The following is a 57,671-nucleotide window of genomic DNA, read 5'->3' as shown; positions in this document are numbered from 1 at the left end:
GTGATGAACCCATAGATTTTGGTAGTGGAATGATCTTTGTCGGTGGCAATGACAATGGTCCGAAAAAAAGAAAGGCCAGGGGCAACTATCATCAAATCGACAAACTTATCGTACAAGTTAATAATTCCAATGAGTTAAAAGCTACCGCTGAAGTAATCAGTAGAATGTTGAAGAGAAAACATAACGGTATGCTTGATTTTGAAATATCGATTCCCATTAATTTGTTAAAGCAGCAGCAAAAAACAAAACAGATTTTCAATATCGTTTTGAGCATAATTGCTGGAATATCCCTTTTGATAGGAGGCATTGGCATTATGAATATCATGTTGGCCTCCATTTTGGAGAGGACCAAAGAAATTGGCATAATGAAAGCTATCGGTGCCACCAAGCAAGATATCATTCTACAGTTTTTATCCGAGTCCATACTGATCAGTCTCAGCGGAGGTGTTATGGGATGTTTGTTGGGAATTATAGCTTCTTACATATTGGAACTTGCGACCGATATCCAAACCATAGTATCCATGGGTTCTATTTTATTGTCCTTTTTAGTGGCTACTTTTATCGGACTCGCCTTTGGGGTTCTTCCCGCAAAATCTGCGGCGAACAAAAACCCGATAGAAGCTATCAGACACGAATAAATGGAGTAGCCAGACACCAACCTATTGATCAAAACAAACAAAATGAGAAGAGTTTTACTTTTTCTATTTCTGATTTTAACGATATCCGCCCATAGTCAATCACGAAAAATAAAATTGACCGAGGCCATTAAACTGGCACAGCAAAACTCTCCAGACTATGTAAGGGCCTTGAATACCTATCAGGCCGAGTATTGGAGATATAGAAATTACATCGCCGATTTTTTGCCGCAGTTGAGCTTACGGGCGACTGTACCGGAATATTCAAACTCAATTAGAAGAATTATTAACGATGAAGGTCAGGATATTTTTGTGGAGCAAAATCAGTCCAGAATCGATGCCAGTTTGAGAATTCAACAAAGAGTACCGTATACCGGTGGCGATTTTTCTATTAATAGTCAATTAGAACGTGTGAATCGTTTCGGAGATCAAAAAAGTACAAACTATGCCTTCGTACCCTTCTCGATCAATTATTACCAAAATTCCCTTTTTTATAATCCCTATAAATGGGATCGTAAAATTGAACCTCTCCGATATGAAGAATCCAAACGGAGTATTATCGAGAATATGGAGGAAATCTCACTGACTACCTGCCAACGTTATTTTGGCCTTTTAAGGGCTCAGGTAAGCTTGGAAATCGCCAAAAAAAACCTATCCAATCAAGACACTTTATTACAAATTGCCAAAGGGAGATTCAAAATAGGTAAGATAGCCGAAAATGAATTGTTACAAATAGAATTGAGCCATTTGATCTCACAAAACAATGTTACCACAAACACTGTTTTACTCAAAAAGACTTCTCAGGACCTAGCCCGGTTTTTAGAATTGGAAACCGAGAGTATTGAACTTGAAACCCCGGAGAAGCTTGAAGATTTTGTGGTTAGTGTGGACAAGGCTTTGTCCGAGGCCGAAAACAATAGAAAATCGGTCATTGAATTTAGACGTAGGCGATTGGAGGCAGAGCAACGGTTGGCTCAGGTTAAAGGGAGTAATCGTTTGGAAATTGACGTGCGTGCAAATTTTGGTTTAAACAGACGTGCCGAAGATTACGACGATCTTTTTCAAGATTATGACCAACAACAGAATGTTTCGCTGACCGTGGGTGTCCCAATTTTTGATTGGGGCGTTACTAAATCCAGGCGAAAAATGGCCGAGGCCGATTTAAGTCTTATAGAAAATGATATTGAACAGGACAAACAAGCTTTTGAGCAGGAAATATACCTTCACACCTTAAATTGGTCCAACCAAAGGAATTTTTTGGCCACCGCGGAAAAGGCCAAGGAAGTAGCACTAAAGCGATATGATATTACCAAAAAGAGATACGTACTTGGTAAAATTACAATTACCGATTTAAACATTGCCCAGCAAGAAATGGATAAGGCCATAGTGGATTACCTCAATTCATTGGAAAAGTTCTGGATGGACTATTATACCTTGAGAAGATTAACCCTTTATGATTTTAGGGTGGACGAAAAAATCAGTATTGCCGATATAATATTTGACTAGGATATATCTTAAAATAAAGATGATTTCTTACTTTTTAGGCCAAGCAAAGTTTTCATATAAAACCAACAATCGGTAATAAAAAAATCTTGAGCCTTCAAAGACGTAAGCGCGTATCAACGATAGGAAACACCAGAATTTTTAAACCCTCGGATCATTACGTAGAAATGTTCCAAAGAATTCGGAGATAATACACGTAAAAAGGCCAAAAACCTAAAGCTTTTGACCTTTTGAATGGAAGGATCTTAGATTTATCGATTGTAATGTAATGCTATCTGACCCAATTGTCCCACAATTTTAATGGAATCCTTCATGGATAGTTTGGAACCATCAGCATGTATCCATCTTTTTAAGGGTTGTTCACAAATTAATCGCTTTGCTTCGTCCTTGCCGTAGAATTTGCGCATACGCATAAAGATTTCCACATCGAACAACCATTTCGTAATGAACTTTTTTCGAAAAACGGTTGCGGCTATTTCCCTATCCATGATTTTGGCTCCACATTGTGTGTCCTTAAAAGGCATTCCTAAAATCGTCTGGATGATAAGGTTTATGGTTTTGCTGATTATTTTTCGTGCAGATTCCTTAGTAATATCCGCCCCCATTCTACTAATTCGGGAACCACTAACAATCTTGAAGTCCGAGTTTTCAATGGTCTTTACCAAATCATCGAAATCCCTAAAATCCGTGGATAGGTCTGCATCCAGAAAACCGACATAATCAAATTGTTGGTCTTTGATCAAATGTAGCATACCCTGCCTAACCGCTTCGGCCTTGCCTCCATTTTTCTCACAATTGTATACACTTATGTTGGTTGGGTTGGCTTCCTTTAATTCCTCCAGAACGGTCAAGGTATTATCCGTACTACCGTCATTTACAAAACACAAATGATAGCCTAAATTTTTATGGGCGAACGCCTTGAATTCAGAACTTAAAAGTCGTTCTTCCTCATTGTAGCAGGGAATAACCACTCCAATACAGTTCTTTTGTAGCATACGGGTATCGCCGTACTCGTTTATTACGGTCCCGGAAGATTTGGGCAAACCTATAATACGTTTGATCCTGGCCGCCATTTCATCCAGGCTTACTGGCTTTTTCATATAATCGTCAATGCCCAAGGTAAAGCCATCCATGATTACACTCTCGTCCGTGTTTCCGGACATAACCAAAATGGGCGTTTTTGAGTCCTTGATAAAGCGAATATGTTTTACCACCTGTAGGCCGGACATATCGGGCATATTGATATCCACCAATACCAAATCCGGTTGAAACGATTCGTAAAGGTCGATGCCGGTTTGACCGCTATTCGCGATTTCTACTTGATATCCCAATTCCGTTAATCGTTTTTCTACAGAAAGTAGAATAAGTTGCTGGTCGTCTATTGCTAAGATTTTCATAGGTTAAGATTTTAAATAAAAATTCGGTTACAATTTTTAATAATTATAGGTCAAATGTACCGGCATCTGATGTCTTTTAGAACCTACGAAAGACGGATCGCAGTTTTCCATAGACGAGTGGATGCTATTGTCCGATAGGTGATTACGTAGTTAATCCACAATATATCTACTTTTATAATGTTATATTTTCTTACAGACCATAACTGTGCAACGAACGAATATCTTGCTTATTTTGGCCCTTTTTATTGGCGTGGCCTTCCATGGTTCCAGTATATTTTTTACGTTGGAGACCACCTACGATGCATTGATCCATTTGTTCTTTGCCGATCACTATGCCCAAAATTGGTTCGAACCTTGGGATTATCGGTGGTACACTGGTTTTACAGTGCAGGCTTACCCCCCTTTGGTGCATCAGTCCATTGCGATTCTATCCTATATCGGCGGCTTAAAATTTGGGATGTTCGCCATAGCTCTGTTAGGCGTATTACTATTTATTACAGGGGCTTATCGATTTGGACTTTTGATAACCGGAGATCGAAGAGTCGCGGGCTATACGGCACTTTTGGCTGTGTTTTCGTCCACCTTTATAGAAACCCTACATATATTCGGACAATTACCAAGCATCATTGGACTGTCCATATTGCTTCACGCCCTACCTGAAATCTATCTCTGGATAAAGACGGGGAAATATCGATATTTGGCCACCAGCCTTTCCTTGATAGCCGTTACCGTTACCTCCCACCATGTAACGCCAATTTTTGGAATGGTATTCTTCATTTTTCCATTGATCGGTATGGTCCTCATGGATGCTACCAAGGACCAGGTATCCCATACAAAGGCCATAACGATTAAAGTATTCTTCGCACAGTTTAAAAAACTGATTTGGAGAATTATGGGCTTTGGTTTCTCTTCCCTAGTTCTCATTGTAGTCTGCATCTTACCGTATTGGATCAATTCCAAGGAAAATCCCATTACACAAGTACCGATTCCTCATGGTTCCCGAGATAATTTTTTGGAGGTAACCTCATCAGGTTTGGTCTTCTTTTTGGTACCATGGGGTATTTTGCTCTTTGTACTACCCTATATCCTATACCGATATTTTAGCAAGCGCTATTTATTTTTTGGGTTATCCTTCACCGCACTTACGCTTTTAGGTACCGGTGGCACCACCCCTATTCCGAGAATTGTGCTCGGCGAGACGGCCTTCAACATCTTGACCTTGGACCGTTTTACACTTTGGGCCACTATAATGGCACTGCCTATTTTTGGTGAATTTGCCTATCGTCTAGTGGAAGGGGATTTAAGAGCCTATTTACAAAAACGGTTTGGTGCGGTATATCATCGAATTCTTGGAGGAAGCATCGCCACGGGAATTTTGCTCATGGTCATTTTTACCATGAGTCTCAACTATTTCAGGCCTTCGCAGCCTCAAAAAATTAAGATGTTGCCCATTGTCAATTTTCTAAACCAGGATCAACACGACCAATGGCGATATCTGCCTTTGGGATTCGGGGATCAAATGGCCTGGCTGTCCGCACAGACCAACGCTATGACAGTAGATGGCAACTATCACTCGGCCCGTAGGCTTCCCGAATTGACCACCCGGGCCATAGAACGCTTGGAGAATTCAAAGTTTAGGGGCGTAGAGGGCATCGGTTCTCTACAACAGTTTTTGACCGTTCCCGAGAAATACAACTTGAAGTACATATTTTCCAACGACAAGTTCTATGACCCCATTTTATATTTCTGTGGTTGGCAGCGGCTTCAACAATTGGAAAATGGCATTATGGTATGGGAGAAATTGAATGTTCCTCCCCTACCATCCCTATTGCCCAAAGAAGACGTTCCTACCTATCTAAAAATTATGTGGGGCATCCTTCCGCTTCTTACCGTGATATTGGCTTTCATGATCAACATACAATGGGTAGGGTACCGTATGTTAAAATCCAAACCCTTGCCGCAAGGAGAATTTCTAAACTATGCCATTCCGTATAAAGGATTTTCGAAACCAATGGTCAGGGTAAATCACGTTTGGGCTCTTCTTTTAATAGGTATGCTCAGTTATGGAGGTTATCATTTTTATCTCGATAATGCCTCGCAAATAACACCCAAAAATGTAGTAACGGCCTACTATGACGCCCTGGACTTTAAAGAGTTTAAAAGGGCCCATTCCTACTTGAACCCGGACAACCCTGTGAGCTTGTCACAATACATGCTGGAAGTCTCCGTTACCGATGGCATCCTTAGTTCGTATGCAAAGTTGGACTCCATTGGCGTTGAACTTTTGGATGAAACCCCAACTAGTGCGAGGGCCGAAGTATATACCCAATGGATTACTCCCTTGGAAAAGGTGAAGAAGCGTTTTTACCATACTTTTGTGAAAAAGGAAAGCAAATGGTATATCGTCCCGAGCACATTTGATAATGACCTACCGCCGGACCAGTTGTTGTCTTCAAACGGAACCGCCTTTTTCAATCAGGGTAGACGCCGTATAACCACCCAACAAACACATCATGAGGACGTACTGAAGCAGCCTGTTCTGGAGGTGCTTCAAGCCAAACTGGTAAAGTTTCAGGGGAGTTATAGTATTGTGGGCGAACTACAGAATGTAGATAATATTCCCGCAGATGTGGTCATTAAGGCCACCTTGTACAATGATGAGGACACCGAATTGGCCAACTACAACGCCAAGTATCATATGAAGCATAAGTTGATGCCCAAGGAAACTACACCGTTTCGAATCGATTTTGAAGGTATCGCCTGGTCTTCTACCAAAGATAACCTCCCCCCTACTTTTGACCCAGATGAATTTACTCCGGTAGCCTTGGCGGAACAGCCTACCAAATTCAATGTACAATGTGCCGGAAATGTTGCCGTAACCGATCTGTACAAACAAATAGGCCTGCAGCATTTGGAGCTTACGGAGAGTGGCGTTAGCGGAGCACTGTTCAATTCCGGAATACAGGAAGTAACCGTACCCCAACTTTTGTTTTCGTACTACTCCAAGGACAAGGAATTGCTATGGGTAGACCATCACTTTTTGGAAGAAGGGGTGCGCATACAGCGTAAACAAATGTTCAACTATTCTCCATTGAAGTTGACCGATCTAACCATTATCAATAGTAGTTTGGACCTTTGTTTCGTAAACGGATTACCGAATGCATCCATTTCAGAGAAGGTTTTTCCCAATAGATTCCTTTCCCATGCCCAGGATCAATTACAGCCCTATGCAGGTGATGGCTTTGAGTTTTTAAAAATTGATATGAACGGTTATATCGGAAATCCCAGATAATTTGAAACGTACCTTGTACATACTTGTCTTTTTAGTGCTCTTGCTCGGTTGTAGGGAAGCGGATACCGAAAACACCCACCATCCCGTTTCTTATGAACGGATACCGTTAAAAAGTGTGTTTTCCGCCGGGGATAGCATCGAAGTTCAATTTAAGGGAAATACAACGGAACATACCCATTTGGTGGTTTCCAATGCCTTGGGAAGTGTAGTTCTTAAACCTAAATTAAAAGATACCGAATTGACGTTCCGGTTCCCGAAGGCGTTCCGTCAAAAGGCGGGAATCTGTCATTGGGCATTGGTGCACAATGAGGGCATCTATGATAAGGGAGAAATTTCCATCCTCCCCAATCCCCAAAAGGGAACCCTTATGGAATCCTATTTGGGGCCTCAAAGCATTATTGCGGGAAAAACCGATTTTTCCATGTTTGTTACCTCCCCTACCGACATCTATGACAATCCCTTGTCCGATAGCACGGAAATCCGCTATAGCCATCAACTTGAGGATACCGTGCAACAAACCTCCGTTCGCTTAAAGAACCTAATGGGTTGGAAAAACATACATAGTACCGAAAAATCCGGACGCATTTTGGTCACTGCATCCTGCAATGACAGCCACAGCAAGGAGCTTACTACCCAAGTTCACCCTGCCAATCCTATAGATTTTCAGATAGCATATGAGCGAACCCATCCGTATGCCGATGGAAATCAGATCATCACTTTTTCCACCGACGCCATACAAGATGAATTTGGGAATATCGTAAGCGATGGTACATTGGTTTCCTTTTCGGTTGCCAATACCAAGGGTATGCTACTCCAAACCACAGGAACTACGATCAACGGAGTGGCAGAGGCACGTTTGTTACATCCTACCGAAGCGGAAACCTGGAACATCACGGCCTATATCACCGGAGCCGCTAAAAGCAATACAATTACCCTGGATTTCGAAGCCGCCCTTAAGGATTTTAAGCTTTCCCTTTCCGAAAATGGGAGAACGCTCAACATCAAAGAAATGCAAAGTTTTATGGGGCAATGGATACCGGATGGGATGCCGATTACACTAAAAATAGAGGATGAAAACAAGGTGTTATTCGATACCAAAAGAGCGACCTCGAGACTAGGGAAAGCTCAATTCACCCTATCCAAGGATTTTTATCCAAATGGCTCCTACACACTGACCCTTGAAGCAGCGGGAATGATTAAAAGAAAGAATGTGCTATTGAAATGAAGGTAAACCGAACCCTATATCGTATTCTGCTGATTCTGTCATTCTTGGCGGTAAACGGCCTGATTCTTTTTGGTATAGGTGCCGTATGGTCCTACTTGAATACCGGAGCCGATCGTTCCAACATGTTACATGTATCCAAAGAGCTCTCCGCCGATTATCTTCCAAAAGTTGTTTGGGAAACTTTATCCAATGAAGGTCGACCGATGGAAACGCAAACTTTGAAAGAGATAGAGCGCGACTATCTAAAGGCTTGGCGTGTGCGAAACCTCGCATTGGAAACCAACAATCTCTATGGCATAGCGGATTATTACACGGACAGTGCCCGTGTGAAATTGAACAACATCCTTGATTTCAACAAGGCCAACAATAGCACCCTTAAGACGACAACCTTACAACACAACCCAAAACTGGAGTTCTATAGTGCCGATGGCAAAATAGTGGTGCTCACCGATCGAAACGTGGAACGCTATGAAAAAATCTACGTTGAGGACAAATTAATACTGGAACAAAAAAATACGAGCTCCTATCAGGTGATGCTTCTATTGGAAGACGGTTTCTGGAGAATCAGACATATGGTGGAAAGACCTTCAACCCAAGAAAAGACGCAATCATCCTTAAAAAATGCACCCTCGGTAACCTCTATTTCAAAAATCAAGGGCATCAATTATTATCCACAAAAAAACCCTTGGAATATGTTCGGTATGCAGTTCAATGACAGCATCATCAATGCCGATTTTATACGGATCAAGAAACTGAATTTAAATACCGTACGCATCTTTGTACCCTACATGGATTTTGGTAAATCAGAAGTACGGAAAGATAGACTTGAACGATTAGAGCAAACCTTAGATCTGGCCGAAAAGAATGGATTGAAAGTTATGGTAACGCTCTTTGATTTTTATGGGGATTATGCCATCCATAATTGGACACTTACCCATAGACATGCCGAACAAATCGTAAAGGCCTTAAAGGGACATGAGGCACTCCTAGCCTGGGATATCAAAAATGAACCCGATCTGGATTTTGACTCTCGTGGCCAGGAAAGGGTCATGGCTTGGTTAGCACAAATGATTTCGGAAATCAAAACATGGGATACCGAGCATCCGGTTACCATTGGATGGTCCAATCCCGCCGCTGCGGAACATTTGTCCGAAAGGGTCGACTTTGTGTCCTTTCATTACTATTTGAACCCTACGAATTTTTCGGAAGCCCTTACTCGACTTAAAACCGCGGTTCCCAATAAACCCATACTATTACAGGAATATGGGTACTCTTCCTATGACGGACTTTGGAACTTATATTTGGGGTCAGAGGAAACCCAAGCTACCTATTTTACCCAAATGCAGGAAACGCTAAAAACACAGGACCTTCCCTTTATGTTCTGGACATTGCATGATTTTGAGGCCATCCCCGAAGCTGTTGTCGGAAGCCTGCCCTGGCGTACGGGAAAGCAACGACATTTCGGAATTATCGACAAAGAAGGCCAACCAAAAACAGCATATACCGTTTTTGATGTTACCGATTAATTTTTATTCCCTACCGGCTATTGGGTCTGGCCCTCGCCTTCGAAAAAATGCTATAGTTACAATATCCATTTATAGCGTATGCTATCTTATATTCGGATAATAGGATAGCGATCAATTCCTGGGTCCTGGCTTCATTTATACCCAGTTTTTCACCTAGCTCTATTTCATTCAGGCGGCCATTACTCAATTTCAAGGCCTCGTAGTATTTCAATTTATCTGTCATAATGTATTCTTTGCTGCAATCATTATATGTGGACTAAAAGGCAAGAGCCCAAAATCATTTTCTGTAATTTCTAAAAGTCTCATCAAATTTTTCCGCTTCTTTTCATGGTTTAAGCTTGCAAAATAGTTTTTATCCAACCAGACCATGCCCTCAACGGCGTGCATATGTATACACTCCAATTCCTGCTCTAGAAACTCCTCTTTTAACCCATCCGGTCTATGGTAAAATGCTTCAGCTAAAAGCCACGGAAAAGCATCGGGCCGATTATGGACACTGGTCACCAATTCCGTTTGGCACATATCAAAAAAGGCAGGTTTATGAATCAACCCATTGAAAAGGCCGGCCAAGGTAGAGGCGGTATAGTTTATGGCAAAACCCAAGATAATCCCATTTTTCCGCACTACTCGTTTTGCTTCCCGTAGGGCACTTATCCTATCTTCTTTTTTCTGAAGATGGTAAAGCGGCCCATGCAGAATAATGACATCCGCAAAGTTGTTAGAAAATTTCAAATTCCGGGCCTCCCCCCTATGGACAACAAAAGGCTTCCTTAGCCGGTCCGCTCGATCTTGGGCCAGTACGCAATGTTTTTCGACGGGTTCTACTACATGGACGCTATGTCCCTTTTTGGCCAGCCATTCGGCATATTTACCAGTACCGCCGCCAACATCAACAATTTTGGAAGATGGGGATGGAATATACTTTTCAATAAGCGATTTCACCCGTTCGAATTCAAAGACACCCATCCCCTTCTCCAATCGCGTTTCTTCGGATGCTCGGTTATAAAACAGTTCTATATCTCTATTTATCAGTGATTTACTATTCATTTTACTAAAGTTTAGGCTTTATCGGGTTCATAGGATAAAGCAATTGCTAGTACAACCATATGGTGGTCGTTATACAAAATGTGGTTATAAAAATGCGATGACTATCTCTGGCAACGAGGAAACGAAACGTTCCTCAGCCTTATAAACGCCGAGTATGGCATGGGTCTTGCGGAAAGACGTAGATAGTATGTTAGTAATAGTAAATCAGGCTATAAAGATATGGATTTAACCTTTATCCTTTTAATTCTATTTGCTATTTATCCTTTAGGTATTCGTGAAACAAGGACAGGTCGACAGGGAATAAATAGAAAAAGGGAGCAGCTAACCAGGCCACTCCCTTTTTCACTTAACCTAACCTATATTTTAAATCGTTATTTCTTTTTCGATACTTGGAATATTCAAAGTGAACCCTTTCGATTTTGAAAATTGGATCGCCTTAAAATAGTCTACATACATCTTTGTAATATCGGACATGGGTAACGAGCAGGCCGCCTTATAGTTGGTCATGCCCAAATGAATCCGATACGAATCATCCAGCAAAACATGTTCTATGGCATCGGCCAGGGATTCAGCACTTTCAGGGTCAAAAAATTCGCCTTTGTACCCTTCTTCCTGAACTAGGATACTCAAATCGCCCAAGTCCGGTAAGGCAACGGCCTTACCATAGCTTCCCGCTTGATGCAGAACGCCGGAGCTTCCTGTTGTGGAGGTATATGGAAAGACAACAACGGCACTTTCGCCAAAAATTCGGGGTACATCTTCCTCGGCCACATAACCGGTAAAACGGATCTGTTCCACATCACTGTATTTCTCTTTTACGGCATCCAAATAACCTGGGGTATTGGGGCTGTCCGTACCGGCGATCACAATTTCGATATTCTCGCCCGTACGCTTACGGATCATTTCCACTGCCTCGATCATAATCTCTACTTTTTTGTAGGTGCCGAATTTCCCAAAAGCCATGACCTGTTTTGGACCTTCGGGCAGCCTATAATCTGGTTCAGGCGGTGTTTCAAAGGCCCCATGGGGGATCAAGGCCACATTTCGGGACTTATACTTTTCTTCCAAAATGGTCTTGTATTTGCTTATGGTGACCGCTAGGATATCGGAAGCTAATACGAATCGGGTTAAGGTACTTCCAATGAAATTATAGATTTTCTGGAGCCACTTGTTTGTGGTAATGCCCGCGTTATCCAAATCTACCTGTTCCAAGATGTTATGTAACAAGGAAATGGTCGGGATACCCTTTAGCTTACAGATTAAGGGTAGCATAAGGCCAAGGGCCGCAGGTATCTTCTTATCGCCAAACTTTAGAAATTGAAGGTTGAACAATACGGCATCCGGTCGGGTTTCCGAAATGGCCTGGTTGATTTTGAACACATTCAGATAGTTGTTAAAGCTCCAACATTCCTTTACGGTAATGGTACATCCCTCTTCTTCAAAAGAAAGGTCCTTCCCACCTTCTGTTTTGTCCGTGATGAGGATGATTTCACTTACTTCCTCCTGAAGTCTAAAATGTTTTACCAAATGGTATCCATATTCGGTCAAGGTTACTTTACTGGGCGGATACGCCGTTACAATGGCTAGTCGCATAAGGTTAAGTTTTAAATTAATATTCGGTTAAGTATTTGATACAAATATCCTTCGAAACCTACTGTTTTATAGGTGCTTTACGATGGTTGGAAGATTGCTATAGGTGAATGGAAATAATGTACGGATGAGTTAAATCATCCGAATAAAAAGCGTCTGCCTTTGTTTGTATCCAAAAACCAACTCTGGAATGAGAGGAACGCACAAGTGCCGATAGGCGGAGGGACTAAAAAACAAAAGCCCAAGAACAGGTGGTGTCCTCTGGGCCTTACAAATTGATATCAGTATGAGTTGGTTAACGCATTATGCTCTTATGGGCAAAGTATAGCAGCTGGGCTATTAACAAGGCAATCATGGTAATAATCTGTACCTGAACTACCATATTTAAGCTGCTGTGAAAAAAGACGATCAGTCCTACTTGAGAAATGCCAAATACCCCTGAAACCATTACTGGAACGTAATGATCCAAGGACAAAAAATAATAGGCAAAAATATTGGATATGGCAAAAAGCGAGGTTGCCAGGGCATATTGCCAAAGTAAAGGAGCCATAGCCAGGTAAGAATCCCCAAACAATACTGTAATTATCATTTTAGGGAACAAGGTACAGGCCAAAACGATGACAAGGGACAGAAGCCCTATGTAGCCTACGTATTTGAAAAGGACAGGGGCGGTTGGCTCTCCGTCCTTTTGTTTTTGGACTACCGTGGGCAATAATAACATAACAAACATCCAGGCCACAAAATAGACCACTCGACCAATCAGTGCCAAGGAAGCATATAGTCCGGCATCCAGGGCATCAAAGTAATGTTTTACCAATAGGATGTCGCTATTGTTTATGATAATTTGAGTGAATTCATAGCAAGCGGTCAGAACCATAAATTGGGTCACCTGTTTTTTACGATCAGCTGAAAGGGATAATTTTTTAAATAAGGAACTTAATCTGAAGTCGGACGGAATCAGCCCAAAGACGAAGGACAAAGCAATACCCAAGGCTACCAAGAAGGCAGGGGGCAGAGGCACGAACCAAAGTAGACCCAACGTAACCAGCAACCTGCTCCACATCTCCGTTTGGTAGGTTACCGAAAGATTTCCATAATCCTGCCTTCCCTGGTATTTCCCGCGATTAACGGACATAAAAAAGTACAGGGGTATCCCAACGGCAAAGGTTTTGAACAGCAAGGCGGAATCCGTCTGGAATATTTGTTGCAGATTTTCGGCAAAGGCAAAAAGTAGTATTCCTATCAATAGACCAAATCCTAAAGCGTACCGATACATCATGTTCTGAAAGGCCTCCCAGTCCGCATCCGAAAACAAAACAGCGAATTTGGCCGTTGCCAATTGAAAGGTCATCCCTAAAAAGGACAATACCAATAACAAGGTTACCAATAGGGCGGCTTCGGCAAAGACCTCGGGTCCCAACAATCTACCCAACAACAAGTTATACAGGTAGTTGCCTCCGTTTACCAGAAGTACGCTCCCCATGAACAGTTGTTCCGGAGACACTTTTTTAAGAGCTATCCTAAATGCGGTCATGACTTAAAATATTGGTGGTTTTTGTTGCCTTGAGTGTAGGAAGTATATTCCCGTTTTCCATACCGACAATGGATAAGATCTGATTGGATCGCATGGCATGAAGGTACAATTCGTGCAAGGTATGTGCTGCGATCATATCGATATCCAATACGCGTTCCAAGTTTAGGATTACTGGTTTGTTAGGATGCAAAAATCTGCTCAAATGACGTTTGAGGATTGCTGCGTTGCCACGGTTCAGTACACCATGAACCGAGAACATTCTTCTGGTTTCCGTGATTTGTAAAGCCATAATATGAGGTTTTAAGGTTAAGCCTTTTTGTTTCATTATCAAGGCAAATATCCCACAGATCGACGTTTCAAAACTTGGGATTCAGGTGGATGGCGGTTTACTGTAGACGAACGGTAGTTATCCTACTTCCGGTACGGAAAGGTCCATCGTAACTTTACAACAGCTTAATTAACAGGATATAAGGCGAACCAAATCATGGCCTGAAATCCTAAAAAACTTAACCTATGAAAACCGTAAGACTGATAACCGCAGTATTCCTTTTTACCCTAATGGGCCAAGCCCAGGAATCCCTAGAAAACGGATTCACCTATTTGGAAAATGGAAAATTCCAACAGGCCGAAACCTTTTTTAAGGCCTATTTGGATACAGATCCCGAGAACAAAACCGCACAAATCTGTTACGGCAGGGCCGTTGGACTTAACGGGTCACCCCAAAAGGCCAAGGCATTGTTCGGAGGTTTGATCAAAACCTATCCCCAGGATTTCGAAATCGCCGTGAATTATAACGAATCCCTTTTATGGGCCGGGGACTATAAGGCCGCTAAACCGCTATACGAAAAATTGGTGGCCGATTACCCGAATAGGTTCGCCGCTGTTTTGGGCTACGCCAATACCTTAAGTAACTTAAAGGAATACAAGGCCGCCCTGTCTTGGATCAATAAGGCCATCGCCTTGGCCCCGGAAAATGGGAGTGCGAAAATTTCTAGGAAATATATCCAATTGGGATATGCCAATGAATTCGTTAACGCCCAGGATTATGCGCAAGGAAAGGCCCTATTGCAGGATATCTTTAGTGATTTCCCAGAAGATAAGGATGTATTGTTGAACTTGGCCAATCTGTATTTGATCACCAAACAGGTAGACAGTGCCAAGGCAACCTATAAGAGATATGCTACCACCCCCAAGGATTCCATTACCGCTTTAAACGGTATCGCGCTGGCCGAGCATATCAGGGAAAATGAAAAAGTGGCCTTACAGGTTGCCGAAACGGCCAAGGCCAAGGTAGCCCGTTTTACCGACTTTGAGCTGACCGAACGCACTTATGACCGCTATGTACAGGCCTTGATCTGGAATAGGAAATTTGTAAAGGCCAGGAAACAAATCGATAGTCTGGCCCAGGTCTATCCCGACAGAAATTGGATTCTCGCCCTAAGAGCGACCTTAGGGCTCTATACGGGCGATGCAAAGACCAGTGAACAAAATTATAATGCTATTTTAGCGAAGGACAGTACTTCCTTTGACGGGAATTTGGGAAAGGCCAATGCCCTATTTGCCAGCGATCGCATCCTTCCGGCCTACCGGGCTGCCTTCCAAACTTTGGCCATCTATGAAGACCAAAAGGATGCCCTAGGGTTTGTAGAAAAATTAAATCTGATGTATACCCCCAGTGTTGAGGAGCATGCGGCCTATACCTTTGATAATGGGAACAATGTGGCCTTTTATACCAACACCACCACGGATGTTCCCATATCCACCAAATTTAGGACGCGAGTTTCCTATTTCTATCGCACTACCGAGAATACGGTAACCGGGAACACGGCCAATTCCCATGTGGTGCTGGCCGGGCTGGATTATAAACTGTTCCCCAAGACCCTATTAAAAACTGTAGTGGGATTCAACAATTCCCGGTTTATGGCCGATACCTATACCCAACCCGTTCTAGATGCCAAGCTGATGTTACAACCTTTAAAATTGCAAAACCTGACTTTAGGCTACCAACGGGAGGTACAGAATTTTAATGCGGATTTGATCGAGCGGGAGATCGTACAGAACCATTATGGCCTCAATTACAATTTGGGAACGAACTTTAATCTAGGCTGGTATACCCGATTAATCCATACGGAGCAGAGCGATGCCAATACTCGGGACCTGTTGTTTACCTCCCTGTACTATACGCTATTTCAAAAGCCTGCCTTAAAATTGGGGGTCAACTACCAGTACATCACCTTTAGGGAGCAATTGCCCACGGTCTATTTTAGCCCGGAGCAGTATCAGGCGGTGGAGTTGTTTGCGGATATCCGAGGCAATCTTTCCGAAAAGACCCGGTATAGGGCCAGTGCGGCCACAGGCCTACAAAAAGTAGAGGAAGACCCGAATACCACCTTATTTAGGGCGGAAGCCGGACTACAGCACCAATTCTCCAAATACTTGAGCGCCGACCTCTATGGGAAGTATAGCAATATTGCCTCGGCTACGGCCGCCGGTTTTGAGTTTACCGAAATTGGATTTAAACTCAAATGGTTGTTTACGAAAAAACCGGTGTTTTATGCGAAGGTTGGGGAGTAATGATATAATCCGTAAGTTCTTTATGGAAATCTTATCAGCTTATGGGCTCTATTTCAATTCAAACAGTTCAGTTTTAAGGGAAGCTTACATTTTGTTCAAGGTTTAATAGAGGATAATAGTGTTGGTTAGAGGGAAGGATGTGCTAAATCATAGAAATTCATATATGTAGGTTAAATTGTGTTTAATGAGTGCATGCTTTAATTAGGAGCCAGATAAAGAAAATGGCCCCAGCAAATGCAAGCAGTCTTTTCCGAATTTCCTGCCGATTTTCAATTGCGGCTTCTTTTCGGATTCGGTCTTTGATCTTCTTTAATTCCTCGGGTGGAATGTCCCTGAATCGAGGTGGATTATCACCAGAACTGTTTGTAAGGACATCTTTGAACTCCCTTATCTTTCTTCTTTTAACCTGGGACAGATTAAATTGATTGCTGATTTTCCCATAATATCCTAACATAAGAAAGCGTATCAATTAAAGGTAACCTAAATATTTTCCAAATTGGTTGGCTTTACCTATAACGTTTAGGGATGTGATTAGTTGTGAACCTTTACAACTAGTCGTATTTTATGTTACGGAAAATGTCCAACTAAGCACTAAACCTGCTTACCAGCAGGCAGGTTTATAAACTATCTTGGTGCCATTATTGGGAACCCTTGTTGGCAAACGTTTTTATTTCTTCCAGCTTTTTATGATAATGACAATTCCTATAAACATAAGTATTGTCCCGTATAGAATATCTTTAGATTTTTCATATTCGTCAAGAAATAAGATTTTATCCATCTTGAAATTTGTATAAACATTAATCTTGTCCTTTCCATAAAGCTTTTCGCAAACAAGTCGATTCCCGTTTTTTATGAAAATTTGTCCATTTAATTCCAATTTGTAATATCCACCTCTCCCTCTCCGTCCAAGGTTATTGCAGTCAGGTGGTGTTTCCAAAATTCTGGCCGATACAATTCTGTTCTCCGCTATTATTTTTTTATCAACGATGCTATTGTATATCAAAACACAAGAAATGATGACCATAAAGAATCCACCCATTTTAAGTCCGTGGGCAACAAAAAAGCTGAAGATTTTCAATTTCAACTGAGATTTTGCAGATGTTTGTCAACTGTTCGGCTATTGATTATAGCCATTGTTAGTAGCTGGCTTTTTTAGCTCATAATCGTCATTCAAATCAACTATCATCTTGCGCGTCAAATCAACCATTACGTCTAAATAGACTATAGGTTGTAATGAAGGTTCGTCATAACAGTAACATTCTAAATCTGCTTTTGCATTACGATATGTTTTCCATTTATTGATAACCTCATCAAATTCCGTATTATCATAACCGCAAAATTCCCCAATGGGTTTTAGATTTTTTACTTTTTCAACGATTTCTGCTAATTCAGATTCAGATTTTTCTAAATCGTCTTTAATATCCACCTTTGTAATCGGCATATAAGGGTAAATTAAATCAACTATGAATCCATCAACTTGATTTAGGAAGATTTTGCAATCTTCATAGATTAGTTTTACTTCCTCATATTCAACCTTGACTTTAGTTGCATACTCATGGCAGAAAATATGACGTAGCTCAAATGCTTTCTTTATTGAAGTAATAATTCTGGAAAAATTGTTTCTAAACTTTTCGGAATTGCCAGTCATTAACATACGCATACCTTTTGGTTTGAAGTTTTTTAATTCATTCAAAAAGTCTGTTTGTGTAAGTATGGATAGATTAGAGTTAAAGTCCGCTAAGTTGTTACAAGAGAGAAAATGAGCTATAAAATCTCCAACGGTAATTGTTTTTCTTTGGATTTCGTTGACAATATTAAAATCAAATTTTATACTCTTCGTTTGATTAAACTTCAACACATTTTCCGTATAAGGCTCCCCAAATTCGATTAGCTCTGAGACAATTGTTCGAAAAAAAGATTCAAAGCATGCAACAATAGTAATTGGAATGTACCTAAGGAATTCATTACTAAGTTCTGTTTTACCGTTGGAAAGTTCGTTCAACGCAAAATCTATCTCAAAGAATCTCGATTGCAATTCGCTTCTACCATAAAATTCCGATCTGTTTTTGGCTGCTGTAATCTCTTTTATGATATCTCGTTTCCTCATTTTTTAGCTTGCTTCTAACACTTGTATACAACCATTAACTATTGGTGGTGGATATGATCATTGATTATATATCCATTATTAAAATAGGTCAATTCGCTATCCAGCATACGCTGATTATCTGTGCTACACAAAGTTAAAAGTTTACTTTATATAAAAGAACTTCCCTACAAAAATGGTACGGCTGTTCTTTGGGAAAGATAGGTATCCGGGGTTGGTACGAGAAGGATTTTTGGGTTTTACAAAAGAATCCTCATCTTGTATTGCCTCTTACGAACCGTCAACAGGAGAGAAAGGCATAAGAACCAGGATAATTCCTCTTAGAATTCAGCCGTTGATTAATACTTTTTGATGTGGCACAAAACCATAATGAATTATGGGTATTGTTGTATATTGGCTTATTAGGCAACGCGTTCTATTCTTGAATTTTCACATTCCGGGTGTGAGCTAACAAAATTGGAAATCGCTTTCTTAATGGCGTCAAATGAATCTGCATAGAAATATAAGCCTGTTTCTGTATTTCCCTGCCAATATCGGATTATCTGACTTTTTATATTGGCCAATTTGATTATTTCGTTTGCAAGAGCTTCTGAGTCCGAGTTTTTATAAACTTCATCAGATAGATTTATTCCATCTAGGTATAGGCCCAAACCCTCTAACTTTCCAAATTCAACAACTTCCTCAGTTTGTTCAATAGTTAATTTGGAACCTTTAGGTGCGCCTAATTCTTCAAGTTTACTTACTATCAATTTAATCTCATCGTGAATTACGTTGTCAGAGTTAAGTCGGATTTCAACATCGCAAAAGTCAATTTCTCCTGATTCGTGCTGCATGGTTCCACCACCAGTAACTTCGCCTATCCCATTCTTTTGAATAAATTCGTCTAGCGGGTCTTCATAAACCTCGCCTCTGTCTAAAGGCATAATTTTGTCATTTAACGTAGCAACAATAAAGTTTCCAAGACTCTTATCCTTTTGAGAATTGTTTAATCCAAAAATCTTTTTCAAAAAGTTCATATTTCTTTGCTTGCGTATAACGGTATCGTATAACAGTCAGTAACAGTTAAATTTACGTTTTATTTGTTTTAGAACCGACGGAAGAAATTTGGACCTGCCCGCCCTATAGGTAAGCGGAGTGGATTCGGACATAGTTCCCGAGCACTCGGGATCAGAATAGCGATCCATCGACAAGGGTAACTAAACTGATCACTAAGGTTAAGCCAATCCAAAGTAAAAACTGAGTATCCCCAGGGTATTAAAAAAACCATGTATCATAATCATAAACCACAAATCGTATTTACGTAGGTAGAATATGATAAAAAAGAGAGCTCCTACAGTAGTTGCCACAATTTGTCCCGTGATTCCCTGCTGCATATGCATGTATCCAAAGAAGCTACAAAAGATTAGCATGTTAATAGCAAGACTGATTTTACGATCCCCAAAGAATTTGACGAACTGTCGCATAAAATAGCCACGGAAAATAATTTCTTCTCCAAACGCTGCAGTGGCCCAAATTACGAATAACCAGGTGATAGTAGTTGGAAGATCACCTTTCAATTGGGCCGTGTTTGTATAGGTAATAGGAACTCCAGTGAGCATCTCGATTCCAGGAACTAAAGCAAAGACGTAGAACACAAATAGGCCAAATGCTGTCAATGGGGCAAGAACCAGTAGGTTTTTTACATTGAATTTTTCGCGATAAAACCCAGGTGCGGCAAAGGGTTTTCCCTTGTATTCAATAGTGTTGGCGATAATTATTACTGCAGAAATAATTAGGTTTTCAAATATGGTCCTGGTGATCGGCCCAAAATACATGAAAATAATAATGGCCAGAGTAACCAGTGGAATTGCGATTTGTTTTAAAGTCAGTTTGTTCATCTTTCTAGTTTTTAGATTAGTATGCGTGCAAAATCAAACTAATCCATCGACTTGGAAAGCGGTTTATGCTGGATTATCGTCAAGGCGGGTTGAATTGTAAAATGTAGACATTGGATATATATATAGCCATCTTAATTTTTGTTCTATGGTACGTTTGTTCTTGGGGAAGATCGATATCAATGCATGGTGGGAGAAGGGGTGTTTAGTTCGACCCCTCCGCCTGTCGGCACCTGTATTTTAGAACCCCTCTGCTTTCAGCATCCTGCCCGTTCCGTTCAGGCGGGCTCTCCTTAAAAAGGGGAGAACCTTTGAATTAACTATTCAATTGATATGACAGCTAAAAAGATAAAAAGAATTTAGTAAAGAATCCCCTCCTTATATTGCATCCGACGAGTACCGATGAACATCGGTGCGAGAGGAATGCAGAGGGTGCCCAACGGGCGGGGTGGTTAGAAAGACTTAATTCTGAAACGCATTTTCAATACCATCAAGTACCATATCCATTTGTTCAAAGACCCATATGTTTTCAAATCGGATTACCGTAAAACCCATTTTTTCCAATTCCCGGGTACGTTTAATATCATAGGCCTCGTTAAACGAATTGTAATGGATCGCACCATCCAACTCCACAATCAATTTTTCCTCCGGACAATAAAAATCAACAATGTAATTATCAATACTGTGTTGCCTTCTGAATTTCCTACCCTCGAGCTGCCTCTTTCGTAAAACCTTCCATAGCCTAGATTCGGCCTTGGTGGAATTGTTCCGCAATTCTTTCCTGAAATCCTTAAGGTATTTCCGATTGTGCAGCTTGCTCATGTTTTAAATGTACTGTTTATTTGGAAACCCCTCCGTCCTCCGGACACCCCGCCAGTTCCGTTCGGGCGGGCTCCCTTCGGTGAGGGGAGGAATGCACAGGGCGGGGTGGTTAAAAAAAACGGCCCCGTCCTAAGACGGGGCCGAATCGCACTAAAAACCTCACTTCTGATCCCAATCAATATGAAGGTCTTGCCTATTCCTTGATCAATTTTCCGCGGTAGGTCCTTCCGTTTTGGAAGTCCATGATGGTATATATATACATTCCAGGATGTAGCCCTGGCACCTCCAAACGTACCGCACTTTTATTTTGTTCAGTTCCCAAGTTATTTTGGTATACAGTTTGTCCGCCAAGATTCGTTAAGCTTACAGCAACCTTTTCCGTTTCGGCGGGTAAGGTAACTACCGTATATTCGATAAAGGGGTTGGGATAGTGTTTTAACTCAACGTACTCAATAATCGGATCTACCGTTACACTTTCCACGGAATCAAAATTCGCCAGGATTACCGTTTCATCCGTTTCCTCTTCTTCATCCTCCTCTTCCTCAGGGATATCTGAAGTGGTGAGTGCCATACCCTCAATTTCCAAAGTAAACGGTGCATAGGTTTGGTAATCCCCCTGTACGGAGAATACAACGGTCTTCACTTGGGTAAAGTCCATAGGCTTGCCTTCGTGATTTTTAAAGTCGGTGAGCGCAATACGCTGGGATGTAGCATCGGTGTAGGGTTCCAAGGCAAATCGCAATCGCTCTTCCCACCGATCCGTGGCATCTGTCACCAAGCTTACCTCTATGGGTCTGTCATTTTGAATGTTGAACTGTAAAAAATTATAGTCGGTAACATCCAGTTGCAAATCCCCGGCCAATAGGTTTCGGAAAATATTGATGGTTTCCCGTACTTCACCTTTTGCGCTTACACTTCGCTCTATGGAATGACCGTCCTTGGGCATGGCCTCCGAATGCTCCTTAATTTCAAACTCGGCAATGGCATCTACATTGGGGTTCATATCGGCGCCCCAAGGGCCATCTGCCAAATACATGGCATCATGCTGATAGGAATTCTCGGCCAATATGGATATGCCAATGTCGAACAAATACCCGGTATCCACAATCACCTCTTCCTCCCAAGCACCGCTTAGCGTAATCATCTTGTTCAGATTGCGTTCCTGCTCCTGCTCGTTCACTTTATAATTTCCATCTATATTCAACCAGCTTGCGCCTACTTTGTTCACCACATTGAGATGTAGCTTCCCCTCCTTGTAGTAGCCATTTTTGATAAAGACCGTTGGGAGAATATCCGTTCCTTTAAACGTTTTCAATTCTTTTTGCTGTGATAAGGCATTTAGAATATGATTTACCAAAGTAGTCACCTGGCCCATGCTATTGCCCCATACCTGAAAGTTGCGATAATCCCCTTTAGGATAGGCATCCAGATTCCACAAGCTATAGAGACGTTGCGAGCCGCCCTCATTTTTAATCGAGAAGGTCAAGGCATACTCTATGGACCCATTGGCCCGCTGTAATTGGGAATAGACCAGTTCATGACCTTGAAGGGTAACCGTACGGACATCCAACAATTGGGAGTCGTTCAAACGATCACAAATGGTTTTGGTATGATTATACACTTTACCTTTCGTCTCGGTCGCCAGGGCCGCAGAAACACGACTGGCCCCTTCATAATAGTCGATGGAAAAGATGTTTTCCGCATTGGTAATGTTCAACAGGTCTTCCGGACTGGAGATATAGGTGGTCTCCGTACCGAACATCCCCGAGGAAGGAAAATAACCATCTAGTTGACCGGATTTGGCCCCCAGGGACTTATATGTCTTTTTGTCGTATTTGCTTTGCCTTTTCTTGGTGTTCTTAAAGCTGTTGCTCTTGTTACGGTCAAAATTTCGCTTTGCGATCAAACGGGCCAAATCCCCATTACTTTCCAGACCACCATCATTCCCTGAGCTTACCGGAGCATGATCCGTAATCTTATTGTAATTGGTAGTTTCAATAGCCGTATAAGGGTTGGCCGTTATATAGAACAAGGCGTCGTTAAAATCTTGGTCGCAACTGGCATAATCCCTTCGGATATCCTCAAACCCGAGGATGATCCGCTCGTTGTCCGGGTCGTTCAATAAAACGTTATGATAACGAAGGCTTTCCTCCCGCTCCGGATTGTATTGTGTACCGGAGTACAATTGCCAAAGTCCAGAGGTAACCCTCCCTTTCCATCCGTTGGCCAATAATACCCAACCAATAGAAGTCCCTGGAGAAAAACGGCCAAGCTTTACCTTGTGGCCAATTTCCAGGCTACCTCCACTGTATTTGGCCGAAACATTGGGAAAAACAATGGTGATGTCCTCTGGACGCGGTGTTTCGGATGATGGGTTGGAAGTATCGTAGGTATAAAATCCAAGTACGTTCTTATACCCGGCACCTTCGCCCACAAAGGTTACCCAAACGTCGGCGGTTTCCTTTATCACAATATCGGTATCATATCCGGATGTAATATATTGTGGATTATAATCCGGAACAGGGAATCCCTCAGGAAGGGCATCTGCTATAAGATCTAAAGTCTGTTGTGAGACCTCATCCTTTCCATCAAAATATTTCGGGGTACCATCCGAGGTGTATTCCCCCAAGAAATTATAGTTCTGACCATAGCTCGTTCCGAGTAGGGTTAGACTAGCGATCAAAAGTAAAAAATGTTTCATACCAAGTAGGTTTTAGTTTATGGGACAAATATCGGAACGAAAACTTGGAGCTTATGATGACTTTCGGTGGATGGTCATTTGCTGTAGTTGAACCGTTTGTCAGCGTAGATAAGGCATTCGTAAGTGCATAGCGTTCATTTTCAGGTATAAAAAAAGCGCCGATAAGGGCGCTTTTCTTTTTGATGAAAGCTATTTATAACAACCCCGCCATGGCCAAAGCCACACCCACGACTACGGAACTTATTACGGTCTTAAGCCCGGTTACCAATGCTTTCAATACAAGAACAAGTAAAAAAGTTTTCATAAGGCATAGATTTAAGGTTATACTTCTTTTTTATTTACCTTAAATATACCCATAGAAACGACCATATTATGGCCAAGATAGACCATTAGCGCATAGCTATGGGCGAACTGTAATTTGTGTAAGGGGAACGGATTTACAAAAGATTCAATCGACGCATCAACTCGGGTCTATTGGAGCGGCTTATGGGAATGACATTCTTTTCGATAAGAACACTATTATCCTCAATATCAATGATTTTAGTGAAGTTGATGATATAGGATCGATGAATTTGCAAAAAGAGATGATCGGGCAGTTTTTCCTTTATCTTCTTCAGGGTGGTATGTACGTGATACTCTTCTTTTTCGGTCTTAATGTCGATATAATCCCCCTTGGCCTCCACCATTAAGATCTCGCCCAACTTTAGTTTGATCAGCCTCCGGTCAATATTGATGTAGAGATCCTCCCCAATTTCGGAAGATGCTTCCGTAACCGATACTTTGGGTTGTTGGGTCAAGGAATTTTTGACCTTCGTTATACACTTTTCAAAACGCTCACTGGTAATGGGTTTAACGAGGTAATCCACAATGGCCTCGTATTCATAGGAAGCAATGGCAAAGTCAGTATCCGAAGTGGTCAAGACCACCTTGGGCGGATTCTTTAAAGTCTGTACAAAATCTATCCCACTAAATCCGGGCATATGAATATCCAGAAAAACTACATCGATTTCCTGTTGATTCAAAAACTTAATGGCGTCAATGGCATTATCAAACTCCTCAATAACGTCCAATTCAGGAACCTTGGAACAAAGCTGGTTTACAATGGCCCGAGCGGCCGCTTCATCATCGATAATAATACAGTTCATGCTAAATGGTTTTTAAGTAATCTTCTATTGTATTCAGGATTTTACTGAAACCCGAATACATATCAGTGCGGCCTGCTCTAAGTTCCTCCTCATACTTTACGGCAAACGCATAGGCCTTCTCCATGCTTAGAATGTTAAATTTGTGCTTTAGTTTATGTACGATTTCCGCTGCGGCCCTGGGTTCATGATTTTGGATAGATTTATAATAGACATCCGTCTCCACTGGAAATTCATCCTTTAAAATTTTGATAAACTTTTGTTCAAAGGCCAAATCGTCTCCGGCAAGTTCCTTTATATAGGTAAGATTGGGTTTCTCCTGCATATCATTTCTTTAAGGTAAAATAAAAGGTGGTGCCCTGTCCCACTTCACTTTCCAACCAAATTTTTCCTTCATGGAGATCTATGATCTTCTTTACGATGGAAAGGCCTATTCCCGTGGAACGTTCCTCGTTACCAATGGACTGGAAAATCTTGAAAATCTTTTCATGGTATTCCTTGGGGATGCCCACGCCATTGTCCTTAATGCTAAATTCCCAATGCGTTTTTTTATCCACGGAACGTATCTCTACCAAACCTTCCTCTTCCTCAATGTTGACCACTGCATTGCTGATCAAATTTTGAAAAAGTTGGTGTATTTGTGTCTTATCTGCGGTAATCATGGGCAAAGGATTCATGATGATAACATTCACGTTATCCGGTACAAAAATGATTTCCCGTATTTCCTGTACCACAATAGTGAGATCCACCGCGGTAGTATCCAAGGTATCGCTATTGATACTGGAATATTTCAAAATACCGTCGATCAGGTTGTCCATACCTTCTATCTTTTCCTGTATTTGTTGCAGGTTGAATTTTCCGTTATCGTCCAAGATATCATGATAGTCTTCCGTTAGCCAACTGGAAAGGGCACTTATACTGCGAAGAGGGGATTTTAAATCGTGGGATACAATATGGGCATACTCCTGTAGGCCTTGGTTACTCTTTTCCAATTCTTGTAACAGCCTTTCCTTTTGCAGTTCCAGCTGTTTTTGGTTTGTGATATCCAAGTGAATACCTATGGACCCGATTACATTTTTGGCATCGTCATAACGGGGTGCCCCACTTATAAGCCAATGCCGGGTAGATCCGTTTTTATGTTGTACCTCTATTTCATAGGAATCCGAAATTCCTTTGAGTCGTTTGTTGGTCCTTTCTTCAACAACTTCCCTGTTCCTTACCTTTAGGATATCCGTGGCCGGCCGGCCCAAAAGTTCCTCTTCGGCAAATCCGCTCATCTTGGAAAAACTCTGGTTGGTCAATTGAATGATGCCATTATTGTCCACCTCAATCAATCCCAGATTCATATTGGCGATAATATTGCTGTATTTTTCCTTTTCGGCCTCCAGGTTCTTCTTGAAATTCTTACGTAGGGTTACATCTTGATAGGTCCACAAGTGCCCTTTGTATATACCGTTGTTGGATATGGGGATATAATCCCGTTCCAGAATTCTTCCGTCCACCATTTCCAGTTCATCGGACAATACAAGTTTCCGTTGCTTAAGGATGGTTTCAATCCTTGACACAAAACCTTTTTGGTCCTTAAAATATATCTTGTTCTGTTCGGCAGCGTCGCTACAGTCCGCACCTTTTAAACTTTCGGGTGCTACAGGTATTTTGAAAAGGGAACAGAACATTTGATTGGTCAATGCTATTTTTCGGTTTTCATCTTCCAACAATACCCCGGTCTGCAGGTTGGCAATTAATGTGGACAGCCTATTTTCCGAAGCCCTAAGCTGTTCCTCCGCCTCTATTTCCTTGGAAATGTCCTCTATCAAGGCCACTTGGTACTCCATATTCCCATGGGAATCCTTAACGGCACTTACGGAAGTCTTGGCCAATAAAACGGAGCCATCCTTTTTACAATATTTTTTAATGATAACGAACTTGTCCAAATCGCCCCTATTCATCCTTTCCATCATTTTTTGGGTATCATCGTCGTTATCGGGAACCGATATATCCCGTATGGACATAGTGTTTAATTCATCGGAATCATAGCCCAATAACTCACTAAAAGTGGTGTTGGTCTTTATGATTTTTCCCTTATCCGCCAGTACGATGCCCAACGGAGAGTTCTCTACGATGATATCGAGTTGTTTTCGCTGCTCCCCAAGCAGTTCATTAATCTCCATTTCCCGGGTAATGTCCCTTATGATGCCCTGAGCCGCTATGGGTTTATGTGCTTTATCATAAATAAGGCTACTATTGATCTGTACCCATTTCTCGGATTGATCCTTGACCTGTATTTTGGCCCGGTAGTTTTTAAGGGTGCCTACTTCCAATAAGGATTTAAAGGATTCCACGGTATATTGAACGTAATCCGGATGTACCAGTTTTGAAAGATTGATGGGTTCCAGACTATGGTCATATCCCAAAAAGTCTTTGGCCGAGGCATTCATGTTGATGACATTGAACTCCAGGTCCATTACCACGTAGGGGTCAATGATATTGATAAAGACCCCATCCATTTCGGAAGCTTTTTCGGAAAGAAGGTTTTCCAACTTACTGTTGGCCTGTTTTAAATGGTGGGTTACATCATAGAGCTCCTTGGATTTTTCTTCCAAAATCCGTTCCGCTTGCTGACGAGCCTTTTTTTGCCGTTCAAGCGCTTTCTTGAGAAGAACTACCTCCTTACTGTCCATTTTGGACAATGTCGAATTTAACTTCGGTGCCATCTTCCTTTAAAAGTTGGTAGGTAATGTCCGCTTTGCCGTTGAAGTGTTCAAAGGTCTTTTCTATCAACCCATGGGCCAACCGATATAGCCCGCGGGACGAGGAATAAATCATGGAAATTGAAGTATCCGTTTTTTCCAAAATCTTGAAGGTGGGCAATTCGGCATCCGGATAAAGTTTTTTTACATGTACATGTATGTGGTCTTCAATGGAATATAAAAGTCCTAAAGGCGATTTATAGCTTTGGATCACTTCTGGATGGGCCTTGCCCAAGCTACTAAAAAGATAGAGTCCAAAAGTGTAAATAAGATCGCCCACAGGGATATCCACCTCTTGGCTAAGGCCGGTAATAAGGCTTACCATTTCATTGAAGTCATAGGTACCCACCGAGGTATAAATCCCTTCTGAAGGTAGGTTGGCTTGTTCAATAATGGTATCAACAGTTTCCAGACCAAATTTGGATTCCACCATTTCCAAAAATTCCGTAAAAACAATTCCTTTCATTTCGGTTTAATTTCAAAAATAAAAGTAAGAAAAGTATCACCTAGTACAGAAAAATTGTTGTGAAATGGAGTTTTCTGTTAGCCTTTTACCAATTCATTAGCTTCCCAATACGCTAAAACCTTTTGAAGTTTGGATTGATATTCCTCATATTTTAAGGGCTTTATGACGTATCCGGCAATGCCAATTTTATAACACTCCAGTAAATCGGCCCGGTTTTCGGAAGTTGTAAGGATAACTGTAGGAAGGTACTTTAGGGTATCGTGTGCCTTAAGAATTTTCAGGAATTCTATTCCGCTCATTCTGGGCATATTCAGATCCAAAAGGATGATATCTGGAAGAGTGTCATCGGACCCTAGCTTCTGTAAAGCTTCCTCACCGTTTCTTGCTTCGGTGATAACGTGCTTCAGCTTAAGTTTAGAGACCGTTCGTCTCAACTTCATAAGCTCGATATTATCATCTTCAATAAATAGGATATTCATGTTTTTGTGCTTTGGAATTCCGAGATAAATTTCAAAATTTTAAGGGTTTTCACTTTGGCTATGTAGACGGATGAACAATAACTGTAGACGAATGGTAGATAGGCTTAGGTGAATAAAACAACAGAAAACGCATAATTAGGTTCTCCGGCACCTTGAATCTATACTGTTTCCCTCCATGCAACATGGAAGGCCATTCAAAACCTGAGTCTTTTGGTTAAGCGAGAATATCCTTTACGACATGGCCATGAACATCGGTAAGCCGATACCTCCTTCCTTGATGCTTAAAGACCAACCGCTCATGATCAATACCCAACTGATTTAAAAGTGTGGCCTGAAAATCATGTACATGAACCGGGTTTTCCACAATGTTGTAGCCAAAGGGATCGGTCTTTCCATAGACCATCCCTGGTTTAATGCCACCACCGGCCATCCACATGCTAAAACTTCTTGGGTGATGGTCCCTACCATAGTTATCCTTGGTCAACTTTCCTTGGGAAAAACTTGTCCTTCCAAACTCACCTCCCCAAACTACCAAGGTATCTTCCAAGAGGCCACGTTGCTTTAAATCCTTCACCAAAGCGGCCGATGCCTGATCTGATGATTGGGCCATTTTTACGATTTCCTTGGGAAGATTACCGTGTTGGTCCCAACCCATATGATACAGTTGGATGAAATTAACATCGCGTTCCGCCAATCTTCTGGCCATAAGACAATTGTAAGCATAGGTACCTGGAATACGGGCATCCTTGCCATACATATCGAAGATGTAATCGGGCTCTTGGGAAAGATCGGCAATTTCCGGAACACTGGCCTGCATACGATAGGCCATTTCATATTGACTGATTTTTGAATCGATTTCAGGATCACCCCATACCTTCTTTTGTTCGGCCTCCAGTTGGGAAAGGTAGTCCAACTCGCGTCTCCTACTCTGCTGGTCTATTCCCATAGGATTGCTCAAATACAAAACGGGATCGGAACCCGACCTGAATTGCACTCCTTGGTGATGCGATGGCAAAAAACCACTATTCCAGGCCTGCATGTTCAGGTTTTGTGCACTGTCCTTCCCTCTCGATAGCAGTACAATAAATGAAGGCATGTTATCATTGGAACTCCCTAGTCCATAGCTCATCCAGGAACCCATACTCGGTCTTCCTACCTGTTGTGAACCGGTCTGCATAAAAATCACGGCCGGTTCGTGGTTTATGGCTTCAGTATACATAGAATTGACCATGCAGATATCTTCTGCAACACCGGAAGTGTGGTTCATCAATTCACTGAAATATCCCCCTGTTTTTGAATGTTGTTGAAATTTAAATTTGGAACCGACCAATGGGAAACTGGACTGCGCCGCCAACATACCGGACACACGCTGACCATTTCTAACGGAGTCCGGAATTTCCTCTCCCCAGCGTTTCATCAATTCAGGTTTATAATCAAAAAGCTCAAACTGACTAGGCCCACCACTTTGAAAGAGGTAAATGACCCTTTTGGCCCTTGGGGTATGGTGCGAACCCGAAAGGACTCCGCCATTGTTTAAAGTAGCTGCTTTAATATCCTTAGGGCCCGGGGAGGCCAATACATCAGGAAAAATCAAGCTCCCTAGGGCGAGACTGCCCAATCCTCGGCTTGTAGTCCGAAGGAATTCCCTTCTGTTCTGCAGGTACTTTGCTTTTTGGATGTCCTTGCTGTAATCCATAGTTCTAGTTTTTATAATAGGCCTCCGTGGAATTTAAGACCGTATTGGCTACCCGTGCCAATGCCGCATTTTCTATCATGGGAATTTCCGGGGCGGGGTCCATCTCCCCGATACTTAAATATTTCCTTGCTTCGAAAGGCTTGGAGACGAAATAGTCTTTCTCCTCATGATACTGTCGGGTCAAAATATTCTTTTCCTGTTGCGTAGGCGTCCTTCCGATCAATGCCATAAAAACGCCATCAATAGCTCCAGGAAGATCAAACGATGTCTCTTCCCATATTTTTTCGGAAAGTACCCTGCAGGCCTCAATGACCTGTGGGCTGTTCAACAGTACCAGTGCCTGGAGCGGTGTATTGCTACGCTGTCTTTCCACTTGGCATTCACTTCGGTTGGAGGCGTCAAAAACCAGCATTCCGGGAGCAGGAACGTTTCGTTTCCAAAAGGTATATAGGCTACGCCGATATAATCCATTTTCATAATCCACTTCATAATCCGGGAAAAAGGCATGGGTTATCGTCTCACGCCATAGGCCTTCGGGTTGGTATGGAAACACGGATTCCCCACCTATCTTTGGTTCAAGAAGGCCACTGGCTGCCAGCACATTATCCCTTACCATTTCCGCCGACCTGCGATATCTTGGGCTTCTTGCCAAGAGTATGTTGTCCGGGTCAATGTCTTTTAGATCCTCCCGTACAACGGAGGATTGCTTGTATGTGGCCGATGTTACCATTTGCCGGACCAATCGTTTTACGTCCCATCCATTTTCCATAAAATCAACGGCCAGCCAGTCCAAAAGCTCAGGATGACTGGGTAAAGCACCTTGATTCCCAAAATCCTCATTGGTGGAGACCAATCCTTGGCCGAACATTAAATACCATATTTGATTTACGGCAACACGGGCCGTCAATGGATTGTCTTCATGTACCAGCCATTTTCCCAGACCGTACCTATTGCGGGGCAAATCTTCCGGCCATGGTAAAATGGTTTCGGGGACATCCCGCCCTACCCTATCGGTCGGGGCGTCATACATCCCGCGATCTAAAATATAGGTTGGTCTTTCCTTGTCCAAATCGCCCATCACCATGATTTCCTGAACGGTATCCATCGTCTCCACCTCACGAAGTTGAATTTCGCGCAAAGCGTCCCGTTCCTTTTTTAGCTTTTCATCCAAGTGTAGCGCATAAAATTCCGTTGCCACTTCTGATGTGGAAGCCATGGCTTGTTGGAACGACTCCCTCCCTAGTTTTTCGTTATATAAATATTGGGCCATGATTTGACCTGCTTCTACGTTCAAAATGCGGACATCATCCAAAAAGCCGCCATCAAAATGCTGGTCATAGTGGCTGGCCCCCAAAATAAGGCCTTGATAATGCATATACACCGTAGCGCGTTTATCGGTATAGGGTTTTGTGGATCTGAGCACATTGTTCCGGAGTATTTCCGCGTCCTTTAATTGGCCATTTTGATAGATTTTCATACCCCTGGCGTTACTGGAGCCATCATAGGTCCATACAAAATGCTGCCACTCATTTAATGGTAATTCCTCCTTTAAGCGAAGATCCAAGGATTGATAGGGATGGGCGTGGCTTAGCCTAAAGGACAACCTGGTACTATCCAAAACCACATCCCAACCTCGGTAGCCCTGTATACGCCCGTTACCGTTGTAGAAAACACGGGCCTCGTCGAATTTCTTAGGGGTTTTGATCCAAAAGCTTACAGTAAAGGGTTCGGTTCTCTCAAAACTGATCCTGCTTCCGTCGGCTATGAGTTGCCCTTCCTGATATTCCAAGGCCAGACCTTTCTTCCCCGGAACAAAGGCATGCCCGTAGTATTTTGCGTCCTTGGAACCTTTCGCGCGATCCTTGCTTATTCCATTGGCTGATTGGTCAAAATCAAGATGTACCATGGTGGCATCATCCACCAATCTTTCCATAACTTTGGGAGAGGGATTGGAACTTGCCCATTCCTGGGCCAACGGCTTCCTTTTTAGTACTTCCTCCTGAATATTGGACGATTTCGTTTTGATTTCACGCTTTAGGAATTCCCACAGTTTCGCGACACTTTCGTCCCCTGGTACGGGCATTACAGGTCCCGCGTTCATGGAAAGCTCTGGAGGGGCATCATTTCCATTCTCGATGGAGTTATATGCAAATATGGCATCCCCTCTCTCCACCGTACTATTGAAGAAGCTAAACAGCTCAAAATAGTCCTTTTGGGATATGGGGTCGTATTTGTGGTCGTGACATCGCGCACAGGCTACGGTGAGCCCCATAAAGGCCGCACCTATGGTATTGGTCCGATCGGCTACATATTCCACCCTGAATTCTTCCGGTATAACCCCGCCCTCTGAATTTTGCTTGTGCAAACGATTAAAGGCCGTGGCAAGTCTTTGCTCATGTGTACTTTCGGGAATTTGATCGCCCCCTACCTGCCAAAGTATAAAATCGTCATAGGCCAAATTTTTGTTATAGGCATCGATGACCCAGTCACGATAGGGCCACATCTCATGATGGAAATCGTCCAAGTATCCTTCGCTATCTGCAAAACGCGCCACATCCAGCCAATGTGCTGCCATTCGTTCCCCGTATGAAGGCAAGGCCAATAGGCTATCGACCAATCTTTCATAGTAATCCGGGGTACTATCGGCCATAATGCGTTTTACCTCCTCGGTGGATGGCGGCAGGCCGGTCAGATCAAAATACAGCCTGCGTATTAATATTTCACGACGCGCCATCGGGGAAGGTTCAATATCGTTTTCTTGCAGTTTGGCCACTACAAAATAATCGATTTCATTGTTAACCCAATCCTTATCTGCTTTAGGGACCTTCTTTTTTTCAGGTTTGGTAAAGGCCCAATGAGGTTTGTATTCGGCACCTTGCTCTATCCATTTACTGATATATGCAATTTCCGTAGGGCTGAGGGTGAGGTTCGATTCCGGCGGGGGCATCACTTGATCTGGATCGGTCGCCACCATGCGATGATACACCTCACTCTTTCTTAGGCTCCCCGGTTTAATGGCGACCCCGGCCCCCGAGTGCAAGGCAGCATAGGCGGAATCGGCGATATCCAACCTCAAACTGGCTTTCTGATTGTTTTTATCAGGTCCATGACAGGCAAAACACCTGTCTGAAAGGATAGGTTTAATATGATAGTTAAAATCGATGACCTTGGGAAGCTTGGCCTCGGCCAATTCAACTTCCCTAGGTTTATCTACTCCACAACCTATAACGAGCACACCTAGGAACAAAAGCAATATGTAGGCTTTTCCCTGATGTATTTCCTTTACATATTTCATAGATCAACTTAGTCAAATAGCAATTCTGCCCGTACTTGTTAAAATGTATTTTCAAGGTTAACTTGGTACAGCACTTCTCTTTTATGTTAACGACGTTTTAATAAGGTTTCTTAGTACAATTTTTCTGGAACCGACATAATTCCAATGTTTTATAATCATTAAAAGTCAAATCCAATTATCCGAACGATCTATGGAAATACTTTGTTATATTTGCCCTTCATTTTCAACTAAGCGCACGTGGCGGAATTGGTAGACGCGCTAGCTTGAGGGGCTAGTGGCCATTAGGCCGTGGAAGTTCGAGTCTTCTCGTGCGCACCGAAAATGCCGTGGCAGGATTTGCCTCGGCATTTTTTAATCTTCGCTTTTTCTACCGTAAAAACATCTACAATCTCCTGACCTTGACATTTCTAAACCACACTCCCGCGCCGTGGTCCTGTAGACCTAGATAACCATCATTGGTATTTCCATAGTCCGGATAATCGTTCCATTTCCCACTATTCCTTTTCGCTTTCCAATCATCCGAGAACTTATTAAAGGTTACGATTTTCTGACCGTTGAGCCAGTGTTCCACGTCACCCTTATTGAATACTATCTTAGAGGAATTCCACTCCCCTACCGGCTTTAGCATCTTTTTGTCCTTATCTGCCTCGTGCATGGCATAATTTGCCCCAGTTTTTTGCCACTCCTCTATAGGTTCAGGAAATCCTTCATCGTCCAATAACTGATATTCGGCACCAGTCTCGTAGGGTGCCCGATAGATAGTGTCCTCTACCACGTGGTAAAAAATACCACTATTGCCCCCATCCGTTATTTTCCATTCCAAGCTCAGTTCAAAATTGTCATAGGTTTCCTTGGTAATAATATCCCCGCCAATATCCCCACCTTTTCCAAAGCATTCGATAATATCACCTTTGAACTGCCAATTGCCTGGAAGTGTATCTTCGTTATAACCTCTCCACAAACTGGCGTCCATCAAGGAAATCCAGTTATCATTCTCTTTAACCATCTCCTCGGAGGCTGTCCGAGTTTCAATGTCCTTCTTCTGCTGTTTGCAGGAAACCAACATCATTAAAACCACACATACTAAACTGTATACCTTATTCATTTTTCATTCTTTATGTTGTTATTCTCTTTTAAAAAGCTTTATATCAGTATTTTATTAAGTACTGAATACGCAATTTAACACAATCCCGCTGAAGGAGTTGTACGGACAACCTAAATATATCAATTTATTGAAAAAATGGACCATGATCTTTGAATCTTTCCTATTATTTTATCAAAACGATGGCCTTTTTTACTGAAATTTTAACAATCAGTTGGTACAAGTGCTTATATTTAATTGTAAATTTGTTTAAACTTTTTATATAAAGTATGAACAATGTAAAAAAGTTCTTTAGCATTCGAGATTTGGAGAATCTATCCGGAATAAAGGCGCATACCATACGTATCTGGGAAAAACGATACGGATTACTGTCACCGGAAAGAACAAGTACCAATATTAGGACCTACAGTCTTAGCAGCCTTCAAAAACTATTAAACGTTACATTGCTGTACAACAATGGGTATAAAATATCTAAAATAGCAAAGATAGATGAGCAGGACATTCCTCTGAAGGTCAAGGAAATTGTAGCAAAGAACAGTGTTAAGAACCATGCTATCAATGCTTTTAAATTGGCTATGGTAAACTTTGACCAAACCCTTTTCCTTAATACCTATAATGGCCTTTTGGCGGATAAATCTTTTCGTGAGATTTTTTATGATGTATTCATTCCGTTATTGAACGAACTGGGACTACTTTGGCAAACGGATACTATTAGTCCGGCACATGAACACTTTATTACCAGTCTTATTAAACAGAAAATCCTTATCAATACAGAAAAGCTTCAGCATTTGGAGCCAACCAAAACCGATAAGATATTCGTACCATTTTTACCAGAAAACGAAATTCATGAAATAGGTCTTCTGTACTTGAATTACGAAATTATTCTACGAGGCTATAAATCAATTTACTTAGGGCAGACTGTACCTTTGGAAACCCTAAAAGATGTTATAAAATATTTTAACGACCTCTACTTTGTTTCCTATTTTACCGTAGCTCCTACCAAGGACAAACTTCAAAAATATGTTGAGGAATTTTCTGAAATGGTAGCTGAATACGAAAAACCAAGATTGTGGTTATTGGGCCACCAAACCCGATATCTACGTGAAGCCGGTCATCCGGATTTTATCAAGACATTTACCTCCATAGAGCAGGTAGTCAATGAATTGTAACTGAAAAAAGTTTACTATCCCCCATTGCAATGAGCAAAAAGGTTATCATAATCGGTTCTGGTTTTTCTTCCCTATCAGCCTCTTGTTATTTGGCCCAACAGGGGTATGATGTTGAAGTCTATGAGAAGAACAGCACGGTCGGGGGCCGGGCAAGGCAACTGGCAAGGGATGGTTTTACTTTTGATATTGGTCCAAGTTGGTACTGGATGCCAGATATTTTTGATAAGTTCTTTGCCGATTTCGGAAAGAAGACATCCGACTTCTACCAATTGGAAAAACTGAGTCCTGCCTACAAGATTTTTTTTTCCGACGATGTAATCACCATTGGTGATACTATGGAGAAAATCTGTGCTGAATTTGAACGCATTGAAAACGGGAGTTCGGCACCTTTGCGAAAATTCATTCACAAAGCACAGGAGAATTATGAAATTGCCATAAACAATGTGGTACTTCGCCCGGGAATTTCACCCTTTGAGTTGGTAACCAAAGAGACCGTTTTACGGGTAGATCAGTTTTTTAAGACCATAAGTGGGGAAGTACGAAAGAATTTTAAAAATTCCAAACTGGTCTCCACTTTGGAATTCCCTGTACTCTTCCTAGGTGCAAAACCAAGTAAGACTCCTTCTTTCTACAGTTTTATGAATTTTGCCGATTTTGGACTTGGCACTTGGCATCCCAAGGGAGGAATGTATGAAATTATTAAGGCAATGCGCAGTTTAGCGGAAGGACTAGGTGTAACCCTATTTACGGACAGTCCGGTAGAAAAAATACGGGTAAAGAACGGCCGTTGCATCGGAATCGTTAGCAATGGAAATGAGATAGATAGTGATTTTGTACTGAGTGGTGCAGATTACCATCATTCTGAATCCCTTTTGGATAAACCCTACAGACAATACTCCGAGAGCTATTGGGCACACAAAACTTTTGCACCATCATCGCTGTTATTCTATGTTGGCTTTAACAAGAAATTGGAAAATGTAGAACATCACAATTTGTTTTTTGATACCGATTTTGAACGGCACGCCCAAGAAATTTATGATCAGCCGAAATGGCCCACAAATCCACTTTTCTATGCCAATTTCCCCTCGGTTACGGACGACAGTATGGCTCCGGATGGATCTGAGACCGGTTTCTTTTTAGTTCCCATTGCACCGGGCCTGGAAGATACCCCAGAACTACGAAGTCAATATTTTGACCTCATCATGCAACGGTTTCAAAATATAACAAAACAAAAGGTAGATCAAAATATTGTTTTTAAAGAGTCCTTTTGTGTCAAGGATTTTGAGGAAGAATACAACTCATACAAGGGAAACGCCTATGGCATGGCCAATACATTGATGCAAACGGCATTTCTTAGACCCGGGTTAAAAAGCAAAAAAGTAAAGAATCTTTTCTTTACGGGTCAACTTACCGTTCCAGGACCGGGCGTACCCCCCTCATTGATTTCAGGGAAACTAGTATCTCAACTAATCGTCAAACAGAAATGAGTGGAGGATGAAAACTATTTTTGACAAAGTTTCCTATAGTTGCAGCAAAATCGTAACGGAGTCTTACAGCACTTCCTTTGCGCTTGCCACTAAAATGTTGGATTCCTCCATACGCGGGGATATCTATAACATTTATGGTTTTGTGCGTTTTGCAGATGAAATCGTGGATACCTTCCATGATTATGAAAAGCATGCACTTTTTGATAATTTTGAAAATAGTTTAAAAGACGCCCTTGAAAGTAAGATTAGCCTAAACCCTATTTTGAATTCCTTTCAGCATACCTACCACAAATACAAAATACCTTATCATCTGGTAGCTTCATTTATGAAAAGTATGCGCATGGACCTGACCAAAAGTGCATACCTTTCGGACGAGGAGTACCGGGCCTACATTTATGGGTCTGCAGATGTGGTAGGCCTTATGTGTTTGCGTGTCTTTGTTAAGGGTGATGAACAGAAGTACGAACAGCTAAAGGATTCCGCTATGGCTTTGGGCTCGGCTTTTCAAAAAGTGAATTTTTTAAGGGATTTAAAAGAGGATTTCGAAGACCTAAACCGTACCTATTTTCCAAATACAGACCTGAATGAGTTGGATGAAGCATCCAAAAACCAAATAGTGCAAGACATCAAGGTCGATTTTAGAAAAGGATATGAAGGAATCCTACAGTTACCTCAAGAAGCCAAATTTGGTGTGTACACCGCTTATAAATACTATTTCAAGCTCTTAACAAAACTACAGAAAACACCTTCTTTGGAAATTAAAAATACACGGATACGGGTTCCCAACTATCAGAAAATAGGCTTGTTGGCCAAATCTTATGTGAATTATAAATTACATTTGGTATAAGATGACAGCAGTAATTTGGATTAGTATTTTTATCGGAACTTTCTGTTTTATGGAATTTATGGCCTGGTTTACCCATAAATACATCATGCACGGTTTTTTATGGAGCCTACACAGAGATCATCATAAAAAGGACCATGACTCTTGGTTTGAACGAAATGATGCCTTTTTTATCTTTTATGCCGTAGTTAGCATGTCCTTTATTATGATAGCTACAACCAGTTGGTTTTGGTATGGATGGCCCATTGGGTTGGGTATCATGGCTTATGGAGGCACTTATTTCCTTGTACACGATATTTTTATCCATCAGCGTTTTAAACTCTTTAGAAATGCCAACAATTGGTATGCCCGAGGCATACGACGTGCCCACAAGATGCATCATAAGCATTTAGGTAAGGAGGACGGTGAGTGCTTTGGAATGCTTTTCGTTCCCTTTAAATACTTTAAGAAATAACTCATATGGCGCATGCCATTGTTATTGGATCCGGCATCGCCGGTATTGCATCCGCATTAAGATTACGGAAAAAGGGCTATGAGGTGACCGTAATGGAAGCCAATTCTTACCCGGGTGGTAAGCTTCATTCCATGGAAAAAAATGGTTATCGTTTTGACCTTGGCCCCTCCCTTTTCACCATGCCCCATTTGGTAACCGAGCTTTTTGAGCTTTTTGATGTTAGGCCAGAACCTTATTTCTCATATTTCCGAAAAAAGACCTTATGTAACTATTTCTGGAACGATGGTACCCGGTTTACCGCAAAGTCGGATATGGAAACCTTTATAAACGATGTCTCCAAAGTCTTTGGAGCCTCCGAAAAATCCATAACCCGATACCTGGCGCGAAATCGTAGAAAATATGAATTGACCGCACCACTATTTTTGGAAAAATCATTGCACAAAGTACGCTCTTACATTTCCAGGGATACCGTAAAAGCCATTTCCAATTTGCCGACCTTGGATATTAATATTTCCTTGGATGATTTGAACAAAAGGTTTTTTGAACACCCTAAACTGGTCCAACTCTTCAATAGATATGCCACCTATAATGGCTCCTCTCCCTTTAAAACACCAGGCATCATGTCCATGATACCGCATCTGGAAATGTACTATGGCACCTATTTCCCTAAAGGCGGAATGCACACTATCACCATGAGCCTTTATAATTTGGCTCTATCACAGGGAGTTCGATTCAGTTTTAACTGCAAAGTAAGCCGTATCAATGTAGCCCAGGGAAAAGCCAGCGGAGTGGAGTCCCCTACTGGATTTCACAAAGCAGATCTGGTAGTTTCCAATATGGACGTATATCCCACCTACAAAAATCTATTACAGGGGCAAAAACAGCCCAAACAGGTACTGCAACAAGAACGTTCCAGTTCTGCTCTAATTTTCTACTGGGGAATCTCCAGAAACTTTCCCGAACTGGATTTGCATAATATTTTTTTCAGCAGTTCCTACTCCCGTGAGTTCAAGGCTATTTTTCATGAGAGAACACTATATGAAGACCCTACGATCTATGTTAATATCACGAGCAAGGACGAGCCTTCGGATGCTCCCAAAGACCATGAAAACTGGTTTGTGATGATCAACGCCCCTGGGAATTATGGTCAGGATTGGGATTCTTTAAGGGAAAAGGCCCGTAATTGGATCATACAAAAACTAAACGCCCGATTGAACGTAGATTTGGAATCATTGATTACCGTGGAGCATGTTCTTGACCCTATGGGGATAGAATCCAATACAAGCTCTTACAGGGGAGCGTTGTATGGAGCTGCCAGCAATTCTAAATTTGCAGCGTTTCTGCGCCATCCTAATTTTAAATCCTCCATAAAAAACCTTCTTTTTTGCGGGGGTTCGGTACATCCCGGAGGAGGGATTCCGCTTTGTCTGCTCTCTGCCAAAATTATAGGGGATCTTGCGCCAAAACCTTTAGACTATGCTTGAACGATTGGAACAAAACAAGGTAAGATGGGCCATTGGCATTATCTGGCTTTTTCATATCTCTGCAATTATTGGCATTGCATTGGGTCATTTTCAGTGGTTCATTGAAAAGACCCCTTTGAACCTTATCATCTTTTTGGTGCTCTTTTTTTGGGTGTACCCTATACATACCGCCAAAAGACTACTGGCCTTTCTTATTTTCTTTTTAAGTGGGATATTTGCGGAGTGGCTTGGCATAAACTACGGGGTACTTTTTGGAAACTATGAATACGGCAATAATCTTGGGCCAAAACTGGATGGGGTGCCCTATCTCATCGGAGCGCTATGGGCACTGCTTACCTTCGTTTGTGCCGGAATAGTAGATTATCTACCAATATCGAAAAACTTAAAAATACTATGTGCCGCGCTATTGATGGTAGTACTCGATTTTTTTATGGAGCAGAGCGCCCACCTTTTAGACTTTTGGACCTTTGAAGGTAATTTGGCTTCCTATCCCAACTACATAACCTGGTTTCTTTTGGCCCTGGTACTTCAGTTGATTCTTAGGACCTTGGATATTAAGGGAAATAGACTTTTTTCCATGCACATATACCTGTCGCAGTTGGTATTTTTTCTCTTCTTTTACTTGAGATAAGTGTTTAATTCAGGGAGCGGATTTTTACCGTTCCAAGTCCCAACCGATCGATAGGGCTGAAACCTACAAAACATTTCCTCCCTATACCAATTCAACTGCCGTGTCTTTTCAATAGCCTTGCTGTGGGCATTGCTACGGTAAGCAAAATCCATAAGCGACGCCTTGTCCTTCCAAATACTAAAAGTAGCCATTTGAGTAAAAGGTACCTCACCAATACCCTTGGTAAAAATCAGTCCTTTATTATTCACCAAAGGCTGCTGCGAGGTCGGTACATATTTCCAAAACCTAACCAACCATTTCAGTTTTATGGTGGCTCGGGTGATTACCGAAATATAGGGGTTGTCATTGTTCAGTTTGCTACTTTCATTGAAAGGATTGCTTCCGGACCACTCCCCCTTGGCACTAATGTTGCCCATATAGAGTATCCATTGCTCAGAACTTTTTCTCCGATAACGCTTCATTAAACCGGAGGTTTCAAAGAAGGAATTTGCCATTTCCTCGTTTTCCCAGACTTGTAAGAGACTGTAAACGGACCAATCCGGCAACGGGTTAAAGCCTACTTTTCCACTGCCCAATAATTTATAGAATTGAAGTCCTTGGGTATGGGACAATGGGCCATGAGCAAATTGCATCATCCAAAAAGCCCAAAGTCTCTGCCTTATACCGGAATATCTAAAAAAAGTCAGTGTGGTTATTTGATCGGTACCCATCCTCATTCGGACTTAACCAGACTGTCCAATTTTTCCCTAACTTCTTCACTGTACCAATTTGCGGAACCTGTCTCGGCAAGGATTATTTTTCCGTCCCTATCAATAATATAAGTAGTTGGAATCGTTTTGGAGGTAAGAACATCAGGCCCTTGGGTTTTGGAATAATACACCGGCAAGTCATAGCCCTTTTTTTTCAAAAACTTGGATACACGCTCGGGTTCGTCCTTGGCAACGAACATAAAAGTCACTTTGTCCTTATAAGCATCATGCAATTTCTGAAGACTGGGCATTTCTGCAACACAAGGAGGGCACCAGGTTGCCCAAAAATTTAGAAACACAACTTTTCCTTTTTGGGTTTCAAAATTAAAGGTATGGGAATCCATATCCTCCAATTCCCATTGATACGTATCCAAGGGGGTCTGCATTTTCGTTTTTACCATCGCAGAACTTTGAGCGACCAACCCACTTAATTTTGCCGTAACTCGAGACCCTAAAGGGGTAAAAAACAAAAAAACCAACGCACCTAGGACTAAAAGGCGTAAGAAAACGTGTTTTTTTGAGTATCTCACTAAGTCCCAGTATTTAGAAGTTCATCCAACAATTCGTGAACTGATGTTGTATCCCAATCCTTGATATCGTCTTCCTTTACAACAATGTATCCATTCCTATCTATAATATAGGAAGCCGGAGGTTCCAAAACCTCAATTGGTGAACGCCCACCAATAATTAGATAAGTAACCGGAAAGGTAAAACCTTTTACCTCCATAAATTCTTCCACCGGAAGTCGTTCCTCATTGGTAATGATATAAAAGTCAACTTTGTCCCCGTAAACATCGTACAATTTCTGTATGCCCTTGAGCTCCGCCGCACAAGGCAAGCGCCAAGAAGCCCAAAAATTGATAAAGATCACATTCCCTCTGGATTTGTCAAAACTAAAGAAATCCCATTCGGCATCTTTGAGCTTCCAATTATAATCCACCAACTTCTCTCGCTTTGAGGTAGGAATTATATCCGGAGTTCCCGAAAATAATTGATTCAACCATACTTTACCATGATAACCAAGGGGTGTAACGAAAAGTGCCAATACCAAGGCAATAACTAAAAGTGTGAGTATCGTACTTCGTTTCATCCGATATCTAAACAAAAAAACTCCCTAAAATTGGGAGTTTTATATTCAAAATGTTTTGGTCTAGGCATTTTCACGTTTGATTACATTCAGTGCAGAGCCTTCCTTAAACCATCCTATTTGCGCATCGTTATAGGAATGATTCGCTATGATGTTGTCCTTGCTACCATCCGAATGAATCACTTCAATGGTTAGTGGTTTATTAGGACTAAAATCGGTAATATCCACAAAATTGAAGGTGTCATCCTCTTGAATACGATCGTAATCGCTTTCATCGGCAAAAGTCAATGCCAACATCCCTTGCTTTTTCAAGTTGGTTTCATGAATACGGGCAAAGGACTTCACCAATACGGCGGCAACTCCCAAATGCCTAGGTTGCATGGCCGCATGTTCACGGGAAGATCCCTCACCATAGTTATGGTCGCCCACAACAATGGTTTTGGTTCCATCGGCTTTATACGCCCTTTGGGTGTCCGGAACACCGCCATATTCCCCTTCCAACTGATTCTTTACAAAATTGGTTTTTTTGTTGAATGCGTTTACAGCTCCGATTAGCGTATTATTGGCAATATTATCCAAATGTCCTCTATAGCGTAACCAAGGTCCTGCCATGGATATATGATCTGTTGTACATTTTCCAAAGGCCTTGATCAACAACTTCATCCCTTGCAATTGTTCCGGTTTTATAGGTTCAAAAGGAGCCAGCAATTGCAATCTCTCCGAAGTTGGACTAACTTTAACCTCAACACCGGATCCATCTTCCTTGGGAGCGATATAACCTGCATCCTCTACCGCGAAACCTTCGGGTGGAAGTTCATAACCCCTAGGTTCGTCCAGCATTACTTCTTCGCCTTCCTCATTTATCAGTTTATCCGTAACAGGATTGAAATCCAGCCGTCCGGCAATAGCAATTGCTGTAACCAGTTCAGGAGAGCCTACAAAGGCCAGTGTATTCGGATTTCCATCTGCGCGCTTGGCAAAATTCCGGTTAAAGGAGTGTACGATCGTATTTCGAGGCCCGTCGGCCGCCTTATCCCCATACCGGTCCCACATCCCTATACAGGGACCACAGGCATTGGCAAAGACCGTGGCTCCTATAGTATTGAAGGTATTGATAAATCCATCACGTTCTATGGTGTAGCGCACCTGCTCGGAACCCGGGGTAATCGTAAATTCGGATTTCATTTTTAAATCCTTATCGGCTACCTGTTTGGCCAATGACGCCGCTCTTGAAATATCCTCGTAGGAGGAGTTGGTACAAGAACCTATTAATCCTACTTCAACATTTAACGGCCAATCGTTTTCCTTGGCGGCCTCGCTCATTTTAGAAATAGGAGTCGCCAAATCTGGAGTAAAGGGCCCGTTGAGATGAGGTTCCAATTCTGAAAGGTTTATTTCGATAACTTGATCAAAGTATTGTTCCGGATTTGCATAAACTTCGGAATCGGCGGTCAAGTGTTCCTTTACCTGTAATGCCGCATCGGCCACATCGGCCCGATCTGTAGCCCTTAAATATCTATCCATGGATTCATCATATCCAAAGGTAGAAGTGGTAGCTCCTACCTCGGCACCCATATTACATATGGTTCCTTTTCCGGTACAGGACATGGAGGTAGCACCTTCCCCAAAGTATTCCACTATGGCACCTGTTCCTCCTTTTACGGTAAGAATGTCCGCCACTTTTAGGATAACATCCTTAGGAGCGGTCCATCCGGAAAGTTTTCCGGTAAGCTTTACCCCAATAAGCTTGGGAAACTTTAATTCCCATGCCATGCCGGCCATTACGTCTACCGCATCGGCTCCTCCAACGCCTATGGCTACCATGCCTAATCCTCCTGCATTTACTGTGTGGGAGTCTGTTCCTATCATCATTCCTCCTGGAAAGGCATAGTTTTCCAAAACCACTTGGTGAATAATTCCCGCACCCGGTTTCCAAAACCCGATGCCGTATTTATTGGAAACGGATTCCAAAAAATCAAATACTTCGTTACTGGTCTGGTTTGCCCTTTTTAAATCTGCTTCGGCACCCACTTTGGCCTGAATCAAATGATCACAATGGACCGTAGTGGGAACTGCTACCTTTGGCTTCCCTGCATGCATAAACTGTAATAAGGCCATTTGGGCCGTCGCATCTTGACATGCCACTCTATCCGGAGCAAAATCCACATAGTCCTTGCCTCTGACAAAAGCCTCGGTAGCTTTGCCATCCCACAAATGGGAATACAATATTTTTTCCGAAAGGGTAAGTGGTTTACCAACGATTTTTCGAGCAGCTTCTACCTTTTCCGCGATGTTGGCATACACCGTTTTTATCATGTCAATATCAAATGCCATTCTCTTCTTAGTTTTAATTGTTGCAATTCAGTAAAATTAAGAAAATCCAAGGGGCAAAAGAAATTTTTTGAACGCGTAGGGCAACTATTTTCGGGTAATTGGCAAAAAATTTCGGGTTTGATTATAATTTGGTCCGTCTACCTGAAAAAGTGGAAGAAAAAAACTACTCCCATGGCTATTTTTCAATTCGGAAAGCCCTCATAAAAATTGGGAAATTGATGCTCTTTTGCTCCGTATCGCCCCATGAGGATTTTAATTTATCCATAAAACCATCCACAGGGTTTTCGCCATTATTTTGGCCCATATAATTTTGAACACTGGACCAAGTATTCAAATAGCCTCTTAGACTTCTTAAATCCCATTGGACGGTTATTGCAAAATTCGAGTCGATAGCAAGTGGTTGAAAGTCCAGATCAATAGTCTCGTAAGCCGCGTCAATATGTTTTCTTTCCTTGTCCCAATAAGGGCCAATGATGTCTTTGTAAAAATGAGCTATTAGTTCATCAATTGCCGGGGAAATCCGTAGCAATCCATAGCCCCATACAGCCAGTACCCCTCCATTTTTGCCAACTCTCCTAACTTCGCTATTGAATACGGCCGAATCAAACCAATGAATAGCCTGTGCTACGGTTATTAAATCAAATTGACTATCCTGGAAGTTGGTGTTTTCGGCCCTTTCGACCTTAAAAATGACATTATCCCGGTTTCCGGCATTTTGAATCTGTTTCTGGCTAATGTCCGTCGCAAAAACGGTACGAAAATATGGGGACAAGGCGGAGGCAACTTGACCATTTCCAGTACCACAGTCCCAGCAAACATCCTTAGTATGTACCCATTTTAATAGTTCCTCATATAAGGTACTCGGATAGGTTGGACGGAATTTTTTATACGCTTTGGATTGTTTTGAAAATTTGTCCTTTGCTCTTTTCACCTTGAAAAGTTAGGAAAAATACTTAAAGAAGTTTTGTTATGATATCCTCTTCGGAAATACCTTCGGCCTCTGCCTTGTAGTTTTTAATAATTCTATGCCGTAGAATCCCCATGGCCACGGCCCGGACATCTTCCATATCCGGAGAAAACTTGCCATGAACGGCAGCATGGGCCTTGGCTCCCAAAATAAGGTTCTGTGAAGCCCGGGGTCCGGCGCCCCAATCGATGTACTGTTTAACAAAATCCGAGGCAGATGACAAAACAGGACGCGTACTGTTGACCAAATTTACCGCATACTCTACCACATTGTCCGGTACTGGAATCCTTCGAACCAAATGTTGGATTTCCAGTATCTCCTGGGCGTTAAAAAGTGCCTCGACCTTTGGAAATTCGTCATTGGTCGTAGTCTTTACCACGCGTACTTCCTCTTCAACGGACGGATACTTTAGTTCTATGGCGAACATAAAACGATCCAACTGGGCTTCAGGCAAAGGATAGGTCCCTTCCTGTTCTATTGGGTTTTGTGTGGCCAGGACAAAGTAGGGCAATTCCAATTTATAGCGTTGCCCTGCAATGGTAACCGCACGCTCCTGCATGGCTTCCAAAAGTGCGGCTTGTGTCTTTGGCGGCGTACGATTTATCTCGTCCGCCAAAATTATATTGGCGAATACAGGGCCTTTTATAAACTTAAAGTTTCTGTTCTGATCTAAGATTTCACTTCCCAGAATATCGCTGGGCATTAGATCCGGGGTAAACTGGATACGTTTAAAATCCAACCCCAAAGTTTGGGCTATTGTGTTTACCATTAAGGTTTTGGCCAACCCGGGCACACCTATCAGCAATGAATGGCCTCCCGTGTAAATGGAAAGTAAAATCTGGTCTATGACCTTTTCTTGACCAACAATAATCTTGGCAATTTCCTGTTTGAGCGCATTATGTTTTTCTACAAGTTGATTGATCGCCGTAACGTCTGACATTCTTCTAGTTCTTTACCCAATTGTTGGCAAAATTGCATTCCCTGTTTTTGTCGTTTACGCTAATGTAGGTATCTTCAATATGTTCTTCCATCCACTTTTTTATGGCATTGTATTGCTTCTCAGTTAGGGCCAACTGTTGGATTTTGGTATAGTCCCTTGCAAAATCAGCGATATGTTCATCATACCTGTTGGTAACCTTCAAGATCTTATACTTTGGACCGCCACCTCGCGGGTCTTCCTCAAAAATGGGATAGGAAATCTCATTGTCCTTTAAATTTCTCACCTGGTTATACAATGTGGGATCCATTTTCGTCAACTCAAATTTTGAATCAAAATTGGTAGGATTCCGTAAAAGGCCTCCATCAAATTTGGTCTCTTTTTCATCGGAAAAATTAAGTGCGGCCTCGGCAAATGTAAATTTTCCGTCCAACACTTTCTGCCTTATGCTGTCCAATTCGGACTTTGCCCCATCCAAAGCTTCCTGTGAAATTTCAGGCTGAATCAAGATATGGCGAAGGTCCAATTCTTGACCTCTTATTTTTTCAATATAAATTATATGGAAACCGAACATGGTCTCAAAGGGATCAGACACCTCGCCTTGCCGTAAGCTGAAAGCTACGTCCTTAAAGGTCTTATCAAATCCAGACTTTTTTGTAATACCGTTATACAATCCTCCTCTTGGTTTGGAGCCGGGATCCTGGGAATACAGAATGGCCTTTACACTAAAACTAGCGTCGTTGTCCTCAACATCGGCCTTGATGGTATTGAGCTTGTCAATAACTTTCTGCTTTTCGGCTTCGGTAGGTTTTGGTTGCTTTACAATCTGGGAAATTTCAAGCTCGGCACCAAAAACAGGACGTTCATCCTCGGGAATTTTATTGAAGAACTGCCGCACTTCTTCTGGTGTAATCTCAATTTCCGAAATGATATCACGTTGCATTTTTTCGGACAGCATACGAAGTTTATTTATTTTACCGATTTCTTCCCGCAAGCTGGCCTCATCGTCCTTCCTGTAGAACTTTAGCAACTTGGCCATGGATCCTGTCCTTGATACCAATTCCTGAATTTGTGCCTCGGTAGTGGCCGCCACCTCATCATCGGATACCAAAAGGCTGTCCTGTACGGCCTGATGTGCATACAAGCGATCTTCCATAAGTTTTCCCAAAAGTCCACATCGTGTGATATCCTCGGTGGACGCACCTTGACTTTTTAGATCTATTAGTGTTTTGTCGATATCGGAATCCAAGATTACATAGTCGCCTACCACCGCCGCAATACCATCCAACTTTATTCTTTTGAAGTTCTCGGAGGTGTCTTTTTTAATTTCCGCCTCGGCTTGCATTGTGGACGCCATGGGCTCCCCTTGGGAATCCGATGCAACAGCATTACTACTTTGGGCCGATAAAACCCCTTGTATACTTATAAACGCCCCTAAAATAAGGGATTTAGTTATCTTGTACATAGACCTCGAATTCATTTTGTTTAATGGCTTCATCTATTAATTCCGTCTCCAATTTACGTATATAGTCCAATTTTCTTCTGCTGAGAAGTACTTGTTTAATGGTAGGCTCTATAAAGGACAAGGGTGCTATTTCATTAACTTGACGAACATCGTTTATCCTAGCCAAATATACCCCTATTGAATCCTCCAATTCAAAAAATTGTGATTTTTTTAAGTATCGGTCCTGATTATCAAAGGTCAAGGGGGGAATCTCCTCGATTACCCTGGAGGCCCTGATCCAAATGGAATCGTTGAAATTCAATTTACGGAACTGCACCCCTATGGAATCCAAATAGACCATATCCTCTTCCGTAAAGCTTTTTAGTCGCTTTATGACTTCTCCCTTATTCAAAAACTCGGTCGGGAGCTCAATAAAACGAAGCTGTACAAGCTTTTCCTTCAATTTGAAGTTTTCCTTTTCGCGCTCATAAAAACTCTTCAATTGGGACTGGCTTACCAAGGAATCACTTCCTTGACTTACCAACGCTTCCTTGTAGGCCCTTGTATATAAGTCTGTGCGGTAATCGGCCACTAAAGCATCGAACTCCGCTAATTTTTCTTCCTGTAGATTAATTTTTGCCTTATCCAACAAAAGTTGTTTGGAAGCCCAATTATTGATGTAATTGGTAACAAAGGAAGCACTGTCTTCATGGGAAATGCCCTTTCTTAACAAGGGCAAAATATCTTCCTTGTACAAATAGTGGTCCCCTACCCTTGCCAATGGTTCTTTTTCCTCTTTCTCCTTCAAAAAGGAACCGCAGGACACTATAAGGAGCACTACAAAAAAGCTAAGGAAACCTTTTGTCCTTGCATTGCTTAAAAAGATAAACATCCGGCAAAAATAAAAATTAATGTGTGCTTAACAAGTTATAAACCTTGGATTAACACATTTTTAGAGGCCACCCCTACATTATTTTATTACATTAGTAGGGCGAATACAATAACTACACCGACCATGAAATATACTACGGAAATCACTATTGATATCCCTATTGAAGCGTTTGTCCAGAAGTTGGACAATCCTGATAATATGAAACATTGGCAACGAGGCCTTGTCAGCTATAAACAGCTCTCCGATACACCTGGAGCAGAAGGGGCCCAAATGGAACTACATTATAAAATGGGCAAACGCGATATGGTACTCATTGAAACCATTCTTAGAAGCAACTTTCCCCATGAATTTCATGCCACCTATGATACTAAGGGAGTACATAACATTCAGAAGAATTATTTTAAGGACATAGACGGACATAGTACCCAATGGATATCCGAGGCGGAATTTCAGTTTTCCAGTTTCATGATGAAAGTAATGGGATTCTTTATGCCCGGGGCTTTTAAGAAACAATCCCAAAAATATGCCGAAGATTTTAAGGCCTTTGCGGAAAAAGGCATCTCTGTTGCCGATACATAAACCTTTAGAACCAAAGTGAAGAAAAGAATACGACTTATTTGGGACTTTAGGGGCCCAGCCGCAGATAAAACGGCACAACATCACGAAATACATTTGAAACAGTATAGTGCCACCATTGATTTAAACAAGGGGCTTGCAGGCTCCAAGCGACTAAATGATGTTCACAGTATTGCTTATTTAATCGTTGATGAATCTGAAATGATCAAGGTAAGGGATGCTTTGAAGCCACATCGTGGAGAGATTTACGAGGAGAGCTCGCCAGGGATCTCAAAAGAAGGGAAATAGCCTGATCTTGAAAAACATATAACCATTTTTAGCCCAATGCAAAAAAAACAACCGACCAAAACTTAAACTAGAATGAGATTATTCTTTTTTTCCCTAGTTATATGTAGTGTTTTAATGGCTTGTTCACATGCCCAGGTTTTGGAGAATCCCCTGCAAAAAGTGCTTTCCTCGGAGAATCCGAATATTAAACGAGTTATGGATAGCGTAGACCAATTTGAAGTACAGATCCGCTATACCCAAATAGATCGCAAAAAAGATAGCATCATTTTTACAGATCACGATTTTAAAGTGGAGAAGCACAATTATTTCTATCCCGCAAGCACAGTAAAATTTCCCATTGCCGTATTGGCCCTGGAAAAACTGAACGAAATAGATACATTGGACAGGAATACCCGTTTTTATGTGGAAGGCGATTCCATCGAGACTACCTTCGCCAAGGCTATTTCCGAGATTTTTGCGGTTAGCGACAATCACGCCAATAATCGCTTGGTAGAATTTTTAGGTCAAGATGCGATCAATAACCGATTGAGGGATAAAGGCGTGGACCCAGTACGGATTTCCCACCGTTTGGGCTATCATTCCGATGATGTAACTACAAAACCTCTGATCATTTACCTTAATGACAGCACAACAGCCACATTGGAGGGGAGTACAAATACGGCTGCAAGGCCCTTGCAACTGAACAAAGTGAGGAAAGGAACAGGGTTCTATGAAGAAGACTCATTAATGAAAGAACCTTTTGACTTTGGTCTGAAAAATTATTATCCCATAGATGCCCAACATGGGGTATTGAAAAGGGTCGTTTTCCCGGAGAAGTTTTCCGATAAGGAAAAGTTCCAACTTACCGAACCACAACGGGAATATCTATTAACGGCCATGCATACCTTGCCCAAAGCCGTGGGTTACGACCCAGTGGAGTATTATGATGGATACTGTAAATTCTTTTTGTACGGCGATACCAAGGAAAACATCCCGGGGAACATAAAAATCTACAATAAGGTCGGTTTTGCTTATGGCACACTCACAGACTGCGCTTATATTACGGATACGGAAAATAATGTGGAGTTTATGCTTTCGGCCACCATCCTTGTAAATAAGGACGGTATCTTTAATGATAATAAGTACGAATATGATGAAATTGGTATTCCCTTTTTAGCGGAGTTGGGAAGACAGTTATATGATTACGAACTAAAACGTATTAAATAATAAACCCTATGGAAAAGCTAAGTTTTGATTCTTTCACCAAGAAAATATATATAAATACTACAAAGGAAAAACTCTATTGGTGCTGGGCAACTCCTGAAGGTATCTGTTCCTGGTTCCTGAGAAAGGCCGAGTACTTCTCACCGGAAGGTGAGCAACGTAGTAAAAAGGACTCTATGCAAACCGGCGATAGCTATATTTGGGAATGGCACAATTGGGATGACCAGGAAAAGGGACAAGTTATACGGACCAATGGTACGGATTTCCTAGAGATTTCTTTTACGGACAGCAAAGTCTCCGTACATATAGAAAGTCAGGGAAACGCATGTCTGCTAACCTTAAAACAGTATGATATTCCAACGGATGAGCAGAGCAGTTTGAACATCCATTATGGTTGCAGCAATGGCTGGACCTTTTGGCTGGCCAACTTAAAGGCTTATCTGGAGCATGGCATTCTGCTCAATGAAACAGAAAGGGATCTTCGGAATATTCCTTTGGTCGGGTTTGAATTTGTGAATCTTTAGTAACAATACTTGTACCCAGAAGCCTACAGCCCTGGACTCTTTACAAAAAGTAATATTGAAATCTTTTTTTTCCTTTAAAAGCTGAAGTAGCGAAACTACCAAAAGAGACCAAGAGCGGGAAACTCTTTACAAAAATCTTATGGTCAAGAAATAAGGTGGGAAAAAATTAGAATTTAATGGTACTCCGGAAATAGTGCCGTTGAAGTGATTAATATGAACCATAACGTCCTCAGCGGTTCTATACTCTCGAATACAGCGTCATGTTTTGTTTTTTAGCAGCTTCAATCCTCACTTATTGTATATATTCCAATGGGGACTACTACGGCCGGACATTTTGAAAATTTATTTTCAATCGCCAATCCGGGTGAATTTTTGTTCTGTGGCGAAGTTCTGGAAGAGATGAAACAAGCCGCACTTGGAATGGAGTTTTCCTTTGTTCCGTTCTTTTATGGAACAATTTAATTGGCCATACCCACCTTCCTTCTAAGTTCCAAAAAGTGCCTATTTTAGGAGACCTCCTTTTTGATTACACTAATTAGTATGATTGTTTACTTTTATGGTACATGCAGATTGTATAAGATTCTATATCCTTATTGGCGACAATTCCTTAAAATGAAAAAATGTGTTTATATCTTAATTTTTTTATTGTCAATTTCCTGTCAAAGGGACAAAGGAAACATCAATTTAGAGCACTATCTTCAACAGCTCCATGAAAGAGACCTGTTCAATGGGGCAATTATTGTGACCGAAAATGATAGTGTACTATTTTCTAGAGGATTTGGTTATGCGGATTTGAGGCTTCAAACACCCTTTGACACAGATACTCCGATGGATACTGGTTCAATTACCAAAACCTTCACTGCGTTTGCAATGATAATGTTGGTAGATTCAAATAAAATTGATTTAAACACTCCTGTACAGGATTTCATTCAAGATTTTCCATACGAATCAATAACTATTCGTCATTTGTTGGAACAAACTTCGGGTATTGTTTCGGATGGTTATGTTTTTGATAATGTACAGAAAGGAGTTCTCTTAAGCAATAGCGTATTTCTTGAATTTCTGATTAATGATGAACCTAAATTAGAATTCCAGCCAGGTAGTCAATTTATGTACAACGCATTCAATCATATTCTTCTTGCCATCATAATTGAGAATATAAGCAAAGTTTCCTATGAAGACTTTATAAGGAAAGAAATTGCAGAACCGCTTGGCATGGATGATTGGTTTCTTAGACCGACAAGGTTAAAGGGCTTTCCAAACAATCGAGCCATGGGCTATTCCATCGAAAAAGGCACAGCACAAGTAAATGATTCTGACGATTTTGAGGCATTCTATGGAGATTGCAATTTGTTTTTTTCTGCAGAAGACTTATCCAAATGGAGCAGGTCTTTTATTTCAGGCTCTATTTATCCCAAAGGAAAACTAGCAAAGGAATTAAATATGAAAAATTCCTCAAGTGACTTCAATATTCTTCATTGGTACAAAAGGACCGATCAAAACAAGTATCATTTCACAGGAGATTGGAAAGGATTTTATACCATGGTCTATTTTGACATGGATAAAAAAAGGTCAATAGTCCATTTATCGAATGTAAAATTATCATACTGGCTTAGACCAGCACTGGTAAGAAATATTAATCATTACTTGGATATTGGCGGAATACATGATTGGGAACATCCCGGACAGTTAGAATTCACAGATGAAGAAATAATTGGTAGCTACCGGTTGAATAAAGATCAGGTTGCCCGTATCGGCAATCATAGTGGCATGCTTAAAATTCATAAAAACAATACATCTGTTGAGCTTTTTAAATTGGACTCTGGCTTTTACTATGCACCGGGAGTTGACCTATGGGTTTGGTTTTCAAAAAATGGTAAAGCTAATTTAAGGATACACTGCGCTTCAATTTATGATTTAGAATCTGGATTCAAAAACAGCGACTAATAACAGCTATAAAGTATGATTCACTTTATGGTCATTTCTTGCTTTTAAGCTTATATTAAAAATAATGCAACGATCACAAATCATAGCCGATACCTATCGTCATTTCCTAGTTCCGTAAATCAACATTTTTAAGACTAAAAAAATATACTTTCAAATCATACCCCAAATAGGGAAATAAACGTATTTGTCATCCAAACCATTTAATGGAGTCTTAGATTCAAAGGCACTTCCAATCTGACCGGTAACTTAAAACTTAATGGGTCATCACTGGTCAAATAACCGATTAGTACAGGAGCCAAGATGTCAAAACCTTCCCTGAACAAGTCGTGCGAACCGTATTTGACCTCCAAAATCCTCCCGTTTTCAAAGTGTTCCAAAATTTCCTTTGCATTGGTCAAAGGGGTTCTCGCATCGTGATCTCCATTCACTATCAACAAGGGTGCCGGTGACTTAAAGTTAGCCGTCAAGGTCAAATTAACATTCCTAAACGGTAATAGATCACAGGCCTCAAAGTTGATATTGTTGAGCGCATCTTCTAAAATAGCCGTTTTACTTTGTTCCATTACCATTTTCCGTCGCTCCATGGAGGCACCCGAGGCACAATCCGTTAGTACTGCCATTAGGTTACGGGACTGTCCCAAGCGAATCCGAATCGCATAGGCCGCTAACCAAGAAAAGTCCCCTTTTTGCATTTGCAAATAATGATATGGAAGCTCTCGATATCCCATTCTTCCAAGTTCCAAGGCCGTGACCAATTGTAAATCGTAAGCTCCTAAAACGATTGGCACCTCTTTATTGGTGACAGGGTGTAACGTATTTATCTGGACAGGTTCCTTCTCCAATTTTCGAATTATTGTTTTTACTAATTCAATAAAAGATGGAAGTGTTTCGGAATGGCTGGCATCCTCCGAAATCAATTCCGACAGCTGTTTCAACATACGGTCCGCATCCAATGGAAGTTTCATCGTGTGACCCAGTCCTTCGGCACTATCCAATAAAACCCGCTCTACTCTATCAGGATAGCGTTGCAGATAGGCCAATGCATGGTGGCTTCCAAAACTACCCCCAAATAGCATAATCTTTTCATACCCCAATAAATTCCGAACGGCGTCAATATCATCGGCCATTTCCAAAACGTTATAACCGGATAATTCCCGCCCTTTATCCTGCCAATACAGAGCGCAATTTTTCATAAAGGCCTTATAAACCCGGGAGAAACCCTCTTTGGTAAGGTCAACGTCCAGGGGTAGCTCAAAAAACCCAGGGCAACTTAAATTAGGCTCGGACCGGCCATTTCCCCGCTGCTCCACTACAATCACATCGCTACGTTTCGAGAAGGAATGTAAAATCGGCATTAAATCCTCCAAGTGTTGCAAAATAGAGGGATTATCGCCAGGCCCGCCTTCAAAAACAAAAATGGGTGGAAACGGATCGGGATGCTCCGTTCTTATCCTAAAAAAAGGTAATCTTATTCTTTTGGATACCGAACTATCTCTATTTTCCGGCACATTGATAAATCCGGATTCACCGGTGTAAATTATTCCATCCGTGCCGGTTATGGCAACCGTCCCAATTTCCTCATTATCTTGGGTTTTTTGACCCTTGCATGCTAAATTCAATAATGCTAGGACGAGAAATATATTCCTTTTCATACTAAAATTATTCAGGGTCATTTTAAAAGCCCTAAAAGACCTTTAACCATATCTTTTTCGAAAGGAGAAGCACTTTCTTTTTTGGCGATGCGAAGATTACCTTCTTCCATTTTAGCATGCAACCCGGCCATGGAGAGATAATCCGCTATGGGCAAAGGTTCTGTCCCGGCTATATGGGTTTTGAAAAAGTTAGTTTGGTCTTTTGAACTCAACTCGCTTAAACTATGCTGTATATCTTCAATAGTATATCGCTCATTCGTTCCACCATACTTTTGAAAAAAAGCTTTCATCAAATGATCCAAGCTCTTGGCATTGGCCGTAGCCTTACGAATAATTATGTCTTGCGCTATGGCAACGAACAATCCTCCACCATAAATCAATCCCCAATGAGCATGTTTTTCCTCCCCTTGTATCATTGATATTTTACCAACCCCCTCATCTTGGCTATACCGCTGATAAAAAAGATTGTTGAGCACTTGAAAATAGGCCTCGTCGTTCAAAAAACCGATATGGCGTAAAGCTTTTAAGGTGTAAAAATTAGTAAAGCCTTCTTTAAACCATTCGGTGTCCTCCCCTTCAGGTAGAAAGGACTTCCCATTCCACAAGTGAAAAAACTCATGGGCAAAAATAAATTTGGAAATCATTTTGGACATCTGATCTCCTCCCTTTTCAACCAAAATACTTATGTTATTGCCTATTACCTCTCCGTCTGTAGTCCCTGCACTGTTGATAATAACCACCGCCTTGTCCAAAACATTGTTGGGCGACGGATTGGGCACCCCACCCATTAGGTCGATATAATAATCCAATATCCCCGTTGCCATATCTTCATAAGTCTGCTTTTCGGTCAATACCTCTTCTCCCCCTAATGCAAAAACCAATTCAAACCCTTCTTTTCTAAATGAAAGCTCATCATGGGTACCAGCAAATAACATGGCTTGCATCAAGGCTGAATGGTTTTGAGCCTTGAAGGAGTGCTTATCAGGATTCAGCTTTTGCCATGGCGTGGTTATCTTCCATGATTCGGGTATACTAAAGTCAATACGGATATCCTCCCAGTCCTCCCCGTGAAAAATTAAAAGGGCCCTTGCGGTGTAAAATACGCCCCACTCGGTGGCATAAGCCACTCCGTCCAGTCCTCCACTCCATTCGTGGTTTTCGTGGTCAAGATGCACCTTATAGCTTACGGTTATTCTTTCTTTAATCGACGATGGCAATCTCCACATGGCGTCGTCCATCGGTGTTAAGGAAATCGACTTTCCTCTGGAATCCACAGCTTTGATGTCTTGAACAAAAGTGGCCCACCTTTTAGGAAGTTGACTGGCACCGTTAATCATGTAGAGCACGCTGTCTTTAGGGATAAAGGACATCCTGACTTTGGCTATCCTAACGTTTTTTGAATCAATAGTAATATCGTAAGCGATCTTGTCTTCTCCTAAATTTAGTTGGGGTTGCTTTGCTTGTGTTCCATAGCAAATACATAGGACTAATGCGGTAAATTGTAGTAACGGTTTCATGATGTCATTTTTAGACAGACTGGATTTTTAGTCAGTAACCAGCCTAAAGATTATTGATTGATGAAATAAATGCTATGACAATACTATTAAAATCAAGATGGCTTCTTGAATTTTCATTGTTCGCATTTACAAATCAGAACAGGAAAAGAAGATTTCAAATAATATCCTTTAGAAAATCTGTAGGGGTAGAGCCCTTCTCTTTCTTAAAGGCGGCATAAAACACAGATGCCGACTTAAAGCCCGCCTGCCTGGCCAAGCCCATAATGGTATATGACTTATGCTGTTGATTTTCAAGTGCCTGAACTACTTCTTGGACTCGAAAGCTGTTGATGAAGGTATTGAAATTCTGATGGTATTCTTGGTTGATTTTGAAACTCAATTCGTGATAAGGCATCTGTACCAGCTCGGATAAAGCTCTAATATCCAGCTCTGGGTCCTTGTAGTACTTCTGCTCCCGAATGGTGGCTACCAAAACATCAGTTCCACCATTCGGCATTTGGGTCTTATTTAATTTTCTTCCTCTATAATTTGATTTAGGAATGACTTCCACACCTAATTTTTGATAGAAAAGATACAGGGTCATAACGGAAAATAAAAGTGTAATATTAAGATAGAACAAATTAGGCAGTGGTTGCACGTAAAAACGGTATAGGAAAAACAATAAATTAAGAAACCAAATGGAAGCGATGCCGTAAACCAACAATTTTGATGTCCATGGAAAGTTGATATCT

General features: G+C 41.6%; 49 protein-coding genes and 1 tRNA gene (2 of these 50 running past the window's edge). 18 read left to right on the top strand and 32 right to left on the bottom strand.

What is annotated here, in order from left to right; translation table 11 throughout:
- Both D7Z94_RS18180 and D7Z94_RS18175 read left to right on the top strand, forming a co-directional pair.
- Window positions 1-638, top strand: partial view of an ABC transporter permease gene (locus D7Z94_RS18180; RefSeq protein WP_120712973.1) — the final stretch only. Its footprint begins 736 nt before the window's first position; the window shows 638 of its 1,374 coding nt (coding positions 737-1,374); the start codon falls outside the window, past its left edge; its stop codon occupies window positions 636-638.
- Between the two features lie 42 nt (window positions 639-680).
- Complete coding sequence (locus D7Z94_RS18175; RefSeq protein ID WP_120712972.1) at window positions 681-2,141, top strand: TolC family protein; 1,461 nt, start codon at window positions 681-683, stop codon at window positions 2,139-2,141.
- Window positions 2,142-2,389: 248 nt separating this feature from the next.
- Here D7Z94_RS18175 and D7Z94_RS18170 read toward each other — a convergent pair whose 3' ends face one another.
- A complete protein-coding gene (locus tag D7Z94_RS18170) occupies window positions 2,390-3,535 on the bottom strand; it encodes a response regulator (protein WP_120712971.1) in 1,146 nt (381 codons plus the stop codon).
- 205 nt (window positions 3,536-3,740) lie between these two features.
- On the opposite strand from D7Z94_RS18170, the gene D7Z94_RS18165 reads away from it, so the two are divergent.
- The 3 genes from D7Z94_RS18165 to D7Z94_RS18155 are packed head-to-tail and all read left to right on the top strand — an operon-like array spanning window position 3,741 to window position 9,578.
- Complete coding sequence (locus D7Z94_RS18165; protein WP_120712970.1) at window positions 3,741-6,827, top strand: hypothetical protein; 3,087 nt, start codon at window positions 3,741-3,743, stop codon at window positions 6,825-6,827.
- A gap of 1 nt (window position 6,828) precedes the next feature.
- On the top strand, window positions 6,829-8,052 hold the full coding sequence (locus D7Z94_RS18160) for a hypothetical protein (protein WP_120712969.1): 1,224 nt from the start codon (window positions 6,829-6,831) through the stop codon (window positions 8,050-8,052).
- Window positions 8,049-9,578, top strand: coding sequence for a cellulase family glycosylhydrolase (locus D7Z94_RS18155; RefSeq protein ID WP_120712968.1), 1,530 nt, complete (start codon window positions 8,049-8,051; stop codon window positions 9,576-9,578). The genes D7Z94_RS18160 and D7Z94_RS18155 overlap by 4 nt, the downstream gene beginning before the upstream one ends.
- Before the next feature lie 10 nt (window positions 9,579-9,588).
- Here the strand turns inward: D7Z94_RS18155 and D7Z94_RS18150 are convergent, their stop codons facing one another.
- From D7Z94_RS18150 to D7Z94_RS18130, 5 genes are all read right to left on the bottom strand, one after another.
- Entirely contained in the window at window positions 9,589-9,801 is a 213-nt protein-coding gene (locus D7Z94_RS18150; RefSeq protein WP_120712967.1) for a hypothetical protein, read from the bottom strand.
- Window positions 9,798-10,625, bottom strand: coding sequence for a class I SAM-dependent methyltransferase (locus D7Z94_RS18145; protein ID WP_120712966.1), 828 nt, complete (start codon window positions 10,623-10,625; stop codon window positions 9,798-9,800). The genes D7Z94_RS18150 and D7Z94_RS18145 overlap by 4 nt, the downstream gene beginning before the upstream one ends.
- A gap of 363 nt (window positions 10,626-10,988) precedes the next feature.
- Window positions 10,989-12,218, bottom strand: a complete 1,230-nt coding sequence (locus tag D7Z94_RS18140) for a glycosyltransferase (protein WP_120712965.1) — start codon at window positions 12,216-12,218, stop codon at window positions 10,989-10,991.
- 292 nt (window positions 12,219-12,510) lie between these two features.
- The gene (locus tag D7Z94_RS18135) at window positions 12,511-13,749 is read right to left on the bottom strand and encodes an oligosaccharide flippase family protein (protein ID WP_120712964.1); all 1,239 of its coding nucleotides are present in this window, start codon (window positions 13,747-13,749) and stop codon (window positions 12,511-12,513) included.
- Window positions 13,736-14,038, bottom strand: a complete 303-nt coding sequence (locus tag D7Z94_RS18130) for an STAS domain-containing protein (RefSeq protein WP_147415927.1) — start codon at window positions 14,036-14,038, stop codon at window positions 13,736-13,738. Before D7Z94_RS18130 ends, D7Z94_RS18135 begins: the two co-directional genes overlap by 14 nt.
- Window positions 14,039-14,262: 224 nt before the next feature.
- Here D7Z94_RS18130 and D7Z94_RS18125 point away from each other — a divergent pair, with 224 nt between their 5' ends.
- Window positions 14,263-16,323 carry a tetratricopeptide repeat protein gene (locus D7Z94_RS18125; protein ID WP_120712962.1) on the top strand — a complete coding sequence of 687 codons (2,061 nt, stop codon included), beginning with the start codon at window positions 14,263-14,265 and terminating at the stop codon, window positions 16,321-16,323.
- A gap of 181 nt (window positions 16,324-16,504) precedes the next feature.
- Here the strand turns inward: D7Z94_RS18125 and D7Z94_RS18120 are convergent, their stop codons facing one another.
- The 14 genes from D7Z94_RS18120 to D7Z94_RS18055 all read right to left on the bottom strand — a co-directional run bounded on the left by D7Z94_RS18120 (window position 16,505) and on the right by D7Z94_RS18055 (window position 33,652).
- Entirely contained in the window at window positions 16,505-16,777 is a 273-nt protein-coding gene (locus tag D7Z94_RS18120) for a hypothetical protein (RefSeq protein WP_120712961.1), read from the bottom strand.
- Window positions 16,778-16,990: 213 nt separating this feature from the next.
- Window positions 16,991-17,401, bottom strand: a complete 411-nt coding sequence (locus D7Z94_RS18115) for a hypothetical protein (RefSeq protein ID WP_147415926.1) — start codon at window positions 17,399-17,401, stop codon at window positions 16,991-16,993.
- 39 nt (window positions 17,402-17,440) lie between these two features.
- Window positions 17,441-18,430 carry a HEPN domain-containing protein gene (locus tag D7Z94_RS18110; RefSeq protein WP_120712959.1) on the bottom strand — a complete coding sequence of 330 codons (990 nt, stop codon included), beginning with the start codon at window positions 18,428-18,430 and terminating at the stop codon, window positions 17,441-17,443.
- A 398-nt stretch (window positions 18,431-18,828) separates the two neighbouring features.
- Complete coding sequence (locus tag D7Z94_RS18105; protein ID WP_120713211.1) at window positions 18,829-19,434, bottom strand: hypothetical protein; 606 nt, start codon at window positions 19,432-19,434, stop codon at window positions 18,829-18,831.
- Window positions 19,435-19,641: 207 nt separating this feature from the next.
- The gene (locus D7Z94_RS18100; RefSeq protein WP_120712958.1) at window positions 19,642-20,304 is read right to left on the bottom strand and encodes a CPBP family intramembrane glutamic endopeptidase; all 663 of its coding nucleotides are present in this window, start codon (window positions 20,302-20,304) and stop codon (window positions 19,642-19,644) included.
- Between the two features lie 459 nt (window positions 20,305-20,763).
- A complete protein-coding gene (locus D7Z94_RS18095) occupies window positions 20,764-21,123 on the bottom strand; it encodes an endonuclease domain-containing protein (RefSeq protein ID WP_120712957.1) in 360 nt (119 codons plus the stop codon).
- Between the two features lie 193 nt (window positions 21,124-21,316).
- Window positions 21,317-23,824, bottom strand: a complete 2,508-nt coding sequence (locus D7Z94_RS18090; protein WP_120712956.1) for a DUF4114 domain-containing protein — start codon at window positions 23,822-23,824, stop codon at window positions 21,317-21,319.
- Between the two features lie 437 nt (window positions 23,825-24,261).
- Complete coding sequence (locus tag D7Z94_RS18085; RefSeq protein ID WP_120712955.1) at window positions 24,262-24,969, bottom strand: LytR/AlgR family response regulator transcription factor; 708 nt, start codon at window positions 24,967-24,969, stop codon at window positions 24,262-24,264.
- 1 nt (window position 24,970) lies between these two features.
- Entirely contained in the window at window positions 24,971-25,291 is a 321-nt protein-coding gene (locus D7Z94_RS18080; RefSeq protein ID WP_120712954.1) for an Hpt domain-containing protein, read from the bottom strand.
- Window position 25,292: 1 nt separating this feature from the next.
- Window positions 25,293-27,680, bottom strand: coding sequence for a PAS domain-containing sensor histidine kinase (locus D7Z94_RS18075; protein WP_245967239.1), 2,388 nt, complete (start codon window positions 27,678-27,680; stop codon window positions 25,293-25,295).
- A complete protein-coding gene (locus D7Z94_RS18070; RefSeq protein WP_120712953.1) occupies window positions 27,637-28,182 on the bottom strand; it encodes a heme NO-binding domain-containing protein in 546 nt (181 codons plus the stop codon). Before D7Z94_RS18070 ends, D7Z94_RS18075 begins: the two co-directional genes overlap by 44 nt.
- A 77-nt stretch (window positions 28,183-28,259) precedes the next feature.
- Entirely contained in the window at window positions 28,260-28,661 is a 402-nt protein-coding gene (locus D7Z94_RS18065) for a response regulator (RefSeq protein WP_120712952.1), read from the bottom strand.
- A gap of 214 nt (window positions 28,662-28,875) precedes the next feature.
- On the bottom strand, window positions 28,876-30,357 hold the full coding sequence (locus tag D7Z94_RS18060) for a DUF1501 domain-containing protein (RefSeq protein WP_120712951.1): 1,482 nt from the start codon (window positions 30,355-30,357) through the stop codon (window positions 28,876-28,878).
- Between the two features lie 4 nt (window positions 30,358-30,361).
- On the bottom strand, window positions 30,362-33,652 hold the full coding sequence (locus tag D7Z94_RS18055; RefSeq protein WP_120712950.1) for a DUF1553 domain-containing protein: 3,291 nt from the start codon (window positions 33,650-33,652) through the stop codon (window positions 30,362-30,364).
- Between the two features lie 231 nt (window positions 33,653-33,883).
- On the opposite strand from D7Z94_RS18055, the gene D7Z94_RS18050 reads away from it, so the two are divergent.
- Window positions 33,884-33,967, top strand: a tRNA-Leu gene (locus tag D7Z94_RS18050).
- 67 nt (window positions 33,968-34,034) lie between these two features.
- Here D7Z94_RS18050 and D7Z94_RS18045 read toward each other — a convergent pair.
- Window positions 34,035-34,757 (bottom strand): 3-keto-disaccharide hydrolase, encoded by a 723-nt coding sequence (locus tag D7Z94_RS18045; protein ID WP_120712949.1) that lies wholly within the window; start codon window positions 34,755-34,757, stop codon window positions 34,035-34,037.
- Between the two features lie 266 nt (window positions 34,758-35,023).
- Here D7Z94_RS18045 and D7Z94_RS18040 point away from each other — a divergent pair, with 266 nt between their 5' ends.
- From D7Z94_RS18040 to D7Z94_RS18015, 6 genes are read left to right on the top strand one after another with little or no spacing between them, the layout of a single operon-like run.
- Window positions 35,024-35,923, top strand: a complete 900-nt coding sequence (locus D7Z94_RS18040; protein ID WP_120712948.1) for a MerR family transcriptional regulator — start codon at window positions 35,024-35,026, stop codon at window positions 35,921-35,923.
- 29 nt (window positions 35,924-35,952) lie between these two features.
- Window positions 35,953-37,410: a phytoene desaturase family protein gene (locus D7Z94_RS18035; RefSeq protein ID WP_120712947.1), complete on the top strand. Its 1,458-nt coding sequence runs from the start codon at window positions 35,953-35,955 to the stop codon at window positions 37,408-37,410.
- Window positions 37,411-37,417: 7 nt separating this feature from the next.
- Window positions 37,418-38,257, top strand: a complete 840-nt coding sequence (locus D7Z94_RS18030; protein ID WP_120712946.1) for a phytoene/squalene synthase family protein — start codon at window positions 37,418-37,420, stop codon at window positions 38,255-38,257.
- A gap of 1 nt (window position 38,258) precedes the next feature.
- Window positions 38,259-38,708 carry a sterol desaturase family protein gene (locus D7Z94_RS18025; protein WP_120712945.1) on the top strand — a complete coding sequence of 150 codons (450 nt, stop codon included), beginning with the start codon at window positions 38,259-38,261 and terminating at the stop codon, window positions 38,706-38,708.
- Between the two features lie 5 nt (window positions 38,709-38,713).
- The gene (gene crtD, locus D7Z94_RS18020) at window positions 38,714-40,192 is read left to right on the top strand and encodes a 1-hydroxycarotenoid 3,4-desaturase CrtD (protein WP_120712944.1); all 1,479 of its coding nucleotides are present in this window, start codon (window positions 38,714-38,716) and stop codon (window positions 40,190-40,192) included.
- Entirely contained in the window at window positions 40,185-40,823 is a 639-nt protein-coding gene (locus D7Z94_RS18015) for a carotenoid biosynthesis protein (protein ID WP_120712943.1), read from the top strand. Before crtD ends, D7Z94_RS18015 begins: the two co-directional genes overlap by 8 nt.
- Here D7Z94_RS18015 and D7Z94_RS18010 read toward each other — a convergent pair.
- From D7Z94_RS18010 to D7Z94_RS17975, 8 genes are all read right to left on the bottom strand, one after another.
- A complete protein-coding gene (locus D7Z94_RS18010) occupies window positions 40,811-41,533 on the bottom strand; it encodes a DUF3291 domain-containing protein (protein WP_120712942.1) in 723 nt (240 codons plus the stop codon). The genes D7Z94_RS18015 and D7Z94_RS18010 overlap by 13 nt on opposite strands.
- A gap of 2 nt (window positions 41,534-41,535) precedes the next feature.
- Entirely contained in the window at window positions 41,536-41,973 is a 438-nt protein-coding gene (locus D7Z94_RS18005) for a TlpA family protein disulfide reductase (protein ID WP_120713209.1), read from the bottom strand.
- A gap of 128 nt (window positions 41,974-42,101) precedes the next feature.
- Window positions 42,102-42,662 carry a TlpA family protein disulfide reductase gene (locus D7Z94_RS18000; RefSeq protein WP_120712941.1) on the bottom strand — a complete coding sequence of 187 codons (561 nt, stop codon included), beginning with the start codon at window positions 42,660-42,662 and terminating at the stop codon, window positions 42,102-42,104.
- A 60-nt stretch (window positions 42,663-42,722) separates the two neighbouring features.
- Window positions 42,723-44,993 carry an aconitate hydratase gene (locus D7Z94_RS17995; RefSeq protein WP_120712940.1) on the bottom strand — a complete coding sequence of 757 codons (2,271 nt, stop codon included), beginning with the start codon at window positions 44,991-44,993 and terminating at the stop codon, window positions 42,723-42,725.
- Window positions 44,994-45,168: 175 nt separating this feature from the next.
- Complete coding sequence (locus D7Z94_RS17990) at window positions 45,169-45,924, bottom strand: class I SAM-dependent methyltransferase (protein ID WP_120712939.1); 756 nt, start codon at window positions 45,922-45,924, stop codon at window positions 45,169-45,171.
- A 22-nt stretch (window positions 45,925-45,946) separates the two neighbouring features.
- On the bottom strand, window positions 45,947-46,900 hold the full coding sequence (locus tag D7Z94_RS17985) for an AAA family ATPase (RefSeq protein ID WP_120712938.1): 954 nt from the start codon (window positions 46,898-46,900) through the stop codon (window positions 45,947-45,949).
- A gap of 4 nt (window positions 46,901-46,904) precedes the next feature.
- The gene (locus D7Z94_RS17980; RefSeq protein WP_120712937.1) at window positions 46,905-48,362 is read right to left on the bottom strand and encodes a peptidylprolyl isomerase; all 1,458 of its coding nucleotides are present in this window, start codon (window positions 48,360-48,362) and stop codon (window positions 46,905-46,907) included.
- Window positions 48,346-49,233, bottom strand: a complete 888-nt coding sequence (locus tag D7Z94_RS17975; protein ID WP_120712936.1) for a peptidyl-prolyl cis-trans isomerase — start codon at window positions 49,231-49,233, stop codon at window positions 48,346-48,348. Before D7Z94_RS17975 ends, D7Z94_RS17980 begins: the two co-directional genes overlap by 17 nt.
- A gap of 123 nt (window positions 49,234-49,356) precedes the next feature.
- Here D7Z94_RS17975 and D7Z94_RS17970 point away from each other — a divergent pair, with 123 nt between their 5' ends.
- From D7Z94_RS17970 to D7Z94_RS17950, 5 genes are all read left to right on the top strand, one after another.
- Window positions 49,357-49,812, top strand: a complete 456-nt coding sequence (locus tag D7Z94_RS17970; protein ID WP_120712935.1) for an SRPBCC family protein — start codon at window positions 49,357-49,359, stop codon at window positions 49,810-49,812.
- A 15-nt stretch (window positions 49,813-49,827) separates the two neighbouring features.
- Complete coding sequence (locus D7Z94_RS17965) at window positions 49,828-50,097, top strand: hypothetical protein (RefSeq protein WP_120712934.1); 270 nt, start codon at window positions 49,828-49,830, stop codon at window positions 50,095-50,097.
- Window positions 50,098-50,169: 72 nt separating this feature from the next.
- Complete coding sequence (locus D7Z94_RS17960; protein ID WP_120712933.1) at window positions 50,170-51,303, top strand: serine hydrolase; 1,134 nt, start codon at window positions 50,170-50,172, stop codon at window positions 51,301-51,303.
- 8 nt (window positions 51,304-51,311) lie between these two features.
- Window positions 51,312-51,824, top strand: coding sequence for an SRPBCC family protein (locus tag D7Z94_RS17955; protein ID WP_120712932.1), 513 nt, complete (start codon window positions 51,312-51,314; stop codon window positions 51,822-51,824).
- A gap of 540 nt (window positions 51,825-52,364) precedes the next feature.
- Entirely contained in the window at window positions 52,365-53,771 is a 1,407-nt protein-coding gene (locus tag D7Z94_RS17950; RefSeq protein ID WP_120712931.1) for a serine hydrolase domain-containing protein, read from the top strand.
- Window positions 53,772-53,971: 200 nt separating this feature from the next.
- Here D7Z94_RS17950 and D7Z94_RS17945 read toward each other — a convergent pair whose 3' ends face one another.
- From D7Z94_RS17945 to D7Z94_RS17935, 3 genes are all read right to left on the bottom strand, one after another.
- On the bottom strand, window positions 53,972-55,423 hold the full coding sequence (locus D7Z94_RS17945) for an alpha/beta fold hydrolase (protein ID WP_158594676.1): 1,452 nt from the start codon (window positions 55,421-55,423) through the stop codon (window positions 53,972-53,974).
- A gap of 17 nt (window positions 55,424-55,440) precedes the next feature.
- Window positions 55,441-56,940 carry a M61 family metallopeptidase gene (locus D7Z94_RS17940; protein WP_120712929.1) on the bottom strand — a complete coding sequence of 500 codons (1,500 nt, stop codon included), beginning with the start codon at window positions 56,938-56,940 and terminating at the stop codon, window positions 55,441-55,443.
- Window positions 56,941-57,094: 154 nt separating this feature from the next.
- Window positions 57,095-57,671: the 3' portion of a helix-turn-helix domain-containing protein gene (locus D7Z94_RS17935; RefSeq protein ID WP_147415925.1), read on the bottom strand. Its footprint extends 485 nt past the window's final position; 577 of the gene's 1,062 nt are visible here — the last part of the coding sequence; its start codon lies off the right edge, out of view; its stop codon occupies window positions 57,095-57,097.

Source organism: Ulvibacterium marinum, from assembly GCF_003626755.1.
Taxonomy (GTDB): Bacteria; Bacteroidota; Bacteroidia; order Flavobacteriales; family Flavobacteriaceae; genus Ulvibacterium; species Ulvibacterium marinum.
This window is presented reverse-complemented; position numbering and strand designations above follow the sequence as displayed.

Excerpts from the sequence above, each read along its gene's own strand:
- D7Z94_RS18175 (WP_120712972.1), top strand. The coding sequence starts at position 681 with ATGAGAAGAGTTTTACTTTTTCTATTTCTGATTTTAACGATATCCGCC.
- D7Z94_RS18170 (WP_120712971.1), bottom strand. The coding sequence starts at position 3,535 with ATGAAAATCTTAGCAATAGACGACCAGCAACTTATTCTACTTTCTGTA.
- D7Z94_RS18155 (WP_120712968.1), top strand. The coding sequence starts at position 8,049 with ATGAAGGTAAACCGAACCCTATATCGTATTCTGCTGATTCTGTCATTC.
- D7Z94_RS18150 (WP_120712967.1), bottom strand. The coding sequence starts at position 9,801 with ATGACAGATAAATTGAAATACTACGAGGCCTTGAAATTGAGTAATGGC.
- D7Z94_RS18145 (WP_120712966.1), bottom strand. The coding sequence starts at position 10,625 with ATGAATAGTAAATCACTGATAAATAGAGATATAGAACTGTTTTATAAC.
- D7Z94_RS18140 (WP_120712965.1), bottom strand. The coding sequence starts at position 12,218 with ATGCGACTAGCCATTGTAACGGCGTATCCGCCCAGTAAAGTAACCTTG.
- D7Z94_RS18135 (WP_120712964.1), bottom strand. The coding sequence starts at position 13,749 with ATGACCGCATTTAGGATAGCTCTTAAAAAAGTGTCTCCGGAACAACTG.
- D7Z94_RS18130 (WP_147415927.1), bottom strand. The coding sequence starts at position 14,038 with ATGGCTTTACAAATCACGGAAACCAGAAGAATGTTCTCGGTTCATGGT.
- D7Z94_RS18125 (WP_120712962.1), top strand. The coding sequence starts at position 14,263 with ATGAAAACCGTAAGACTGATAACCGCAGTATTCCTTTTTACCCTAATG.
- D7Z94_RS18120 (WP_120712961.1), bottom strand. The coding sequence starts at position 16,777 with ATGTTAGGATATTATGGGAAAATCAGCAATCAATTTAATCTGTCCCAG.
- D7Z94_RS18110 (WP_120712959.1), bottom strand. The coding sequence starts at position 18,430 with ATGAGGAAACGAGATATCATAAAAGAGATTACAGCAGCCAAAAACAGA.
- D7Z94_RS18100 (WP_120712958.1), bottom strand. The coding sequence starts at position 20,304 with ATGAACAAACTGACTTTAAAACAAATCGCAATTCCACTGGTTACTCTG.
- D7Z94_RS18095 (WP_120712957.1), bottom strand. The coding sequence starts at position 21,123 with ATGAGCAAGCTGCACAATCGGAAATACCTTAAGGATTTCAGGAAAGAA.
- D7Z94_RS18090 (WP_120712956.1), bottom strand. The coding sequence starts at position 23,824 with ATGAAACATTTTTTACTTTTGATCGCTAGTCTAACCCTACTCGGAACG.
- D7Z94_RS18085 (WP_120712955.1), bottom strand. The coding sequence starts at position 24,969 with ATGAACTGTATTATTATCGATGATGAAGCGGCCGCTCGGGCCATTGTA.
- D7Z94_RS18080 (WP_120712954.1), bottom strand. The coding sequence starts at position 25,291 with ATGCAGGAGAAACCCAATCTTACCTATATAAAGGAACTTGCCGGAGAC.
- D7Z94_RS18075 (WP_245967239.1), bottom strand. The coding sequence starts at position 27,680 with ATGGCACCGAAGTTAAATTCGACATTGTCCAAAATGGACAGTAAGGAG.
- D7Z94_RS18070 (WP_120712953.1), bottom strand. The coding sequence starts at position 28,182 with ATGAAAGGAATTGTTTTTACGGAATTTTTGGAAATGGTGGAATCCAAA.
- D7Z94_RS18065 (WP_120712952.1), bottom strand. The coding sequence starts at position 28,661 with ATGAATATCCTATTTATTGAAGATGATAATATCGAGCTTATGAAGTTG.
- D7Z94_RS18060 (WP_120712951.1), bottom strand. The coding sequence starts at position 30,357 with ATGGATTACAGCAAGGACATCCAAAAAGCAAAGTACCTGCAGAACAGA.
- D7Z94_RS18055 (WP_120712950.1), bottom strand. The coding sequence starts at position 33,652 with ATGAAATATGTAAAGGAAATACATCAGGGAAAAGCCTACATATTGCTT.
- D7Z94_RS18045 (WP_120712949.1), bottom strand. The coding sequence starts at position 34,757 with ATGAATAAGGTATACAGTTTAGTATGTGTGGTTTTAATGATGTTGGTT.
- D7Z94_RS18040 (WP_120712948.1), top strand. The coding sequence starts at position 35,024 with ATGAACAATGTAAAAAAGTTCTTTAGCATTCGAGATTTGGAGAATCTA.
- D7Z94_RS18035 (WP_120712947.1), top strand. The coding sequence starts at position 35,953 with ATGAGCAAAAAGGTTATCATAATCGGTTCTGGTTTTTCTTCCCTATCA.
- D7Z94_RS18030 (WP_120712946.1), top strand. The coding sequence starts at position 37,418 with ATGAAAACTATTTTTGACAAAGTTTCCTATAGTTGCAGCAAAATCGTA.
- D7Z94_RS18025 (WP_120712945.1), top strand. The coding sequence starts at position 38,259 with ATGACAGCAGTAATTTGGATTAGTATTTTTATCGGAACTTTCTGTTTT.
- crtD (WP_120712944.1), top strand. The coding sequence starts at position 38,714 with ATGGCGCATGCCATTGTTATTGGATCCGGCATCGCCGGTATTGCATCC.
- D7Z94_RS18015 (WP_120712943.1), top strand. The coding sequence starts at position 40,185 with ATGCTTGAACGATTGGAACAAAACAAGGTAAGATGGGCCATTGGCATT.
- D7Z94_RS18010 (WP_120712942.1), bottom strand. The coding sequence starts at position 41,533 with ATGGGTACCGATCAAATAACCACACTGACTTTTTTTAGATATTCCGGT.
- D7Z94_RS18005 (WP_120713209.1), bottom strand. The coding sequence starts at position 41,973 with ATGGTAAAAACGAAAATGCAGACCCCCTTGGATACGTATCAATGGGAA.
- D7Z94_RS18000 (WP_120712941.1), bottom strand. The coding sequence starts at position 42,662 with ATGAAACGAAGTACGATACTCACACTTTTAGTTATTGCCTTGGTATTG.
- D7Z94_RS17995 (WP_120712940.1), bottom strand. The coding sequence starts at position 44,993 with ATGGCATTTGATATTGACATGATAAAAACGGTGTATGCCAACATCGCG.
- D7Z94_RS17985 (WP_120712938.1), bottom strand. The coding sequence starts at position 46,900 with ATGTCAGACGTTACGGCGATCAATCAACTTGTAGAAAAACATAATGCG.
- D7Z94_RS17980 (WP_120712937.1), bottom strand. The coding sequence starts at position 48,362 with ATGTACAAGATAACTAAATCCCTTATTTTAGGGGCGTTTATAAGTATA.
- D7Z94_RS17975 (WP_120712936.1), bottom strand. The coding sequence starts at position 49,233 with ATGTTTATCTTTTTAAGCAATGCAAGGACAAAAGGTTTCCTTAGCTTT.
- D7Z94_RS17970 (WP_120712935.1), top strand. The coding sequence starts at position 49,357 with ATGAAATATACTACGGAAATCACTATTGATATCCCTATTGAAGCGTTT.
- D7Z94_RS17960 (WP_120712933.1), top strand. The coding sequence starts at position 50,170 with ATGAGATTATTCTTTTTTTCCCTAGTTATATGTAGTGTTTTAATGGCT.
- D7Z94_RS17955 (WP_120712932.1), top strand. The coding sequence starts at position 51,312 with ATGGAAAAGCTAAGTTTTGATTCTTTCACCAAGAAAATATATATAAAT.
- D7Z94_RS17950 (WP_120712931.1), top strand. The coding sequence starts at position 52,365 with ATGATTGTTTACTTTTATGGTACATGCAGATTGTATAAGATTCTATAT.
- D7Z94_RS17945 (WP_158594676.1), bottom strand. The coding sequence starts at position 55,423 with ATGAAAAGGAATATATTTCTCGTCCTAGCATTATTGAATTTAGCATGC.
- D7Z94_RS17940 (WP_120712929.1), bottom strand. The coding sequence starts at position 56,940 with ATGAAACCGTTACTACAATTTACCGCATTAGTCCTATGTATTTGCTAT.